We start from the raw sequence: 57,671 nt of genomic DNA on the forward strand, positions 1-57,671 counted from the left end.
CGAGAACATTGCCGAATAGGCGATACCGCCGGAGATTAACGCTCCGCGGGCATTGCCGTATCGCTGGAAAGCCCGCACAATACGCAGGCGCATAATCCAGTTCAAATAGCGTTGTGCTTTCTTCACCGCGATGGGCGGATCGGAGGGCTTGCGGATATGAACAGTCTTAGCCATGTTCTCGCGTCTCACTTCGTTTCTCAGAGGGTGTAGCTCATAACCAGCGGGGCATGATCTGACCAGCGGGAAGCATAATCTGGCGCGCGATCTACTCGCGCTGTCTGTGCGGCGGCGGCCAACTGCGGGCAGACCATCTGATAGTCAATGCGCCAGCCCGCGTCGTTATCAAAGGCTTGACCCCGCTGTGACCACCAGGTATATGGGCCTTGCGCGTCGCCTACAAGGCGGCGATGGGCGTCAACATATCCTAATTCCTCAAACCATTTCGTCAGGTAAGCAATCTCCGCATCAAGCACACCAGCGGTCTTATTGTGATTGGATTTCCAATTCTTGATGTCGCGTTCGGTATGCACGATATTGAAATCACCGCCTACCAATACATGTGACATCCCCGTTGCGGATTCCCTCAGCTCTTGTAACCGCTGCGTGACGCGATCGAGATGCGCATATTTAGCAGCCATCTTTTCTTCCTGATCAGCAATCCCAGAATGTAAATATGCACTGACGAAAGTGGTATCAAATTGCGGAATATCCGCCTCGATCCAACGCCCCGTATCCACCGGCGGTTCCGCGTCAGCCACCGCTAATCCTGTGGGCAGCCCGTAGCGAATCTCCCCCACCTCAATGCCGTGCGCCACCGCGATTGCCACGCCGGCACGGCCTTTCAATTGTGAAGGATGCGCGTACATTGTGTAGCCAGGCGCAGTGAGCTCTGCCAAAATATCCTCTGGAGCACGCACCTCCTGCAATAGCAGAATATCGGGAGTTGCCTGCGCTACCCATTCATGCATACCTTTGCGTACCGCAGCGCGGATTCCATTGACGTTTACAGTTGCAACGCGCATATTACCTCCGATGTTCCTTTGCCCGATAGCCTACGTTGCCTAAAGAGAAATTTCGATCTTAATAGGCTAGCGGCGATCGGAAATATTATTGCGGGCGAGGTCCACAACATTAGCGAGGAGCATAGCTCGCGTCATCGGCCCTACACCTCCCGGATTTGGCGAGATATATCCGGCAACCTCGGCAACCTCAGGATGGACGTCCCCCACAATTCGGCTAGGAGTACCGACCGCACAATCAGCCGCAATCCGAGTAACCCCGACGTCAAATACTGCTGCCCCAGCTCGCACCATAGCGGCTCGCAACAGATGGACCGCACCCGCTGCCGCAACGATAATATCTGCCGACCGAGTATGCTCAGCTAAATTCCACGTGCCAATATGACACGACGTAACAGTTGCGTTCACCTGCTCATGGGTGAGCAATAGACTCAGTGGACGCCCGACGGTTTGCCCTTGCCCGATGACGCATACGTGTGCGCGATCAAATTGCACACCCCCGCGTCGGCCTAATTCCACAATCGCCCGCGGAGTACACGGCAGGATCGGCGGTAATGCACCGGCTGCTGTTGAGGCCAGACGCCCAAGATTCATCGGGTGCAATCCGTCTGCATCCTTGTGCGGATCTATGGCTTCGAGGATACGGCGGGTTTGACCGGGATCAGGAAGCGGTAGTTGGACGATGAATCCGGTACATTCCGGGGCATTGTTCAGATCGCGAACCGCTGCCAAAATATCAGCAACACGGGCCTGCGCCGGCAGATCAATACGCAAAGACTCAATTCCTACGTCAGCGCAATCGCGATGCTTACCACGAACATATACATGCGAGGCAGGATCATCTCCAACCAAAATCGTTCCTAATCCTGGATAACATCCAAGTTGCTGTAAACCGCGCACTTGTGCGCGCAGCTCCTCTTTAACAACGTAGGCTTCCCGACGCCCATCCAGGATTCGAGCGGTCATGCTAATTGATCCAAGCCGTCATACAACGGGAAAGCGTCAGCTAATGCCGCAGTTCTGGCCCGCAAAGCAGCAATATCAGCGCGTGCTCCAGCGCATAAGGCTTCAGCAATGACGTCGGAAACCTCAGTAAATTCTTTCTCGGTAAATCCGCGCGTGGCCAAAGCAGGAGTTCCAATGCGCAGACCGGAGCTGACGGTAGCAGGCCGTGGATCAAATGGCACAGAATTGCGATTAACAGTAATCCCCACTCGTTCCAATAATTCCTCGGCTTCGCGCCCCGTCATATCGCTCTCGCGCAGATCTACAAGAACCAGATGCACATCTGTTCCTCCGGTCACGACGCTAATTCCGCGCGCTTGACAATCGAGAGCCATAAGGCGCTCTGCCAAGATTCGCGCTCCAGCCAGCGTTCGACGTTGCCGATCACGGAATTCCTCGCTGGCGGCAATCTTCAACGCGACTGCTTTTGCCGCAATGACGTGCATCAGTGGTCCGCCCTGTTGACCAGGGAAAACCGCCGAATCCAGCAGCTTTCCAAAGCGTTCCTTATCGCGAGACAGAATCATGCCGGAGCGTGGCCCGCCCAGAGTCTTGTGAATCGTGGTAGTTACCACGTCAGCGTAAGGCACCGGATTCGGATGCAAACCAGCGGCAACCAGACCCGCAAAATGCGCCATATCCACCCACAGGTATGCTCCCACCTCATCGGCGATCTCACGAAAAGCCGCAAAATCCAAGTGGCGCGGATAGGCAGACCAGCCCGCGATCAACAGCTTTGGTCGCGATTCTCGAGCGACCCGCGCAACCTGGTCAATATCAATTCGGAAATCAGATTCACGCACCCCATAGGAGACAACCTGATAGTTACGCCCAGAGAAATTCACTTTCATGCCGTGCGTCAAATGCCCGCCGTGCGCTAACTCCAAGCCCATGATGAGATCTCCGGGGCGCACTAACGCATGGTAAACCGCCGCATTCGCTTGCGCTCCCGAGTGCGGCTGAACGTTGGCGTATTCGGCGTCAAATAGCTGGCAGGCACGTTCAATGGCTAGCGATTCCGCCACGTCAACGGCTTCGCATCCCCCGTAATATCGCCGCCCAGGGTACCCTTCAGCGTATTTATTCGTCAGGACTGATCCTTGGGCTTGCAATACGGATCGCGGCACGAAATTCTCCGAGGCAATCATTTCCAAGGTTGCCCGCTGACGGCTGAGTTCGTCTTGGAGTACTGCTGCGATCTGCGGATCAACGTCACGAATTGACTTCATATTAAAATTCATCGGTACTCCTTGCGCATACGAGCAGATGGCGGTCCTTAGTTAGTGTATCTCAGCGAGCGTGATGACGGAGATTCTCGCAGGTGCTGCCCGCGCTCAGCGCGCCCAATCGCAAGGAAAATAAGCTCCCGCTGATTAATATGTAGCGCTTAATATGCGGTACTGATCTTTTATGCACTGTCGAGATAGGTTCAGTGACGTTAAGTGACGTTAGATATTTTCCGACGATGCCTTTGCCGTATGCAGCGCGTATCGGCAGTATCTGCTCTCCTGCTGATGAGCTAGGGGTATCATTCAACACTTATCACCCAGATAGGCTGGGCATAGTGTTGGGGTCGGCACGCAAGCGCGTCCCGACCCCAACAGCTCTACATACAGTCTTGTTACCTGCACATAACTGCTACATAGCGCTACTTGATTAAGCCCAAAGCACGAACTGCCTCAAGTTCTTCTTGCGCTGCAGCAATGTTGCGCTCGATACCGATTCGGCTGGCCTCGGAGATCTCCAGACCATCAACGATCTTCCATTCGCCACCCTCGGAGGTTGCCGGGAAGCCGAAAATCAGACCTTCTGGAACACCGTAGTGCGAACCATCAGAGTAAACACCCGGCGTCACCCAATCGCCTTCCGGCGTGCCGTTGACCCAATCAAAGACGTGATCGATTGCGGCCGATGCAGCCGATGCCGCTGACGAAGCTCCGCGAGCTTCGATAATTGCCGCACCGCGCTTGGCAACCGTCGGAACGAAGTATTCATTGACCCACGCCTCATCAACGAGCTCGGTTGCCGGCGTGCCCTTGACCGTCGCCCAGGTGATATCTGGATGCTGATCGGCGGAATGGTTACCCCAAACCGTCATCTTCTTAATATCGGTGACCTTAGCGCCCGTCTTTTCTGCGAGCTGAGAAATTGCTCGGTTGTGATCCAAACGCATCATCGCAGTGAAGCGCTCCTTCGGAACATCCGGAGCGTTGCGCATTGCGATAACCGCATTCGTATTTGCCGGATTACCAACGACGAGGACGCGAATATCGTCTGCCGCGTGATCGTTGATGGCCTTGCCTTGCGGGCCGAAGATGCCGCCGTTTGCTTCGAGCAAGTCAGCGCGCTCCATCCCCTTAGTACGTGGACGCGCACCAACGAGCAGACCTACGGAAGCGCCGTCGAATGCCTTATTGGCATCGTCAAAGATATTGATCGAGTCCAACAAGGGGAAAGCTGAATCGTTCAGCTCCATTGCGGTGCCTTCGGCAGCTTTCAGACCTTGCGGAATCTCAAGCAGGTTCAAGCGAACCGGAACGTCAGCGCCGAGCAATCCACCCGAAGCAATGCGGAAGAGCAGGGCGTAGCCGATATTTCCGGCTGCGCCGGTAACGGTAACTGTTACTGGAGACTTTGCCATGTAACTAAACTCCTTTGTTGGTTCCCCAGGCAGATCAGACTGTGGTCAAACCTGTCAGTATGAGCGGCGAATTCGCCGATACCGTATCTAGTCTAACGCGATCAGATCAGAAAAACTGTTCCCTTGGTCCGATGTTCACCCGCCGCGCAGTGCAATTGCGGCTATTACTTTGCGATTATTATCTTGCGACCGTTAATCCGCGAGCGCATATCCGGTAGCACAACACGTCCTGCCTCAGCCCCATAGTTTGGCTACTGCGCCCCACATGCACACGTGTATCGGCGCCCTAGCGGCGAAGTAAAAGAATAATAATTGCCTACTAACCGCATACATAAGCGGTGGTTGCCACCCGAAATGCATGGCAACCACCGCTATATAAATGGTCTGCGCCCTCGCTATCGCAAGGTTATCCCCCACTACTTATCGCGATGCGCCCGATAATAATCAATCAGCCCTCTGGTAGATGCGTCCTGCTCGGCAAGCGCCTGCGGATCACCAGCAATCGCACCCGTCAATTCTTTTGCCATCTGTTTGCCGAGTTCGACTCCCCACTGGTCAAAGGAATCAATCCCCCAAACCGCACCTTGCACGAAGGTAATGTGCTCATATAGCGCGATCAACTGCCCGAGCACACAAGGCGTCAAAGTTGGAGCCATAATCGACGCAGTTGGCTTATTTCCGGGGAACACGCGGGCACTTACTAGATCCTCTGGCGTCCCCTCGCGGCGCACTTCCGCTGCCGTCTTTCCAAACGCCAAGGCTTTCGTCTGGGCAAAGAAGTTCCCTAAGAACAGCTCATGCTGATCGGATTGACCGTCACACAGTGGATACTGCGGCTGAGCGAAAGCAATGAAATCAGCCGGAACAAGCTGCGTTCCTTGATGAATAAGCTGGTAGAAGGCGTGCTGCCCATTCGTTCCCGGTTCTCCCCAGAATACCTCACCCGTCTGGGATGTTACCGGAGTGCCATCCCAACGCACTCGCTTACCGTTCGACTCCATTGTGAGCTGCTGCAAATATGCCGGGAAACGGTGCAGATACTGCGAATATGGCAAAACCGCATGAGTGGGAGCAGCCATAAAGTTGACGTAAAAAACGTTCAATAATCCCATGAGTAGCGGCACATTATCTTCCGGTGCGGCTGCCAAGAAATGCTCATCCATCATCCGGAAACCAGCAAGGAATTCCTCAAAACCCTGCGGACCGATCGCCATCGCTAAAGATAATCCCACTGCTGAATCAACGGAGTAGCGCCCGCCGACCCAATCCCAGAAGCCGAAAGCGTTCTGCGGATCAATACCGAACTCTGCCACCTTTTCCAGATTCGTTGACACCGCAACAAAGTGCTTCGCCACTGCCCCGTCGGTGCTGATCCCTTGCGCCTTGAGGCTATCGAACAACCAAGTGCGAGCTTGACGGGCATTCGTCAACGTCTCCAAGGTGGTGAAAGTCTTGGAAGCAACGATGAACAGTACCGTCTGCGGATCAACTCCGCGTAGTTTCTCGCCGATGTCCGTCGGGTCGATATTCGATACGTATCGACATTCCAGACCATCTTGCACAAAGGGACGCAAGGCTTCATAGGCCATGACCGGCCCTAAATCCGAACCACCAATACCAATGTTGACGATCGTGGTAATGGGTTTACCAGTCACCCCGCGCCATGCCCCGCTACGAACCTGATCCGCACAGGCATACATCCGATCCAGGACCTCACGCACGTCAGCGACGACGTTACGCCCATCAACAACCAGCTCATCGTCAGGTGCTCGGCGCAATGCGGTATGTAAAACCGATCTATGCTCAGTGACGTTGATCTTCTGCCCACAGAACATCGCTTCCCGGCGAGCCGGCAAGCCAACTTCCTCTGCCAGATCCAACAATGCCGCTTTAACGTCGGCAGTTAAATAGGATTTGGATAAATCAACATAGAGATCTCCGGCACTAAAGGTAAAATCCGAAGCTCGGTTCGGATCGGTAAACCAGGACCGAAAATCGACAGTTAGTTCCTTGCTCAGCGCTGTTAAGCGCTCCCACGCAGCGGTGCGCGTGGCATCAACAGGTGCAGACATGACACTCCTCAGTGTTTCTTCACAGCGTAGCTAGTCTAGCGCGTTATGGCGCCCACAAATATGAGAGTATGGGAAGCAATGAGTTCGAGTAAGGGAGTTATCGTGACCGAACAGTCATCACCTGCATCCTCACAGGTTAAGATCGGTGTTTTAACGTCCGGTGGCGACGCACAAGGCATGAACGCTGCAGTTCGTGCTGTTGTTCGCACCGCCTTGCAACTAGGCGCTCAGCCTTACGCCTTTTTTGAGGGCTGGCGTGGTCCGGTAGAGGGTGGCGACCTCATCAAGAAGATGGAATGGTCAGATGTATCCTCCACAATTAATCGCGGCGGAACCGCAATTGGAACGGCCCGTTCTGAGGAATTCCGGCAGCGTTCCGGGATTAAGAAAGCCGTGCGAAATATTGTTGCCCACGGGATTGACCGCCTTGTCGTTATTGGCGGCGATGGCACGCTCTCCGGTGCTGACGAGCTGCGAGAATTGTGGCCTGAACTGTTAGAAGAGCTGGTTGCAGAAGGGGAAATCTCTGCCGAGGTGGCTCATACCCATGCCAAACTCCATATCGCTGGCGTGGTTGGATCAATTGATAATGACCTTGTGGGAACCGATATGACGATCGGGGCAGATTCTGCACTGCATCGCATTATCGACGCCATTGACGCCATTGCCGCAACGGCAGCTTCCCATCAGCGCACGTTCATTATTGAAGTGATGGGCCGACGCTGTGGCTATCTGGCGTTGATGAGTGCTATCGCCGGGGGCTGTGATTATGTGTTTATCCCGGAGCTACCCCCAGAAGAAGGCTGGGAGCAGGGCTTATGTGACAAACTTCGGCGTGGGCGCGAAAACGGCCGACGGGATTCGCTGATTGTCGTCGCCGAAGGAGCCACGGACCGCCAGGGCAATCCGATTACTGCCCAGCAGGTCAAAGACGTTCTCAGCCAGGGACTTGGCGAAGATGCCCGTATCACGTCCTTAGGTCACGTCCAACGCGGTGGTACTCCCTCGGCATACGACCGCTGGATGCCTACCCTATTGGGATACACCGCAGCTTGGGATATGGTCCACGCGACCGATGAGAGCGAACCGACAATCATTGGCACGCGCCACAATAAGATCATTCGTCTGCCCATGATGAAAGCGGTGCAGAATACCCGAGCCGTCAAAGAGTATCTCGCCAGTGGAAACTGGCAGGCCGCTATTGATTCTCGCGGATCTGGCTACCGAGACATGATTAATTTATTCGAAACGCTCTCCTCGCCCGAAGCCCCACAGCGGCAAGAGAATTCGCCGCGCGTCGGTATTGTTCACGCGGGCGGGCTAGCGCCAGGAATGAATCCGGCTGCGCGGGCAGCAGTCAAATTGGGGATGGATCGCGGCTACACGATGGTCGGCGTTGAGGGCGGTTTCCCTGGTTTACTGGATGGGAAGATTCGCGAGCTAGCGTGGTCGGATGTTGAAGGCTGGGTAGAGGACGGAGGCGCGGAGCTAGGAACTCGGCGTACCATTCCCGAGCTCGATCAGTATTACGCGCTCGGGCGCGCCATCGAAGAAGCCCGCCTGGATGCACTCCTGGTTATCGGCGGGTTCAAAGCCTACAAGATGGTGTATAACATGCTTGCAGAAAGCTCCCGCTATCCGGCGTTTAAGATCCCGATGGTGCTCGTTCCGGCTTCTTTGGATAACAATTTACCGGGCTCAGAGTTCTCTATTGGCGCCGATACGGCCTTGAATTTCAATACGGAGACGATTGACCGTATCAAACAGTCCGGTTCCGCATCACGGCGCTGTTTCGTCGTGGAAACAATGGGGCGCAAGTGTGGATTCTTAGCGTTGATGAGTGCGCTAACCACAGGAGCTGAACAGGTCTATCTGTATGAAAACGGGATTAATTTGGCGCAGTTGGCACAAGATACGGCCAAGATGATCCGTTCATTCCAATCTGGACGCCAGTTCTACCTGGTGGTGCGCAACGAGGACGCATCAGAGTACTACAACACGGAATTCTTGCGTGCCATCTTTGAAGAGGAAGGCGGAGATCTATTTGATGTTCGGGCCACCGTCCTCGGGCATGCCCAGCAGGGCGGCAATCCCTCTCCTTTTGATCGGACCTTGGCAGTGCGTTACGTCAATAAGGCCATGCAGGTCCTTGACGAGCAGCTCAGCAGCGGGAAATCAGGCATGTATCACGTAGGGATGATTGACGGATCGCTGGAGGCGCGCCCAGTGGCGCATATGAATGAGCTCATTGATATGGAAGAACGCCTCCCCTACGATCCGTGGTGGCTATCTTTGCTCAATGTCGTATATGTCGTCTCCGATCATAATGCTGACGGCGAGCTGGAGCAGTTGAGTATCGTCACCGAGGAGTAAACCGCAGCGGATAGGCTGTTGCCGGCGGGTGGGTGTCTATAATTTTTCCTAGACACCCACCCGCCATTTTCTTTGGCCCGCCACATTTGCACTCTGCCCTTGCCTATCGCCATCACGCCGCTTAGCATGGCTCGCCTCTTATCCAGCGCGTATCTGCCGCACTACTCCAAGGGCATATGCACCCCGTAGATACTGCGCCCTACTCGCCGCGTTTCCCTGATCCTTTACATATTTTCTCTCCCGAGTTTTAGCGGCGTGCTGCACCTACCACGGCTGCCTAAAACCTTAGCTAAAGTGGCAAGCCATAGACCGCACACATCAGCACAACAGGTATCCCTGCTAATCCGTCTTTTCTAACAGAAGTAAGCACATATTCATGCAGGATCAGCTTCGTAGCCTGAGTAAACTCAACTTAGCTGCATCCCCAGCTCACTAACATTAGCTAACATAAATCGCTTCTTATCCAGCGGGTATCTGCCGCACTACTCCAAGGGCATATCGCTAAGGGCAGCTCAACCACCGCAAATGTGGCGGACATTAAGACCATACACGGATCTGTATATATCAGCAGCACACCGCCTGGACTCCCCTGCCCTTGCACCAGCTAGATATGCGGGGTATTGCCCCAGTGCGCCAAGATAAGCAAAATCACCGCAAAACCGAGGTACATCGTCGCATCGAGGGAACGCCGCCGAATCCGCGGGATATACCCGTCGGGCAAAATAATTCGCAGTACTGCCAGCACAACCATCGTCATCGCTAACGCAATGCTCGCCGTTGCCGCACCCCACTGCACAGCGATCAAAATGAGCACCACAACCCAACCGAGCAGCACCGCGTAATACCACACCGTCGGGAACTTGCGGGCACGCGCATCTCGGCGCGATCGCCACCGCGCAATCGCCTCCCGCTGTCGGCTCATTGTGGAATGTGGTTCAGTATTCATCTCCCCATAGCCTAGCTGCATTACATATTTAATGTGCGAAGTGACGGACGCCTGTCAGATACATTGTTATCCCCGCCTGTTGAGCTGCAGCGATAACCTGCTCATCTCGAATGGATCCACCAGGCTGGACGATGGCACGGACACCAGCCGCTACTAGTACATCAACCCCATCTGGGAACGGAAAGAATGCGTCCGAAGCGGCCACCGCACCCGTTGCCCGCTGTTGACCGGCACGTTGGACTGCCAGGTGGCACGCATCCACCCGATTCACCTGCCCCATACCAATGCCACATGTGGCCTGATCTGCACAAATAACAACCGCATTAGATTTCACCCCGCGCACTACTCGCCAAGCGAAAAGGAGATCGCGCAGTTGCTGCTCATCTGCCGCGCAGCCAGACACGAGCTGCCAGGTGCTCGGATCATCCCCAGTGGCAGCCAGTGAATCTCGCTCTTGGACGAGCACACCTCCAGAAATAACCCGCATATCTAGCTCGTCATGCACGCCATACGCTGAGGACTTTATCTCAACACTCTGCGTACTTCGCGGCCATTCGCCTAAGGCATCAGGTATTGATCTCGGCACACTTAGCGGTGGATGTGCCGCCGAACCATCACATAAATGCTGGCCCATACTTGAGGAATTACTCATTGTGCCCGAAGATCCAGCAACCCTGATACTTCCTCGCTCGCTTTCCCAGGTGGTATCAGCACACGCCAGTATCTCGCCTCTCGGATCACCATCCCCTAATTCGCTGGTGTTTCCGCCCCTGCCAGCCGGCGCGATTTCCGCTTCCTCGTTCGGAGTACCAGCACGAGCGGAAGAAAGGCCACATAACGGTGAGTGCGTGAGAGGAATACGCAAGATCCGCAACCGAGATTTACCCCGCAGAATCTCTAGAGCTTCCGGCGTAAAATCTGGGGCAATCACAACTTCCATAAATACGCCACTGAGCGCCTGAGCCATAGCGTGATCGACGGTCCTATTTGCCGCGACGATACCGCCAAAGGCTGACTGCGGATCACAGGCATAGGCTGCCTGGTACGCCGCGCAAATCTCTTCTCGCACCGCTATCCCACAGGGATTTGAATGTTTGACGATAGCAACAGCGGGGCGGTCATGATCCCCCACCGCTCGCCACGCCGCTTGGGCGTCGAGATAGTTATTAAAACTCATTGGCTTTCCGCCTAGCTGCTGAGCATAGGCTAATCCCACGCCAGATCCATCACGGTATAACGCCGCACGTTGATGTGGATTTTCTCCGTATCGCAGCAGTTGCGTTCGCGTCCAATATGGGCGGAGCTCCTCCGGCAATGCCGCACTCGCCTCAGCCCCTTCATTGCCAAGTTCATTGGCATGCTCACCCCTCGGCCCAGCAAAATACTCTTGATCTGCCTTCGCGCTACGCTCCTCGCCAACATTTCCAGCGCCCTCCGTATGCCGCCCCTCGCTCACACTGAGGGCGCGCGTGCTGCGATCGCTGCCACTACTATCCGGATCTGATGGATACATCTGCCCACGAAAGGCCGCCGTATCGCCCTCCGGTCCAACATCGCCGTTTCTACGGTTCATCCATTGCGCAATATGCGCGTCATATTGCGCCGTATGAGCAAATGCGCGTGCCGCATAATCACGTCGAATCTGTGCCAGCATTGGTGCCTTATCTACCGGCTGGGGCACTCCGAGCGCAACCGAGAAGGAACGCGTTAGCTCAATTACCTGGGGATAATCAGCCGGATCAATAACGACGAGCACGTGATCTATATTTTTTGCTGCCGCCCGAATAAGAGCCGGACCTCCAATATCAATCTGTTCCACACATTCTTCCGCCGAGGCGCCACTGGCTAAGGTTTGTGCAAAAGGATACAGGTTGACGACAACCAGATCGAAAGGCGAAATCCCCAGTTCCGCCATTTGCTGCCCATGACGTTCAGGGCGTGCCAGAATCCCGCCGTGAATGGCTGGATGCAGCGTCTTTACCCGACCGTCGAATGCCTCAGGGAAACCCGTCACCTCCGATACCGCACGAACTGCAATGCCGGCGTCTGTTAAAAGACGGAAAGTGCTTCCGGTGGCAACAATCTCGCAACCACTGTGCGCCAAGGCCTGAGTAAGCTCAAGCACGCCACTCTTATCCGAAACCGATATTAAAGCTCGGCGGAACATTATTTCCTCCCTGATCGCGCCGACGTTCCACGCCTAACTTATCGGTGAGCAATCATCTGCCAGAGGATAGTGTTATCGCGCGAGACGCTGGCGAAGCCGCTGGATGACCTGCCGATGGGCAGCCATCGATCCGAGAATATATGGAACGCCTCCGAGCAGGAGCACCCACCCCACCATGTGATACGGCACTGGTCCAACTGTTGACATGCGCCCAGGCCCAAGGGAACCACTGGCGAACAGCGCGAGCACCCCTAGGCTCACAGCGATAACAAGCGCACAGACCACGGCTCGAATTAGCGTCTGGCGCAAACCTACGGCGCCATCCTGAGATTCTTTGCGAGTCTGCCACGCCCCAAGCACAACCGCCCCAAGGACAACAAAAATCACCAGCCATCCTAATCGCAATCCCACGGGGGGCAAAGCACCAAATATTGGAATAGCTGGCAGCGGAGCACTCGTCGTACCAAATATCGAAAACTGCGTGTCAGTGCCGACTGAGAATCCCGCACCGAAAAGCCATGCTAAGGCCCAAATGCCGGCAACAGGCAGGTAACACATTTGCAGGATCACTAGACTAATCGAACCGACTAGCCCGGTTAGGTAGTACCCGTGAATATGAGCGATGCGCGACCACCCACACAGCGCAGCGAGAATGAACAGCAGGGCACTGCAGATGGCTAAGACGCGCGCCGTAGCACGGATGCGGGTGCGCGCGTGTCGAATATGCTCAGCAGGAACAAGTTGCGGCGCGCTAGCGAGGGCAACGCTGGCTGCGCAGAAGAAAGAGATAAAAATGGCGAGCCACCACGCGCCAGATGGCCGGATCAACAGGCCAATGATGGCAACGACGCCAGCATGACCCAGCCCGCAAGCAACAACCTCTACCCAGGTTTCCATCTGGCAACGGCGGAAACGCACGTAGTGGGTGTAACAGGTAATAGCTAAAATGCTCAACGGCATGACGGAAATTGGCGCACCAGAAATTTTCATCTGCCCGCCGGTGCTCGTCATCCACCATCCAGTAGCCAAGCGAGCCGCGTCATGCCAGGTACTATCAGCTAACCCGGGCGCAGAAGCCGTCACCACATAGCTGGCCAGGACGACAACGACCATCGCTAACCACGTGAAAAAGGGCGCGGCAAGGGCCGCCCGCACTGCGGCTAATTCGCGAGAAAGATCAATGGTCCGCACGTTTCTATCGTTCCTGGTTCTTGCGCGATACACAGCGAGATGGCTCGGCGTGTTGTTCACACCGAGCCATCTTCACCTCAGCTCGTCATCCGAGCACCTATTCATCTAGATGCTATCTAGACGGTTGCGTTGAGGATCTCCCGAGCAATTCGCGCTGTTTCGGTTGGGGTTTTTCCAACGCGCACCCCTACCGCCTCAAGGGCATCTTTCTTTGCGGCGGCAGTACCGGCCGATCCTGAAACGATAGCGCCCGCATGCCCCATCGTCTTTCCTTCCGGCGCAGTAAATCCAGCAACGTATCCCACAACAGGTTTCGTGACGTTATCCCGAATAAAGGCTGCCGCTCGCTCTTCTGCGTCCCCGCCGATTTCTCCGATCATAACGATCAGCTCAGTTTCCGGATCGGCTTCAAATGCCTTTAGCGCATCAATATGAGTAGTTCCGATAACCGGATCGCCACCAATACCAATACATGTAGTAAAGCCAATATCCGACAGCTCGTACATCATCTGGTAGGTTAATGTGCCAGATTTCGACACCAGGCCAATCTTGCCAGGGCCGGTAATATCTGGCGGAGTGATCCCCACGTTAGACTGACCTGGCGTAATAATACCTGGGCAGTTCGGGCCGATGAGTTGCACCCCGCGCTCCTGGGCATAGGTGAAGAATTCCGAGGAATCCTTTACCGGAATTCCTTCCGTAATAATGACCACCAAGCGCATGCCAGCATCGACTGCTTCAATGACTGCGGCTTTAGCAAAAGCTGGCGGCACAAAGATAACTGATACCTCTGCGCCGGTGGCTGCCTTAGCCTCAGCAACTGTTCCATATACCGGAACAGAGACTGTTCCTGCTGAACGTTCCTGCGCACCGTAGCCAATCGGCGTCACGTCGAATTCGACGCTCTGACCGGCTTTTCGTGGGTTCGTTCCGGCGACGATATTCGTTCCGGCGCCGAGCATACGGCGGGTGTGTTTCTGCCCTTCTGCTCCGGTCATGCCCTGGACGATGATTTTGTCATTCTTGTCTAAGAAAATCGCCATCTGTTTCTCACTTCCCAGCCAGTTCCGCAGCCTTTGCGGCAGCGCCGTCCATTGTTTCTTCTAGGATGACTAACGGGTGGTTAGCCTCGCGCAGGATACGGCGCCCTTCATCCACGTTGTTTCCGTCAAGCCGGACGACAATCGGTTTGGAGGCATTATCACCGAGGATCTTTAAGGCAGCGACGATTCCTTCTGCTACTTGATCGCAGGCAGTGATGCCGCCAAAAACGTTGACGAATACTGCGCGCACATCTGGATCTCCAAGGATGACGTCAAGACCATTTGACATGACGGTGGCGTCTGCTCCACCACCAATATCGAGGAAGTTTGCTGGGCCGACGCCGTAGGCCTCGCCAGCGTATGCCACCACATCCAGAGTTGACATCACTAAACCAGCGCCGTTGCCGATGATACCCACCTGGCCCCCGTCAAGTTTGACGTAATTCAGACCTAGTGCTTTGGCCTTTGCTTCCAGCGGGTTTTCCGTGCGCTTATCGACGAGCGCAGCGTGGGATTCATGGCGGAATCGGGCGTTATCATCGACAGATACCTTGCCGTCAACTGCAATGATCTCTCCGGTCGTCGTTTTCACGAGCGGATTGACCTCTACGAGAGTGGCATCTTCTTCGGTGTACACCTCCCAGAGTTTGACGATAGCTTCAGCCACCTTTTCGCCACATTCTGCGTCAAATCCGGCGGCTTGGGCGATGTGCTCAGCCGTGTGCGCATCGATTCCGGTAATCGGGTTAATGGGAATTCGGGCAAGTGCTTCGGGGCGTTCTACTGCTAACTGCTCGATTTCCATTCCGCCTTCTTTGGAGCACATTGCCAAATAGCGGCGTTCTGAACGATCAAGCAAGATTGAGAAATAGTATTCCTCGGCAATATCAGCACCCAGAGCAATCAGTACGCGATGGACGGTATGCCCTTTAATATCCATTCCTAAAATAGCCTGCGCATGAGTGCGGGCTTCTTCGGCAGAGCGGGCGAGTTTAACTCCTCCGGCTTTCCCGCGCCCTCCCGTCTTTACTTGAGCTTTAACAACGACGAGATCGCCGTGCTGTAGTAATTCTTCCGCTGCGCAGTATGCTTCTTCCGGCGTTGCAGCTACCTTACCGGGGAGCACGGGAACGCCGTGCTCGGCAAACATATCGCGAGCTTGGTACTCGTAGAGATCCACGCTGGGTCCTTTCGCTCGGCGGACTACCGAATAATAAATTGTCTCGGCGTCGAGACATCTCTTTGAGCATACCGAAAAATATCGTCAGTGACACGGTTTTCGGCAAAATTGCGATGGGATGTCATTAAGGAAAATCGACAGCCGCCATATCGAATCCCCTAATGCAATGCCACCAGCCTAGCGCTTCGCCCGAGGTAACGTGGCAAGATGTTCACCGGCTTGTCCGATTGACTGCCGAAGAAGAGTCGCAAAAGCAACATTTCCCTCCGGCAACGGATGGATGGTATCAATCTTCAAAAACTCCGGATGTTCAGCGATAAGCCCATGCCAGTCCACCACAAAAACATTCGCATAACCGGCAGCAATATCACTCAAGGTGCGATTGGCTGAATCCACATCCTTACTCGTCGTACCCACATTAACGAGGAATACCCACCTGCGGCATCCCAGTTGCTCGATATTACGACGCACCTCATTCGGATCGGGGACACCACCATTCGTTCCATACTCCAGCACCACTACCCGACCCACATGCGCCGTCGCCCGATGCTGAGCAATAAAGGCATAGGCCTCAGCCCACGTCATCCCTGGCTGAGCATAGACCTGAGCTCCCGGCATCTGGGCCGTCAGTTCCGCGCCTGCACCCGCAGCAATAGAATCCCCGAAGATCGTCACATCTTTCCATTGCGGTTTCGAAGCATCAAAGGCTGAGCACAACTGAGCGCCTGGCGCTGGTTCATCCCCGCGTTGCAGCGCATCACCGCCACTGTTAGGCGCAACTGCAGGCTGGGAAGGAGTCATATTCCCCTGCGCCGACGAGGGATCGCCACCAGCTTTCGAACCGCCGATCTCACCAGCAGTTCCTTCGGGCTCAGCCGCCACCTGCACTGGCGCCGAAGAATCAGGAGATGCGCCCTGCGCCAGCGAAACCGGATTCCAGATCAGCACTGCTATTGCCCCTACTGTTACCAGGCTCGCTCCAATGGCAACAATCCGATAGCGGAGGGAACGACGAACTGCCAACACCGCACGAGCACACGCCACGCTTAGCCCATACCGGCGAATCGGACGCATTATGTAGCGATACGTCAGTTCCGCACATGCAAAACACACCATGAGAGCACACATATCGCGCACCCCGCCTTGCCACCCTGAGGCATGCCAACAAGCTGCAGCGATCACCAGGAGCGGCCAATGCCACACATATAGGAGATAGGCCCGCTGACCAAGCCAACGCAATACCCCAATCTGCCCAATCAGCGAAAAAATAGAATGAGGAATGACGATAGTTGCTAGCACGATCCCTGCCAGCAGTGAAACCAACAGCATCCCACCCATGTACGCCCAAGGCCCATCCATCGGAATGATGAATAAAAATACGACGAGCATACTCAAGGCTGCCCAGCCGTACCACGGGTAGGTACGCCGCCAATGCACAGCACCTAAAATGCTGGCCTGTGGATCTGCCCATATAATGGCCAGCACAATGCCCAATGCAACCCCAAACAGATGCGTATGTGGGCCGTAGAGCAAAGCGACGGAATTCTCCCCGTTATAGAGCACCATCATCAGGCCAGCAGAAAAAACAACCACGACACTAGCCACGAGTGCCCGTAACCGCCATGAGTCAAGCAAAGCCAGCATCACCAGGGCAATGAGAGGCCACAACAGCATAATCTGCGCATCCAACGCCACGTACCATAAATGCGAGAACAAGCGGCCCGAGCCAGCATCGCGCACATACCCCTGGCAAATATCAAACCAGTTCGTTGAGTAGGTCAGCGCCCCCAGAGTTTGCCGACGAATATCGCCTAACGTGCTCCGCGCAATAATACCGGCCAGCGGGATCACCGTTACCACCAGCACTAAGAGCGGAATAAAGCTACGAGTAAAGCGAGCGCGATAGCAAGACAATACGTCAATATATCCACGGGTGCGATCGGAACGTAGCAGCGTCATCGTCACTAAAAATCCCGATATTACGAGGAAAATATCAATCCCTAAAAAGCCCCCACGAACAACACCTGGCATGAGGTGATGACCCAAAATCGCTAGGATAGCCACTGCGCGCAATCCGGCAATCCCCCAGAGATACTCCCCACGGTCCGTCATATCCGAACGCGATAACCCCGTTGGGCTTTCACTATCGTGCTGAGGTGGCTGCTGGTGCACCCGAGAAGCACCTGCCCCCGAAGCACCGCCACGCGAAACGGAATACAACGATCCTGACCGCTGTTTCTGCGCCACCGGCTTTTGCGTATTTGCCCGCGTAGCAGGATCGGCAGTGCGAGAAGAGAGCGCACTATCCCCAGACCCTTGCGGCGATGATTCAGCTTCCTGATTACCAGACCGCCCCTGAGCCCCTGCGTGCGGTGAGCGCTCCAACCGCCCTGATTGACCAGGTTGCGGGCGTACAGTACGTAGCCGGTAATCCGTCATGGCCTATACCTTCTCTAACGGGGCAAAACGTAGCATCAATCGTTTGGTCGCACCGGAACGGAATTTCACTTGAGCAACCGTTGATTTCCCAGTGCCGTCGAAAGCGACAATCGTCCCCATCCCGAAAGAACGATGCCGGACGCGATCACCAACTTTCAAACCGTGCGTCTGGCGAGCTGCTGCACTAGACTGCGCTGGCGAAGCGGACTGCTCCTCCGAAGAAAGCCGTTGAGCCTCAGATACCTTCGACCCCGACCTGGCAGAACGTGAGCTCTGAGCCGCCCGCTCCCCGAAGAATTTCCCCGCTGGAACCTTTTTTCCGCCAATCGGGGGAGCAAATTCGTCCTCGTGATACCTAGCAGCGCTAGATCTCGGTGCACTAGCAGAAAAGCCAGCAGCTGTACCTGCAGATGACGCCCCTACGCGACTAGATGAGGAACGACTAGCCCACCCACCAGTGCGAGATGAACCACCATTCCAACCGGCATACCTATTGCGCTCGGACCATTGATCCTCACTATATGAGGAGGAATCACAATCCCAGCTATCGTCCTCATCGCCCCACTGCAACTGCCGTAATGAATCCATTGACGATTCACTACGCCGCCAATCGATCAGCTCCTCAGGTATCTCTGCGATGAAGCGCGAAGGCCCTAATAATTGCGGGGCACCCCACTGAGTGCGGCTTGCCGCCCGCGTCAAATACAGCTTCTCGCGCGCACGAGTCAAAGCCACATAAGCTAGTCGTCTTTCCTCAGCTAACTCCTCTGGCGATTCCTGGGAACGCGCATGCGGGAACGTGCCATCTTCCATGCCAGTGACGAAAACAACCGGAAACTCTAAGCCTTTGGCCGTATGTACCGTCATGAGCACAACTTCCCCACTATCAGAATCGGGAAGCTGGTCCGAATCAGCCACCAAGGATACCTGATCCAGGAAATCAGCCAAGGTGCCCTCAGGATTAAGGACGCGAAACTCCGACGTCACGGCGTGAAACTCCGCCAAATTCTCCGCTCGTGCCTTATCTTGCGGATCAGTCGATTTCTCTAAACCGGCGAGATACCCCGTGCGGTCCATAACCTCAACGTAAATATCTGCCGGATCTGCCCCCAATTGTGCCTGGTCACGTAATTCCTCAAGCATCTGCACAAACTGAGTAATCGTTGCCGTTTGCCGCGCCCCCAGCACAACCGGCTCACGCCCAGCCTCGTGCGCACGCTCCGGATGAGCAATATCTGCCAAGGCCTGCCCGAACGAGATCTGATAGGTGGCCGCATACGCCGCGAGCGCACCCTCCGTCGTCGCCCCTAAACCACGCTTGGGCACATTGAGCACCCTGCGTAAAGACACTGAATCATCCGGATTGGCAATAGCATGCAAATATGCCAAGGCGTTCTTAATCTCTGCCCGTTCGTAGAACTTCGTCCCCCCGACAACGCGATAAGGAATCTCCGACCGGATGAAAGCCTCTTCAAGCGCACGCGACTGCGCATTAGCCCGATAGAAAACGGCAATATCCCGATATGCCACCCCAGCACGGGCCAGATCTGTGATTTCATCGCGTACAAACACAGCTTCGTCGGATTCTGCGTCTGCCACATAGCCGACGAGTTTCTCTCCAGCTCCGGAATCCGTCCATAACCGCTTAGCACGTCGGCCCGCATTATTCGAAATCACCGCGTTAGCCGCCGACAAAATATTCTGCGTTGACCGATAGTTTTGCTCCAAAACAATCGACTGAGCCTGGGGAAAATCCTCCTCAAAACTTTCGATATTACGAATCGTTGCCCCGCGGAAAGCGTAAATTGACTGATCGGCATCGCCAACCACCGTCAAAGCCCCATGCGGATCATCGCCCCTGCTCCCAACCAGCAAACGCACCAGCTCGTATTGGGCCATATTGGTGTCCTGATATTCGTCCACCAGAATGTGGCGGAAACGCTGCCGATATACCTGTGCAACCTGCGGGTTATCCCGCAACAGCTCAACCGTCAGCATAATTAAGTCATCGAAATCTACCGCATGGGCAAGCCGCAGACGTTCCTGATACGTTTGATAAACTCGCGCAACCATGAGCTCATCTTCGCGTTGCGCTAACGCTAAGGCCTGCGCCGGAGTAACGAGATTATTTTTCAGATCAGAAACGCCATTAAGGAGTTTCTTCGGTGGGTAGCGCTTATCGTCAATCTTTTCTTCGCGAATGATAGCGCGCATTAATGCCTGTGAATCAGCTGAATCGTAGATAGTGAAACCAGAATTTAAGGAGAGGTAACGATGTTCAGCCCGCAAGATTCGCACACATGCGGAATGGAACGTCGAAATCCACATATACCCCGCGCCTGGACCAATCATTGATTCCATGCGCTCGCGCATTTCTTTCGCTGCCTTATTGGTGAAGGTAATCGCCATGATTTGCGTCGGCCGTAACTGACCAGTGGCAATAAGGTAACAAATTCGGGTCGTCAACACCCGCGTCTTTCCGGAACCCGCCCCTGCAATAACTAAAAGATGCGACCCACCGTAGGTGACGGCAGCCCGTTGCTGTGGATTGAGCCCGCGAATAATCTTTTCCACCACCGCCGGGTCGGCTGCTGGCGCATACGAGGTTTCAGGCACAGCCTCGTCTGCAGCGGCAACGGTGGTTTTTGGGGCAGTGGGGTCGGAAATATCAGCACCAGAAACGACTGAGGTAGATACACATTCACGCCGTGATACCGCCGACGTGTTATTTGGGGCAATACTGGCGCTATCTGCGCCAGGCATAGCAGGTGCAGCAGCCGCCCCCTGCGAGTTCGAGGCAGACACCCGTGCACGAATTCGATCTAAAGCTGCGGTTAATTTATCTTCAGGCATATCTCTTTCAGCCTAATAGAGGAGGCGACGCAACGCATTGGCGACGCTCAGCATCGATATACGCCACATAACAGCGATGCCGGTTGCACAGCAGCCGGCATCCCGATCCGCACTCACACAAGCGCGCACATTACTCCCATTCGATCGTCCCTGGGGGCTTAGAGGTGACGTCAATAACCACGCGATTGACATCACTGACCTCATTGGTAATTCGGTTAGAGATCCTGGCAACCAGGTCATAATCTAACCGAACCCAATCCGCACTCATTGCGTCTTCCGAGGCCACCGGGCGCAATACAATCGGGTGACCGTAGGTGCGTTCATCGCCTTGGACGCCAACCGAGCGAACATCAGCCAGCAAAACCACTGGGCACTGCCAGATCTGGCGATCTAATCCGGCTGCGGTGAGTTCTTCTCGAACAATCGCATCGGCTTCCCGCAACGTAGCGAGACGATCTCGGGTAATCTCCCCGACAATGCGCACCCCGAGCCCTGGCCCGGGGAAGGGCTGACGCCATACCAGCCGCTGTGACAAGCCGAGCTCACATCCGATCGCACGAACTTCATCCTTAAATAATTCCCGTAGCGGTTCCACCAGCTCGAACTCAATGTCTTCTGGCAGACCGCCGACATTATGATGGGATTTAATATTTGCTGTGCCGTCTCCCCCACCAGATTCAACAACATCCGGATAGAGAGTGCCCTGGACGAGGAACGCATAATCCTTATCTGGATTTTCTTCCCGCAATCGCTGTTGCGCCGCCTCAAAACTGCGGATGAATTCGCGACCAATAATTTTGCGCTTCGTTTCCGGATCACTGACGCCGGCTAAGGCCTGCAAGAATCGCTCGCTTTCATCCACTGCCAGAATCTTCATGCCGCGAGCGCCCGCATAATCGCGAACAACCTGATCGAATTCACCCTTACGCAATAGTCCGTGATCGACGAATACACAGGTTAATTGATCGCCGATAGCGCGGTGGACCAAAGCCGCAGCAACCGAAGAATCAACACCACCTGAGAGCGCACAGATAGCGTGACGATCGCCCACTTGGGCACGGATACGCTCGATTTGTTCGTCAATGATCGACGCCGGATCCCAGTTCGGGGTCAACCCGGCACCCTCAGTCAGGAAAGCGAGGATCTGTTCTTGACCGTTTTCGCAGTGACGCACCTCCGGATGCCACTGCATCCCGTAGTGCCGCGCCTGTGGATTTTCGAATGCGGCCACGCGTGCGCCGGGCGTTTGCGCGGTGACGGTAAAGCTCTCCGGGGCCTGCGTAACAGAATCAAAATGGCTCATCCATACGGTTGGCCGGTTGTCCGACGATCCGGTGACGACCCCATCGCACAGCATTACCGCTGGCGTCGGGCCATATTCCCGCACTCCGGTTCGTTCCACTTTCCCACCCAAGGCGTGTGCCATCTGTTGAAATCCGTAGCAGATACCCATAACTGGGATACCAGCGCTAAGGATGGATTTATCAATTTGTGGCGCTCCTGGCTCATAAACCGACGCGGGACCGCCTGACAGAATGATGGCGCTTGGGTTGCGCTCCAGGATCTGGCGGGCTGGCCAGGAATGTGGGACAAGCTCGGAATAAAAACCGGCTTCGCGAACACGGCGAGCAATAAGTTGTGCGTTTTGCGCGCCATTATCAATTACTACAACGGGGCGAATCTCAGTCACGTTCCCAGCGTACCGCCCCATTGCCAGCGAGAAAAACTCGGTTACTGTAAACCGTGACCGGCTGGGCGGTATATGGGTCGATAAAGGATAATTGCGCCGCGATGAGCTGCAACGGGTAGGGCCGATTAGCTGTTTCCTCGGGATCTAACACCTGCGGATAGAGCGGATCTGCGAGAATGGGAGTTCCCCGATGCGCCATCGTTGCGCGCAGTTGATGGGTGCGGCCAGTTATCGGGCGTAATTCGTAGCACCCCAGTTCCCCATACGTGCTCACCAGGCGCAATCGCGTTTGGCTATTCGGCTCTCCTGCCACCACGCTAGCGACTAAATCTGTATGCCCGCGCTCAAGCCGCACGTCGCTGCGTTGCCACACCCCGATCGGATCGTTCGGAGCATATCGCGCCAGGGCGTAATACGTCTTTTCCACACGTCGTTGCTCAAAGAGTTTCTGGTAAGCACCACGCCACTGGGGATCAGTTGTTAGCAGCACGCATCCGGCTGTTTCTGCGTCCAGACGATGTGCGGCCACAATGTCATCGTTTTTCATCTGGCGTCGCATAACCACAGTCAAGCTTTGTGCCACATGGGATCCCCGCGGAATGGTAGCCATCTGGTGTGGTTTATCGACGATAATGTACCGTTGTGTTTGTGCCAGGATGGGCACGGTGATCGGTTCTGTTGGTTCGTCGGGCACGGGGCGAAAAAACCACAGCCGTTGCCCTGGTCGATAGCTCGCTCCTGGCCACACGCACTCGGCGTTATCAGCGAAAATATCGCCATTGTGCAGTAGCTCTCGTCCTTCTTCGCCAAAGCGCTCAAAAATCCACTCATCAACAGTGGCCCACGCTCCGTGCGGCAGCCGCAATGGGCTGGCATTAATCCCGTTGCGCATCGGCGGGCGAACCGCCCGAATCCGAGCGGCACGGCGCCAATGTCTTTTTTGCCGCATCCCGTCTCTCCTACACATCAAATGGTCAACGTGACAATACTAGCGAGGCAATATGTCACCTTTGCTGCTGTGAACGTGGGACTATGGAAAGGTATAGGCTGTTTCTGCGCCATCTTTAACCGGCGCACAGATGAGAGGATGATATGACCAAGAGCGTCTATTTCACCGCAGCGGAAGGAAATTCTGGAACCCGCCCAGTGACCCATGCAGTCGTAGCAGAACTGAAAAACAGCTACCCTAACCTCGGCATTTTCCGCGCATTTACCAATAATTCGATCGACGATGATCGCGATTTTCTCGACCTGCTTGATCTGGTGGGACGCCCCGAAGATCGAGATATTGCCTGGGGAACAACCCATCAGGCGTACATCCATGACGAATCCGCCGCCATGACAGAACTCGTCACACGCTATACCGAGTATGCACGTTCCTGTGATGCCGTCCTCATTCTTGGTTTATTGGATGGAGATCCCATATACCCTGGAGCTCTTGCTCGCGCTGGTCGGGCCGCAGCCCATCTTGGCACATCCGTTTTCCTGGTGATCTCCGGTGCTGTGCGTACAGACGAGCAGATCGTGACGCTATCCCATCTGGCTGGCAAAGAGATCATGACGCAACACGCCCCCATCAGCGCGGTGGCGGTTACTTCAGCGGCTCGCAATCATGCTACCGAGCCACACAGTGAGCATATGCCCATCATGTATTTCTATGATGACGAGGATGCCACGGTGGGTGAGGCAGATCGTCATCTCCTCGTCAGCGCTATGGAGCACGGCTCGAAGGTGGTAACACCGCTCTCGTTCACGGCTTCGTTAATTGCCCGCGCTCAAGCGGCACGCAAACGTATCGTCTTGCCAGAGTCCTCCGATGACCGCATTTTGCTGGCTGCCAATGAGCTTATTCGCCGCAAAGTCGCCGATATTATTTTGCTTGGGGAATCTGAAACCGTTCAGGGGCGGGCCGCAGAACTCGGATTGGATCTATCGCAGGCACGTATCGTCAGCACGAAGGATCCGGAACTGGTGGAGAAGTACGCGCAAGAGCTGGCGCGGCTGCGCGAGAAGAAGGGCATGACGTACGATAAGGCCCGCGAAACCCTGAAGGATCTGTCATATTTCGGGACTATGATGGTTCATATGAATGACGCTGATGGCATGGTTTCGGGCGCGGTAAACACCACCGCCAACACCATTGTTCCGTCATTCCAAATCATCAAGACGAAACCAGGGGCCTCCCTCGTCTCCTCGTGTTTCTTAATGCTGATGGAAGATCGCGTGTACGTCTATGGTGACTGTGCCGTCACAACGAATCCCACCCCAGAGCAACTGGCCAGCATCGCGATTTCTTCCGCAGAAACGGCCCAACAGTTCGGCATTGAGCCGCGAGTGGCAATGCTGTCTTATTCCACAGGTGATTCCGGCAAAGGTCCTGACGTTGACGCGGTTATCGAGGCAACTCGTTTAGCGCGCGAGCAGCGCCCAGATTTGCTGATCGAAGGTCCTATCCAATACGACGCTGCCGTTGACGCCAAAGTTGCGGCAACGAAACTTCCGCACTCAGCAGTTGCTGGGCATGCAACCGTCTTCATTTTCCCATCATTGAACGCCGGCAATATCGGATACAAAGCTGTGCAGCGGTCTTCCGGCGCAGTTGCCGTCGGGCCAGTTCTCCAAGGCTTGAATAAGCCTGTCAACGATCTATCTCGTGGCGCGTTGGTGGAAGATATTATTAACACCGTCGCGATTACGGCAATCCAGGCGCAGTAGCCTGAGCCGTATTCACATGTACCTAGCGAATATTCGGGTGTCATGAGCAATGAGTGTGCACGGCATCCGGATATCCGACCAGAGTCCCTATGTAAGAAAGTGAGGTCCGCACTATGACTGTTTTAGTTATTAATTCCGGCTCATCGTCTATCAAATATCAGCTTATCGACCCAGATACCCGCACATCGCTCGCTTCCGGTCTAGTTGAGCGTATTGGTGAGGCGGAAAGCCATATCGAACATTCAGCACATGGCACTACTGTCGAGCTGGACGAACCCATCACCGATCATGCGCACGGGTTGCGCGAGGTCTTACGGCTCTTTGAGGAAGTTGGGCCCTCGCTGCTGGAAGCTAATGTGAAAGCAGTGGGCCATCGGGTAGTGCAAGGAGGAAAATATTTCAGCCGCGCTGCCATCATTGATGACGAGGTTCAGCAGCTTATCGCCGATCTCGCGCCACTTGCCCCGCTGCATAATCCGGCACACTTAAAAGGTATTGAGGTTGCCCGTCAGCTCCTGGCTGTTCCACATGTGGCTGTCTTTGATACGGCATTTTTCCAAGGGCTTCCCCGTGAAACTGCCACCTATGCTCTCGACCGCGAGGTGGCTGCAAAATATCAGATTCGTCGCTATGGCGCACATGGCACCTCCCATCAGTATGTTTCACGTGCTGTGAGCGAGATGATGGGCCGAGAGGATCTTAAGCAGATCGTTTTGCATATTGGGAATGGCGCCTCCGTATCAGCGGTGGTCAACGGGCACGCCGTCGATACCTCGATGGGTCTAACCCCGCTCGAAGGTCTGGTCATGGGAACGCGCACCGGCGATATTGACCCCGCCGTCGTTTTCCATCTGGCTCGGGTTGGCGGTATGTCGATTGACGATATTGACGCCCTCTTCAATAAGCACTCCGGACTGAAGGGGTTGGCCGGCAATAATGATATGCGCGCGGTATGGAAGTTAGCTGACGCTGGCGATGAGAATGCCGCTGAAGCTATCGAGGTGTACGTCCATCGGCTCGTACACTACATCGGCGCTTACACCGCCGTTATGGGCGGAGTTGACGTCATCACTTTCACTGCTGGTGCGGGCGAAAATGATGACCGGCTGCGCTCATTAGTTATCGGCCGTTTGGCTCATTTTGGGGTGCGCCTCGATGCGGAAGCTAATGCGGTGCGTTCGAAGCAGCCTCGGTTTATTTCTACTGACGATTCAACCGTGCGAGTCGCCGTTGTACCGACGAATGAAGAGCTTGCGATTGCTCAGCAGGCGATGGAGTTACTCGCCGAAGCGTAATTCTCTGCCGCGTGACGCACCGAGGAATATCCGGTGCGTTACGCGGTCTTTACGCTCAATGCTGTCCCCTCCACACCTCAGCGCCATGCGCCTCGGTAGCGCCGCTAGATCTGTTTATAGCGTTTTCTAGTGCCAACCGGAGGATGACCCGAGAGGGATACTACAAGCACCTGAGGGTACACCGAGCATTTCCTGCCTATTTATCCCCGATCGCGTCTTGCGTCCCGAACCATGAGGAGATACCTATGACCATCGAACATATCACGTCCGCTACCCCCGAGATTGAGGCCGCTTTTCAGCGCCTGATTCCTCAGCTTTCCCGCAGCGCCGCGCCGATGAGCGAAGCAGAAATCCGGGAATTCATCGCCCAAGAGGCAATTGATCTCTTAGCGTTTCGCACTGAGGAGGGCACGATTGCCGGCATGTTGACGCTCGTGACCTTCACAATTCCCACTGGGGTGCGCGCCTGGATTGAAGATGTCGTCGTAGATGAGGCAGCTCGCGGCCAAGGAGCAGGGCAACAGCTCGTTGAACAGGCCGTGCAGCTCGCACATAGCCGTGGCGCGAAAACCGTTGATCTGACCTCTCGCCCCTCGCGCGAAGCAGCCAACCGGCTCTACCAGCGCTGTGGTTTCCAGTTGCGCGAGACGAACGTCTACCGCTTCGCACAGTAATCCGCTTACACATACACATACCTGCCCGGCAAGGGCTATCTAGCGTGCATAATAGTGGGTGTAGGCCTCTGCTGGTCACCTCCTTGTCTTAAAACCAGCAGGGGTCTACACCCTCTTTCAGTAAATCAGCCACTGTAGGCTGTTACCGCAATGGCAGCTGTACCAGTGCAGTAACAGCTCGACCTCAGGCACAGAAAGATCGCGCCAAGGGTAGATACCGGCGGGCGACCGTGGGGAGAAATTTTCCCACGGTCGCCCGCCTCATCATGTTGGGGTGAAGAAACCCCAGTTTCTTCACCCCAACATCACAGTAACTGCGCTAACGATGGTAGCGATTTAGTAATCCCCTACCATCGTGGTGACGTCCAGCGCCGCGTTAAGCGTCTCTTCATCAATCTCACCGCGCTCCACAAAGCCCAGATCAATTGCCGCTTCTTTCACCGTCATATTCGCCTTAACCGAATGCTTCGCAATCTTCGCCGCATTCTCGTAACCAATATGGCGGTTAAGCGGCGTAACAATAGACGGAGAGGATTCAGCTAACTGCAAGCAACGCTCTTCATTAGCTACCAAGCCATCAACCGTGCGCTTAGCCAAGACCTCACAGACGTTACCCACGATGTCAATAGACTCCAGCAGGTTCTGCGCCATAATCGGCAGCATGACCAACAGATCAAAGTTCCCCTGCGCGCCAGCAAAAGCAATCGTCGCGTCATTGCCGATAACCTGAGCTGCCACCATAACAGTCGCCTCTGGCACAACCGGATTGACCTTACCTGGCATAATCGACGATCCTGGCTGCAAATCTGGCAATGCCAACTCGCCAATACCTGTGCGCGGGCCAGAGCCCATCCAGCGCAGATCATTAGCAATCTTCACCAGCGAAACAGCCACGGTGCGCAGCGCGCCCGAGGTTTCCACCAGCGAATCCTGCGCGGCCTGCGCTTCGAAATGGTTCGCTGCCTCCACGAACGGCAGATCCATATGCTCAGCGATCAGCTCAATCACACGAGCTGAGAAACCAGCCGGAGTATTAATCCCTGTTCCCACAGCGGTACCGCCCAACGGCAGCTCAGCCAAGCGCTTTTCGGTATCCTTAATGCGCTCCATGCCGTAACGGATCTGCTGGGCATAACCAGAGAATTCCTGACCCAAAGTAATCGGCGTCGCATCCATCAGGTGAGTGCGGCCAGACTTCACAATATGCTTGAACTCTGCTGCTTTCTTCTCCAGGGATTCAGCCAAAATTTCCATCTTCGGCAGCAAGCTCTGGCGTACTGCCGCGAGCGCCGCAATGTGAATCGAGGACGGGAAAACATCATTGGAGGACTGCGAACAGTTCACGTGATCGTTCGGATGGATCTCCACGCCGGAAGCCTTCGTCGCAATCGTGGAGAGTACCTCATTGGTATTCATATTCGATGACGTGCCCGAACCCGTCTGGAATACGTCAATCGGGAACTGGTCGTCATATTTTCCGGCGATGACGTCATCAGCAGCGGCGACGATTGCCGCGCTCCGCTCATCGTCCAGTACTCCTAGCTCATTGTTTGCCAGGGCTGCGGCCCTCTTGATCTGCGCCAAGGCGTGGATATGCGGGGGCGTCAGCGTCTTGCCCGAAATTGGGAAGTTCTCTACTGCGCGCTGGGTCTGTGCCCGATACAATGCATCGACTGGAACTTTGACCTCGCCCATCGTGTCATGCTCGATACGGTATTCCGTCATTACTTCTCCTTTGGCAACCTTGCCGGTATTGTTCCTTGTCATCTTCTCACAATGCCCACGAAAGACGTGGGACGTGCGTCACTGTTACACCTGTTTATTATGCCGCACAGCCACCAAAATCGGCGCCTATTTAGCCACTAACAGAGATTTCTACCCGCTGGAATTCCTTCAATTCCGAGTATCCCGTCATCGCCATAGCGTGACGTAGCGCCCCCACAAGATTCGTATGCCCATTGGCGTTAGTGGATGGCCCGTGAATAATCGTCGCCAAATCAGCTACCGTTCCTACCTCGACCCGCTCACCACGCGGCAGCGAACGATGATAGACCTCAGCACCCCAATGGAAACCGCGCCCCGGAGCCTGTATGGACCGTGCCAATGCGGTTCCCAACATGACGCCATCTGCCCCACAGGCGATCGCTTTAACGAGATCACCGGAGGTCGATATTTGCCCGTCGGCAATGACGTGCACATAGCGCCCGCCCGTTTCGTCCATGTATTCCCGACGAGCCGCGGCAACATCTGCCACCGTCGTCGCCATCGGCACCGCCACACCGACCGTTCGCCGGTTAGCACTCGTCGCTCCGCCACCAAAACCAGCAAGCACTCCGGCCGCTCCGGTACGCATCAAATGCAAGGCGGCAGTATATGACGCGGCGCCGCCCACAACGACTGGAACATCAAGCTCATAAATAAAACGCTTTAAGTTCAGCGGTTCACGATTGGACGAGACGTGCTCAGCAGAGACTGTCGTCCCGCGAATAACAAATAGATCAATGCCTGAATCGGCCACCGTTTTCCAATGCTGGTGTACCCGCTGCGGGGAAAGCGCACCCGCCACCGGCACGCCAGCAGCACGAATCTGAGAAAGCCGCTCCACAATAAGCTCGTCCTTAATCGGCTCCCGATATAGATGTTGCATGAGCGTGGTAACGCTATCGGCAGGCTCAGCGGCAATCTTCTCAAACAGTGGCGTCGGATCGGCATAGCGCGTCCATAATCCTTCGAGATCCAGAACTCCCACTCCACCGAGGCGCCCAATCTCAATGGCAGTATCCGGTGAAGTCACCGAATCCATCGGCGCTGCCATAATCGGAATATCTAACAAGGTGGCGTCCAACTGCCAAGAAATGGATACGTCTGCCGCATCGCGGGTCCGTCGGGAGGGAACAATCGAAATATCGTCAAAAGAGTATCCCACTCGTGCGCGCCGCCCGCGCCCAATCTCCATCTCATTCACGCTGCTAGCCTACCGCCTCTAGCTGTAATGCACCGGCATGACCGCGCGGATACACGTTCCGTATGTGTTATTCTCCGACGCTTCCTGCCGAGACATTTCATAATCTTTCCGATCAGGTATGCGGTTCGGTACCGAATTTTCTGGCTAGCTCCTGATATGCGCTTTTAGCACAGCGCGTTGTCTTCATTTCTCGTGCCTGACAGATCTGCCGAGCACAATACCCGTTACACTGGAGATACCAAGCAAAGGAGAATTCATGTGGGTTTCCCGACCACGAGCAGGATTTGATACTGAAACAACAGGCGTACATATCGCTCAGGACCGGATCGTCACCGCCGCATTCATCACGAGCACCAATGGCGATATGCACCGACGCACTTGGTTGGCCAATCCCGGAATTCCTATCCCGCAAGCCGCTGCAGCAGTGCATGGAATATCAACCGAACAGGCCCAACGCGATGGGAGGGCGGCTTGCGAGGTCGTTGCGGAGGTCGCCGAGGCGGTAGCTGCGCATATGCTAGCCGGAAATCCGCTGGTGGTTTACAACGCCACCTACGATTTGAGCTTGTTGGACGCGGAGTTGCACCGATACCATTTACCGTCGTTAACCGATCGGCTTGGTCCAAGTAGCACATGGCCCGTCATTGACCCATATATGTTAGATCGATACGTGGATCGTTTCCGCCGCGGGCCACGCAAACTCATTAACCTTGCCCAGCATTATCAGCTCAGCCTTGACGAGACGTTCCATGACGCTTCCGGTGACGTCATCATGACCTTGCGCGTCCTCGACGCTATGGTGGAACGCTATCCTCGGTTAGCGCAAATGTCGCTGGCGGATCTACATGCCGCACAACGAAGCGCGTATGAGGACTTTATGGCTTTCATTCAGCGGCGTTACCCCTCATCTGAACCACGCGGATGGCCTATCGTCTCCCCTGCTTAAAGCTGTTATCCCATGCACATAAAGCTCACAGTAGCTAATACGACGCATGGCTCGTTACGGCGCGAAGGATCTGACATAGCAGTGCGTTGCGAATTGTTGCCCTCGTCGCGCACCTTTTCGCGCTGACGGCACGGGCGCACACGCTACGGGCCGCCTGCAGCGATTTCTTACTCGCACCATCTTGCGAACAGCCCAACACGTATAGGGGCGGATCGCGCACCGCTGCCTACAAACAGTTCTCGGTGGGTATAGCAGCTACGTCGCGCTATTTTCGTTATTTCTGTTGCGAGGTGTAGTTCGGCGCCTCGCTGGTCATTTGGATGTCATGTGGATGCGATTCTCGCAAACCAGCGGCGGTAATCCGCACAAAGCGCGCTTTACTCGTCAGTTCCGGAATTGTGCGAGCGCCGGTATAGAACATTGTCTGATGCAAGCCACCGACGAGTTGGTAGATCACTGAGGAGAGCGGACCACGGAACGGAACCTGACCTTCAATCCCCTCCGGAACGATTTTGTCATCCGTTGTCACATCGGCTTGGAAGTAGCGATCCTTTGAATACGAGACGCGCCCGCGCGAACTCATTGCCCCCAGCGAGCCCATCCCACGGTAGCTCTTATATTGTTTGCCGTTGACAAAAACCAACTCTCCTGGGGATTCCTCACAACCGGCCAGCAGCGAGCCCAACATGACTGTGGACGCCCCTGCAGCAAGTGCTTTACCAATATCGCCGGAATACTGCAGACCACCATCAGCAATCAGCGGCACATCAGCAGGTTGGCATGCCTGCGCCGCCAAGGTTATCGCCGTCATTTGCGGTACACCCACACCCGCGATAACACGAGTTGTACAAATTGAACCCGGGCCAACCCCCACTTTAACTGCGTCAGCTCCCGCATCAATGAGTGCTTGGGCGCCCTCACGAGTGGCAACATTTCCGCCGATAACATCCACCCCAGCAAAGCCGGAATCTTCTTTGAGCGCCTGAATCATTTGGCAGGCTAAGGCAGCTTGCCCGTTCGCGGTATCTACGACGAGGACGTCCACCCCAGCATCTGCCAGTGCTTCGGCACGTGCCCGCGCATCACCCCAATATCCGACGGCAGCTCCGACGCGCAAACGCCCGTCGCCATCCTTAGTGGCCAATGGGTATTTCTCTGATTTAGCGAAGTCTTTAACGGTGATAAGACCAGTTAACCGGCCATCATCGTCAATCAGTGGCAGCTTCTCCACTTTATGTTTCGCCAGCAACTGGGCAGCTTCTTCGCGCGATATGCCGGTACGTCCAGTCACTAACGGCATGGGCGTCATCGTCTGGGCGACGGTGCGCTGCTCCCATTCTCCCGTCGGGATAAAACGTAAATCCCGATTCGTGATAATGCCGATCAGCGTCCCCTCATCGGTAATAACCGGGAGGCCAGACACCCGATACTGACCGCACAGCTCATCCAGTTCACTGAGGGTCGCCTCTGGGCGGATCGTCACCGGATCTGAGATCATGCCTGATTCGGAGCGTTTCACCCGCTTGACGTGGTGAACTTGATCCGGGATAGAGAGGTTGCGGTGAATGATACCGATACCGCCTTGCCGTGCCATACCAATAGCCATGCGGGCTTCCGTTACCGTATCCATCGCCGCTGAGAGAAGCGGGACCTGCAAGGTGATGGAACGGGTTAAGCGAGTTGCGGTATTCACCTCTGATGGGATGACGTCAGTTGCGCCAGGGAGGATGAGGACATCGTCATAGGTCAGGCCAATCAGGCCGAAAGGATCGCTGCTCACGGCCCTATCCTAAAATGTTTTCCCGCTCCTGGCTAGCGCGCCCATTTTTCTGGAAAATAACGCACTGACCTGCACATATATAACCATCGCGCATTTCGCTCACAGTGGGATAACACGGGGATTTTCGCCTCTGTCAGAAAAAAGAGGGTAGGTAATTGGGCGCCAAGTTGGTAACATACTGGACGATAAGCTAAATAACCGCTGCGCCGTGATAGGAGCAAACTCGTGCGCATTAATGTGCAGACAGTCCATCTCACCCGTTGGGACTGGCAATCGCAGGGAAGCTGCAACTCTATGGACCCCGACTACTTCTTCCACCCTGAAGGAGAGCGCGGTGGCCCGCGACGGCGGCGTATCGAACGCGCCAAGCAGATTTGCCATACCTGCCCGGTCGTCGAAGAGTGCCGCAACTATGCGCTGAACAATAACGAGCCATACGGCGTATGGGGAGCACTCTCAGAAGAAGAACGCTATAACATGTCGGCGCGTCGCCGCCGCCAGCCAGTGTAGCGATAACAACCTAATAGCCTAATCACGGCGGAATACTCCGCACCAGCTTCCGCAATTGCGCTCTAATTCGTTGCGCACACCTGCCGCACACATAGTAATTCAGGCACATACCGCCGAGCGTCTTGTCAAGCATCTTCAGCTCAACATGTTTGCGGTCTTCCCCTCTCTTTATGACTGTGGGCCTCCCTTTCCAGGGAGGCCCACAGTCATAATACACAACCGATAATCAGGCTGCCGAGTTATTTCTCAGTATCCTCGTCGTTCCTAGCTTCACCTAGGAATACACAGCGACTAGCGAGTCACAATAGCGAGGACGTCACGCTGAGAGAGAATGATGTAATCCTCTGCACCGTACTTAACTTCCGTGCCGCCATACTTGGAGTAAATCACAACATCGCCGACGGAAATATCCATCGGGATGCGGTTGCCCTTATCGTCAATGCGACCTGGGCCAACTGCCACAACAGTACCCTCCTGCGGCTTTTCCTTTGCCGTATCCGGCAAAATCAGACCAGAAGCAGTGGTTTCTTCCGCATCAAGTTGCTGAATCACAATGCGATCATCAAGCGGCTTAATGGAGACCGACATTCGGCTCCCCCTTCTATCGTTCCAAAAACTCAATCGCTGGCTAACCGCCGTCGCGGGGGCCGGTACCAGGACGTAGCAAATGCTACCGAGATAAGGCTAAGCAGATTTTGGCACTCGGTCAAGGTGAGTGCCAAATGGGTGTGGAAAACCTCGCTAAGCGCGAACTACACGATGACTATGAGACGATAGGAGGGTGATTTCTCCCCTGCTCACTCCCGACGGGCGCGCCCTCTTAGAATCCTTGCCGCCCTACGACAATGCGCAGATTTTCGCTCTCTCCGCGCGCTTACGGGAAGCTGGATACCACCCAGAACTTATCGCAGCAGCCCTCACACAAAGCCGGCTACGCGAGCGGGCGCGCGCAAAATTCGGAGATTTTGCTGAGCGAATGTTTTTTACTGCCGACGGCCTCGAACAAGCTACTCGGTTATCTGTCGCAGCTTTTCATGCCGCTGGTTTACGCGCAGCCGGAGCACAACACATCATTGATTTTGGCTGCGGAATTGGAGCAGATTCACTTGCCTTTGCCGGATTGGGGTTGCACGTCAGCAGCATAGAGATGGACGCTGAGACAGCCGCAGCCGCCAGCGAAAATCTCTCCATCTTTCCCCATGCACAGGTTATCGAGGCCGACGGGTTAACCCTTGATCTGCATACTTTAGGTGCCGACGCCCTATGGCTCGATCCGGCACGTCGCACAACTGACGCCGGAGGTTCTCCAGGCACAATACCGCCCAATCACGCTGAGGGCACATCCCAATCTGCTCACCACTCCGGATCGGAGCATCGTTCGTCCTCTGCTCCCCGCTCATCATCTGGGCGAATCCTTCACCCCGAACTGTGGACGCCCCCGTTATCACACGCCCTCGACCTTGCCCACCAATTCCCCTGTGCCGGCATTAAAGTCGCACCTGGTATTGACTACCAGCACCTACCATCCGATACTCGCGTGGAATGGGTGTCAGTTAACGGTTCGCTTGTCGAAGCAATTATCTGGTGCGGCACCGCCGCCACCATCCCAGGGAGATGCGCGCTCATTATAGATAAAGACGAACAGGCGTATCGCCTATCAACCCTCCACGGCGATCCAGCCACTCCACCGGATCACGTCGCCCCACGCGAACTGGCTCGCTATATCTACGAACCCGATCCTGCCGTGATTCGCGCTGGGGGAATCCGTACCTTGTGCCGCGATTTCCAGCTAGCACCCGTCGCCAGCGCAATTGCATATCTCACCGGCGATCAGCCGTTATCCTCGCCATTTTTCCGAGGTTTTGAAGTCATCGATGTGTTACCTGTCGATGTTGCCCGCCTGCGCAAACGCTTACAATCTGAGGATGTGGGGCGCGTCGAGATTAAGAAACGCGGCATAGACCTCGACCCAGAAGTACTGCGTAAAAAGCTCCGACTTCGTGCCAAAGGAACGCAAGAGATGACCCTAATCATCAGCCCGACGATTTCTGGTCAGCGTCGAGCAATCCTGGCACGACGCCTGCCTACCTCCTGCACTGATCTTGGCACTTTGTAACAGCCGACCTTAACGGTATCTAACCCGCATTACGAGCTCAGATTTGACTAATCACCTATTCTCCCAGCAAAATTTCGGTTAACCGAAAGGAGAATATTATGTCGGGCGAAGTTATGGCGTGGTTTTTGACGTTACTTGCCGGACTCGCGACCGGCATCGGCGCTGCCTGTGCCTTCATAGTCCGCCAGCCTACGCCTAAACTACTTTCCATCTCGCTGGGATTTTCTGCCGGAGTCATGCTGTATGTTTCCCTCGTTGAGATCCTGCCAGAGGCTCGAACCGCGATTTCCCACGCACATCCTAACGCCGCTGCCTATGCCGTCGGCGCATTCTTTGCCGGAATTGGAATCATCGCCGCCATTGACGCCGCTCTGCCAGAATTTTCCAACCCGCACGAATTCCACAACACCGACCAATTTCTCCGCCCACCTGGGGCACAAAACCAGCTTTTTCAAGCCCATCCCCAGGCTCAAGCGAAGCTCATGCGCATGGGGTTATTCACCGCCGGAGCCCTGGCATTACATAATTTCCCGGAGGGATTCGCAACCTTTCTTTCCGCCATATACGACGTAAAAATCGCAATTCCCATCGCCGTAGCAATCGCAATCCATAACATCCCTGAAGGCATTGCCGTCGCTATGCCGATTTACTATGCCACCGGATCTCGAATACGCGCCTTTGTGTGGTCTTTTATCTCTGGACTATCCGAACCCATCGGAGCATTAATCGGCTGGCTTATCCTGCGCGATATGATGAGCGATACCGTATTCGGCCTCGTATTTGCCGCAGTAGCCGGCATTATGGTCTACATCAGCTTGGATGAACTATTACCCTCCGCCGAAGAATTCGGCCAACATCACCACGCCATAGGAGGGCTCATTGCCGGTATGGGCGTCATGGCAGCTTCCCTATTACTGCTGGAATAGGCAACACAGAACACGCCACTGCTACACCTTAGGCACAACAATTAACGCATCCACACATCCGCACAGCCCGACGCTGAAAACGTAGCAGGGAAAGACACTTCTCAGCTAGCGAACGACAATCGTCTCGCGCGATAACCCCGTATCCACCGTAATATCTAAGGGTGAGGGTGCGACCCCAGCACGAACCAGGGACCACCCCAAAGCGGCAATCATCGCCCCATTATCCGTGCAATACCGGATCGGCGGAATTCGCACCTCAATACCATACTTACGCGAGCCTTCCTCAGCCATATCCCGCAACTGCGAATTAGCCGAGAACCCACCCCCGATCACTAAGGTGTCACAATCATTGACCTGGCACGCAGCAAAAGCTTTCTGAATGAGAACCTCACACACCGCATCCGAAAAACCTGCTGCAATATCCGCCTTCGGCAGCTCTTCACCGCGCGCCAAACATCCCTCAATATGCCGAGCCACTGCCGTCTTTAAGCCAGAGAAGGAATAATCATACGGATGACGTGCCTTATCTTTGCCACGCGACAACCCCCGAGGGAACCGAATCGCCCGACGATCCCCTTCACGGGCTAACCTGTCAATATGCGGTCCTCCCGGATAGGGCAAACCTAAAAGGCGCCCCACCTTATCAAAGGCCTCCCCTGCCGCATCGTCCAAGGTTCCGCCTAGCTCCTCAATTGACGTCGCAATGTCGCTAACTTTCATCAAATGCGAATGTCCACCGGAAACAACCAGACCAATAAAGCGATCCGGGAACTCTCCGTGCACCAACTGATCCACAGCAATATGCCCGACAATATGATTCACCGCATAAAACGGCTTATCTAACGCTAAAGCCAAGGCTTTCGCAGCAGTAACACCGACGGTTAACGAGCCTACTAACCCTGGGCCAGCAGTAACCGCAACAGCGTCAACATCATCGAGAGTTACCCGGGCCGCCTCCAACGCCGCATCCAAGGTCGGAATGAATGATTCCAAATGAGCCCGCGAAGCAATCTCCGGGATGATGCCCCCGAAACGCGCATACTCATCCATAGAGGTCGCCGTCACGTCAGCGAGCAGCTCCCCGTCACGCACTAACGCAATACCCGTCTCGTCACACGATGTCTCAATACCAAGGATCAGTTCATTCACAGCGCTAAGTCTACTGATGTTCACCCCTCAGCCGCTAAACAGGAAAAGGTACACTCGACCACTACGAAAGTGGTATTGGCACCGGCTAGCAACTCCTGACCGTTAGTGCACAGCCACTTCCCGCGTCCTTTCCTACCGTGCATGCCGACCACTAGCGATAACCGCACCGCACACGCCAGATCGCAGCCACATCGACTAGCTCAGCGCTCGCACCGCCTCTTCTCGCTCACGGAAATACGCCACGCTGTCATGGACCAACATATCGAGCTTATGCGCGTCAGCCAGACCATTACGCGCCGGATACGGAGCACTCCCCGGGCCAAGCGGCTCCGGCGTAAGGAATCTGCCCTCGCGATTCATCCCGACGAGATAGCTCGCCATAATGACGGTATCCAAATCCATTGATCCTGCCCCAAGCGCCAAGCGATTAGAATCAGCCAAATGCAAATTGACCAACCGCTCACCCGCATCCAAGATAGCCTGCGGAATATACACTTCCTCCACCTGCATGTGGTAGACGTCCCCGTTAATATGCTGAATGCCCGGATGGTTGACCGCCTCAATATAGCGTTTCGCCTCGGCAACGGTATGCACAATCGACACTTCAGCCGAGCGAATTGGCTCAATAGCTGCCTTGACGCCATATTCCACAAATACGTCGGCCACCTCGCGCAACATCCGCCATGAGCGTTCAAACTCATAGGCATCTAACGCCTCCGCGCGACCACACGAAGCCGGAACCACCAAGAGGTAGTGCCCGCCCATTTCCGCAGTAAAGGCCACCTCTCGTTTAATATAATCAACTGCTTCTTGCTGCTTAATCGGGCGATTCGAGGATAAATCATTGTCATCTGAGAACATGCCGCATACCCCAGACACCCGCAAGCCTGCCTCTGTCAGGATTGCGCGCGTCGCCTCCACATCGTAGCCAATCGTCGGCCCATAGTGATTGCCATGCAACTCAATAAATTCCAGACCATTATCCGCCAACCGCTGGGCACTAACCCGTAGATCTTCCAAGCCGAAGCCCCAGTTCGACCAGGACAAATCAATCTTTCGCTCAAAATCCTGCGGATTGCGCTCCTTATGAGCGATAAACCGTTCCTGAATCTGCTGCCGCCACATATCAACATTCTGCGGTTTCATAACATGCTCCTTTGCCGTCATATCACTTAAGCAGAAGCTCGAATAACAAGCTCTGCGGGGAAAATTTTGGTTTGGACGCTATCGGAACGCCCATTAATAACATCAAGTATTTGGTGAACAACGTATTGCGACATCTGAGCAATCGGCTGCTTTACCGTTGTGATCGGAGTACCTAGTACTGCTGCATAGGGCACATCATCAAAGCCAGTCACAGCAATATCTCGCCCTACTACCATCCCCAGATCCGTCAACGCTTTAGAAGCCCCAATCGCCACGAAATCATTGAGGCAGACGAAACACTGCGGCAAAGCCGCCGTATTCTGGGCAGTTACCTGAGCTACTGCGTCATATCCGTCATCCCACGTCGGGCTGGGAATCCAGGTTTGAATAATCGAATCCGGATCAATCCCACACGCAGCCACCCCAGCGCAAAATCCTCGCCACCGATCCTGGTGCTGCGGGGCATCGGAACGCTCATGGATAAAACAGAACCGCTCCATCCCCTGCTCGCATAAATGATGCGCCACTTTACACATACCGTCGTAATCATCAACCGAGACGAATGCCAGCTTGGCATGAGCAGCCCGCTGAGCGAATAACGCAATCGGAATATGCCGACTCAACGCGATCAACTCTTTACTCACCAAGCCTGTAGAAGTGATGATTAATCCCTCAATACCGGCATTAATCATCCGAGCGATGGCCGCCTGTTCCAGATCTACGCGCTGTTCCGTATTTCCATATAAAATTGACGTCCCCAACCGGCTGACCACCGCGTCCATATCATGGGCAGCTAAAGCAAAAAACGGATTAGCAATGTCGAAGAATAGCGCGCCAATAATATTTGTATGCCCCTTCGATAAGGCGCGAGCTGCCGCATTAGGCGAATACCCATACTCCTTAATCGCCGCCTCAACACGCTCGCGTAACTGCGGCCGGACTCGGTGGGGATGGTTCAACACGTTTGATACCGTCCCCACCGAAACCCCGATGCTTTGAGCAATGTGGGAAATGCTCGCTCGCCGTTCTTTCACCAGATCTCCCGCTACATTCGCAGGTTGTACTTCTTTGCAGCAAAACTGTTGAGCAAAATAGATCCGATTAAGATGACGCCCAATGCCAGTAGCTGCATGCGCGGGCCAGTTGACCCTTGGAAAGAAATCAGCAGGCCAGCATTCAGCCAGGTCACCAGCAAAGCCCCAGTGATGACGCCGCTGACCCGACCGAATCCGCCTTGAATCAGAACCCCACCGAGGGCTGCTACCGTAATCGCAGGCAAAGCCATACCCGAACCGGCCGTGCCAGCATCCGGGCGCGCCGAAGCAAACTGTGCCACATTGACTACCGCAGCCAATCCACACAGCATCCCCGACACTGAATATGCCGAACAGCGCACCAGCTTCACCCGCTGTGCCGCATAACGCGCTGCCACGTCATTCGTACCAATAGCAAGCAAAGAACGCCCCCAGGCGGTGCGATCCAGCACAAACCAGGACACCACTACCATGGGGATCAACACGGTCAAAACCTGGAGCGGAATGGGAATATCTCCGATCCGCACCTTTGACGCCAAGGTTTCATTTGCCCGAGCAATATGCGGACCCGAAATCGGCGACTGCCCCGAAAGTACCATCGCTAAGGAGGCATAGGCATAGGAGGTAGCCAAAGTTGCGATCAACGGCGGGAACCGGAGATACCCAACTAAGATTCCATTGACGCTCCCCAGTATCGTCCCAAAAATCACGGTGATAACCAGCGCTAATCCCACCCCCATCTCACGATGCTGGATGAGATACCCGAATAGCATGCCCGCCAGTGATACCGTCGCGCCAACTGATAAATCAATACCAGAACGCCCAGAAATAATAACGAACATCTCCGCTAAGGCCAGCAGTGCAATCGGCACGAGCGCTTCTAAAGACGTGCCCATATAGCGAAGATTGAAAGGCGCAAATAGATACCCGTTATTCCCCAGATACATAAAGGCAAAAACCAAAATAATCATGAGGATGAATAACGCTGCCGCGCGTTCAGTTAACACCAGACGCAATAACCGCGCTCCAGTTCCTGCAGCCCCCGACTGAGCTTTTGTTACTTCCGGCTCACGCGAGGCAACAGTGGGCGTATCCGAAGCTATCGGCGTAGATTGATTAGCTGTCATTTTCGTGCTCTCCTTACCTGTCGAGCCAGATCAACGCCAACTGCAACAACAATGATGACGCCAACGATGAGCAGGGTCAGTTGGTTGGGCCAGTGGAGATGGATGACGGCGGCCTGTACTGAACCGACGAGGATGGCCCCGAGAATCGTCCCAAAAACTGTTCCTCGACCGCCCATAACCGAGGTCCCGCCAATAACACATGCCGCGATAACAGACATCTCCAAGCCATATCCGACGTTTTGCTGGATAAGGCCACCATTTCCCAAGGAAACCAGCGCGGCAATTCCCACTGCCACTCCGGTTCCGATATAGACGGAGAATAACCGTCGGGTCACTTTCACACCGGCGAGTCGGGCAGCATTCATATCATTACCGATTGCGTAGATATGACGCCCCGAGGCGTACTCGCGCATATATATCCAGACGACCACCCCTAATACCAACGCAAGCCACATCGCATTGGGAATCTTTCCCAGCGAGGCATTAATTCCGCCGCCAATCACAGCAAAAGTCGGCGGCACCCCGGAAATCTGATTATCACCAAAGATTTGCAAGGCCAACCATCGAAAGATATTCAGCGTTCCGAAGGTACACACCATTGCCGGAACCCGCCCGAAAGCGATCAGCGACGCGTTCACCGCACCAAGGCATGCGCCCACACCAATAGCGATGAGAACGCCTACTAGGAAACCGACGTGATAATCCCGAATTGCCCGCGCCACAATGACCATAACGACGGCCATCATCGATCCGACCGACACGTCAATACCGGCGGTACACATCACAGCCGTCATCGCAATACCGATGATGGCAATGGGGGCAACCGAATAGAAGATGTCAAAGATAGATCCAGCCGTCAGGAATGTGGGCGAGACGAACCCCATGACAACCCACAACACAATGATGACGCCCACGAGAACCATCTCTTGACCTTCAACGAATCGCCGTCTAACTCCAACAGCTTTCGTATGGCGGGAACGTCCAAACATTATTCGACACCTCCTGCTGGATCTTTCGCCGTAGATTCTCCAGAAGCGGCCGCCAGCAGCTCGGCTGCCGAACAATCCCCGGGTAGCTCTCTGGCGCTCACCCCGTTGTGCAAGACAACAATGCGATCACACAGATACCGGATTTCCTCCAGATCAGTCGAAACCACTAGGACCGCATTCCCTTGTGCCGCGTGCTCCAAGATAAGCGAATGAATCTCTGCTTTTGCTCCGACGTCCACCCCTTGTGTTGGCTCCTCTACGAGCAAGAGGTACGGATCTTGAACGAACTGGCGAGCCATAACAACTTTCTGTTGGTTACCGCCTGATAGCTCATTAATCAGAGCATGTGGCCCTCGGGTTTTAATGCGCAGACGCTGGATGGCCTCCTCCATCGCGCGCTTCTCTTTGCCAAAATTGAATATCCCAAGCCGCGAAAAGTACCCCAGATGCGAGGAGGACAAATTAAAACTCAGCGACTTAGGTAAGAAGACGCCTTGCGCTTTCCGGTTGCCCGGCAACATCGTAATCGAATGACGCATTGCCGCTTGCGGAGAACGGATCGTCACCGGCTTGCCATTTATTTCGATTTCCCCTGAACTTGCCGGTTCAATCCCGTATAAGGCTCGGATCACTTCCGTCGTACCAGAACCAATCAGCCCATAAATACCCAGGATTTCTCCCCGTCGAATATCAAAACTCGCCGACGCCAAACGCTTACCGGCGCGCATATCGCGAACCGAGACGGCGATTTCTGATTTCTTTTTCCCCTGGTCACGATCTCGATGCTCCACTTGGAATTTATCGCCGACCATCAACGTCGCGATTTCATTCGTCGTTAATGAATGTGTGTCGTATGTGCCAATCCGACTCCCGTCACGCAACACAGTGATGCGATCCGTGATCTCGCCTAGCTCATCAAGCCGATGCGAAATATAGATAACGCCAATGCCACGGGCGGTAAACGTCCGGATAATATCGAACAGCCGATCAACGTCACTATTGGCAAGGATGGCGCTGGGTTCATCGAGAATCAGTAATTTAACGTCTGTGACGAAGGCCTTTGCGATGGAAACAAGCTGTTGCTCTCCAACAGATAAATCCCCAACCCGCTCCTGAATTGCTTCTGGCCGCAAACGAAGATCCGTCAACAATCCAATAACTTTTTCGTGCTGTTCATTCCACTTGACCCGCCCAGCACGGGTATGTTCGCGGCCTAAGAAGATATTTTCTTCTACCGTCAAATCCGCAAAAAGTTGTGGCTCTTGATAGACCGGAGAGATCCCCGCCTCTAATGCCTTTACCGTATTTCCTAACTCAATCGGCTCGCCAAGAAGCGTAATTTCTCCAGAATCTGGGCGTTCTGCCCCGCTAATCATTTTGATAAGGGTGGATTTACCTGCCCCATTCTCTCCTACCAGTCCATGTACTTCGCCAGCTCGAACCTGGAAGGATACATCTTTTAACGCATGGACGCCGCCATAGCGTTTGTCAACGTGCTGCACATCAAGCAGAAGCTGCTCAGATGCTTTCGCGGTGTGGCTTCCCATTACTATCCCCTAATTGGCTGCTGGGGCTGAAAGGTGGTACAGCCCCAGCAGCAGATGATGTGTTCCGGATGAGTTAGTAGTTGTACTTTCCGGCGTTATCCTTCGTGAGGATGAGTGGCTCACCGAGCAGTAAGGTCTTCGTCTTGGCGTCATAGGTGACGTTCTTCAAGCGACCGACATCCTGCTTTTCTGCGAATTCCTTACCCTGAGCCAACTGCCAGCCAGCCCATGCGGTCAGGTATCCATGGTCTTCCACATTCCACAGAACTGAGGAGTAGGCTGCCCCATTTTGCAAATATGGCAACATTGCTTTAGGAGTACCGACGCCAACCGTCTGGACTTGACCGATCTTGCCTGCTTCTTCAACGGCTTGGGCGACACCAGGGGCTGCCGTGGTGCATGGGCCAATGAGACCCTTCAGGTCTGGGTTTGCACTCATGAGGTTCTTTGCCATAGTCACGGCGCGAGCTTGATCTTCGTCAGCATAAACGACATCCACAATGGAGATCTTGGGATAATCCTTGTCAACCTTCTTCTTGATGATGTCGATCCAGGTGTTCAGATTTGCTGCGGTCTGACCACACGAGACAATGGCAATCTTGCCTTCATTATTGATTGACTTTGCCATCTGGTCGATCAGACCATCACCGATTCCCTCGGGAGAAGCTTGGGAAACGAATACTTCTCGCACGGAATTTGGCGCATCAGTATCAGAAGTACCGACGCGAATACCGCCATCTTGTGCTTCCTTCAAAAGCGGAGCTAATGAGTCAGGATCGTTTGGAGCTGCCATCAGTGCCGAGACGTTCTGTTGAATCAGTGAGCGAACGACATCTGCCTGAGCTGCTGGATCTGCTGTCGTCGGGCCAGAATATACCCATTTGAATCCAAATTCTTTCGCCGCCTCCGCGCCGCCGGTATTCATTGCTTCAAAGAACGGAATACCTTGAATCTTTGGCACGAACGCAACGGAGATTTCACCTGAGCCGGAACCTGAGCCAGATTCTGCACCTTTATCGCCTTCCTTTGCGCCACCTGCACACCCGGCAAGCGCAAGAGCAATTACCGCGCAACTCGCGGCGAACGTTTTTCTTATCTTCATTTCACAATCCCCCTCGATTGTTAGAGTGAAAAACGCGTTTTTGAAGCGGTTCAAAAACGTTATTGCAATTGTGCGCCTGCCCCCCCCCCCCCGCGCAAGCGCAAACGACGGGGAAGCAACTGCAACTCATCCCAGCTCAAATATGAGCACGTTCACAGCGGAAAAAATTAACAACACTCTAGGTCTTTAGTCCTAATTCTGTGTGTTAGTCATTCTTTAACAGGTGGCGATTATGTTGAGAACACGCCAAAAACTAGCTCTTCGCAATTAACTATAGATACGCAGTATCAGGAAATATATATTGTTTTCTGGTCTTACTGTTGAAAACCTACTCGACCGACGTACCTCATTAAAATCCTATAACGTATCGCGATCGCACAGAATATTCATTCCGCCTCTCATTCCCCTGCTCAGCAAAGCGGAAGATCTATACAAGGCATAGGTACTGCACTAAGCCCAGTACCTACAGCGCCAGCGTGGCGTACCGCCAAGAAAAGCGCATAAAACAGTGGGCCTTCCAAAATAGGAAGGCCCACTGATGGCTACCGAGATGAGGTCTAGCGACCGTGTACCGACGCAGACATCAGTTCGCGGTTGAGCAGTGAGATCAGCTCAAGCGGAACCTGCTTGGGGCACGCCTCATGGCATGCACCAACATTCGTACAACCGCCGAATCCCTCAGCATCATGCTGTGCCAGCATGTTCACAACGCGATCGTAGCGCTCCGGCTTACCTTGTGGCAGTAAGCCAAGATGCATGACCTTTGCAGAGGTGAACAGCATTGCCGAACCATTCGGGCACGCCGCCACACATGCACCACACCCAATACAAGCCGCAGCTTCGAAAGCCCGATCCGCATGCTCTTTGGGAACTGGAACAGAGTGCGCATCTGGAGCTGCACCCGTATTGACGGAAACGTAACCGCCCGCCTGAACGATACGATCCAAGGAGGAACGATCAACCACAAGATCACGCAAAACCGGGAAGGCAGCCGAACGCCACGGTTCAATCGTGATCGTATCGCCATCCTTGAAGGTGCGCATATGGAGCTGGCAGGTAGTTGTCACCTGCGGCCCATGCGGATCACCATTGATGACAACACCACACTGACCACAAATGCCTTCACGGCAGTCAGAGTCGAATGCAACCGGCTCTTTGCCTTCCGCGAACAGTTCCTCGTTCAGTTGATCGAGCATCTCCAAGAAGGAAGCCGTCTCATCAACGTTGTCGATGGTATGCGTATCGAAATGACCGGAATCCTCCGGACCGTTTTGACGCCAAAATTCAAGGTTAATTTTCACTTGTAGCTCCGCTGCTTCATCTCGACGAATTCGTACTTGAGGTCTTCCTTGTGCAGGACCGGCGGGTTACCTTCGCCCGTCCACTCCCAGGCTGCGACATAGGCGAAGGTGTCATCATGACGCAGTGCTTCGCCTTCTTCCGTCTGAGATTCAGCGCGGAAGTGCCCACCACAGGATTCCTCACGGTGCAGGGCGTCGATACACATCAACTCACCGAGCTCGAGGAAGTCAGCCACGCGCCCAGCCTTCTCCAGCGACTGATTCAACTCATCCGCCTTACCTGGAACACGAACGTTCTTCCAGAAATCAGCCCGCAATTCGCGGATCATGTTGATGGCTTTCTTCAAACCATCTGCAGTACGTTCCATTCCACAGTATTCCCACATAATGTGACCAAGTTCCTTGTGGTAGGAATCCACTGAACGATTGCCCTCGTTGTTAATGAAGAAGCTGATGCGCTCTTCTACCGAGCGACGAGCTTCCACCACAGCCGGATGATCTTCCGCAACCGGCTCAAACGGGCCATCTGCCAGATAATCGTTGACGGTATTCGGGAGAACGAAGTAACCGTCTGCCAGACCCTGCATGAGCGCCGACGCGCCCAAACGGTTCGCACCGTGATCGGAGAAGTTTGCTTCACCAGCCACGTACAGACCAGGAATCGTGGACATCAAATCGTAGTCAACCCAAATGCCACCCATTGTGTAGTGGACAGCCGGGTAGATACGCATCGGGACCTCATAGGGGTTCTCGCCGGTGATCTGCTCGTACATATCGAACAGATTGCCGTACTTAGCGGAAACCTGATCCTTGCCCATACGGCCAATTGCCTCAGAGAAATCGAGGTACACGCCACGAGCAACGCCACCGATCTCCGGCCCCACTCCGCGACCATCGTCGCACATGTTCTTTGCTTGCCGTGACGCAATATCACGCGGAACCAGGTTACCGAAGGACGGATAGATACGCTCCAAGTAGTAATCGCGATCCTCTTCCGGAATATCGCGTGGATCCTTCTTGCAATCCTCCGCCTTCTTAGGAACCCAAATACGCCCATCATTACGCAAGGACTCCGACATCAAGGTCAGCTTCGACTGGGATTCACCGTGTTGCGGAATACAGGTCGGATGGATCTGGGTGTAGCACGGGTTGCCGAAGTATGCACCCTTGCGGTGGGCACGCCACGCAGCCGTACCGTTGCAGCCCATAGCATTGGTAGACAGGAAGAACACGTTTCCATAGCCGCCGGTTGCCAAGATGACGATATCGGCAATGTGTGTTTCAATTTCGCCGGTCTTCATATCGCGGGCAATAATTCCGCGAGCGCGACCGTCAACCACGATCAGCTCAACCATCTCGTGACGGTTGTACGTCTTGACTGTGCCAGCCTTCACCTGCCGCATCAGCGCCTGGTATGCGCCAATCAGAAGCTGCTGACCCGTCTGACCACGAGCGTAGAAAGTACGCGACACCTGGACGCCACCAAAGGAGCGGTTATCAAGCAAACCACCGTACTCTCGAGCAAACGGAACGCCTTGCGCCACGCACTGATCGATAATATTGGCCGACACTTCTGCCAAACGGTAGACGTTCGACTCTCGCGAGCGGAAATCACCGCCCTTGATCGTGTCGTAGAACAGACGGTAGGTCGAATCGTTATCGTTCTTGTAGTTCTTCGCCGCGTTAATACCGCCTTGTGCCGCAATGGAGTGGGCACGACGAGCGGAATCCTGGTAGAAGAACGCTTTAACGTTGTAGCCCATCTCGCCAAGCGATGCCGCGCCAGCGCCGCCAGCCAGACCCGTTCCTACAACGATGATATTCAGCTTGCGACGGTTTGCTGGATTAACCAGGCGCGCCTTGAACTTGCGCGTCTCCCAGCGGTCAGCCAAGGGGCCGGAGGGCGCCTTGGTGTCCGCAATGGGATCACCTTCGCGATAGAGACCTTCAATAAGTTTTTCAGTCATTTCCCTCACCTTACGACAGATATCCGACCATAATCGCCGTCGGCGCAGCCAAGAAGCCAACCACGACTGCCAGTGCAACGAGAACAGCAATCGTCTTATACACCCGCTGACGCGAGGTACGTGACGTTCCTAAGGTCACCAATGCTGACCACACGCCGTGCTGAATGTGCCATGCCAAGCACAACATCGCGACGAGGTAGATCAGATACAGCCACCAGTTGGCCGGCTGGAAAGCCGCCACCATACGGGCATACGGAGTCATCTCCTTGTAGTTACCACCAACCTGAACCGTCAAGGTGGTGAACTGCAAAATATGGAAGATGATGAACAAGAACAGGCCAATCCCGCCCCAGCGCATAAGCGAAGCAGTGTAAGAGTGAATTGCCGTAACCTTACGACCAGTATTCACCTTGTACGCCTTGCCGCGTGCCCGATTTGCCCGACCCCACAGCGTCATTGCCGCATATACGTGGATAATGATCGACAAGAAGAGCACAATGCGGAAGATCCACAGAACTCCCTCATGCGGAACTGCCGGATACCCTACCTCGCGCAGGAATGCTGCATAACCATTGAAGGCATGAGCGCCGGCAAACATTTTGAGATTGCCGAACATGTGCGCGAGCAAGAAAAAGACAAAAAGCAGGCCAGTAAGCGCCATCGCGACTTTTAGCGCGACGGTCGTCCTCCGGCTCTTAATATGATCAACATTTGTAGTAGCCACGATCCCAATTTAGCAAAGTAACTAGCGGATTTTACGGGAGCTAAGACCTGATTTTAAGCAATTTTTCTTTGCCAAATTGAGAAAATTCCCGTGCTTATCGGGATTATTTAGCGCTAACACGCCAGCTTACAGCTAGCGCAGCTTTCTGGTGCGATAGCACTATTTTCGTAATAGTTTTGGTGCGTTAATCAGAATATTGTGGCTTTGTACCTAGATTGCTCGACTCTTAGGACGCTCGGCTAGCGAACCTATCTATCGCTTGGATTTATCGCGTAGCAATCTGACGCAGCTATATTTACGGCGATTATATTCGCAGCGATGCGGTTCTTCGTCAGCCCCTCTTTTCATAATCAACCAATAATAAGGACGGCAAATCCCTCACCTTTTCCCCTCCCCCAAAAAACATGGGTATATCCACATCAGACATCAATTTCCTACGTCATCATTTTCCACAGCAACATCCGATTACCTCAGCTAGCCAGGTATTCCGGCATATATGCGGTTTCTTCGCAGGTTATAAGCCATGATTCGCGGCTGCGCAACAGCGCGGATGGGAAATAGCTGGTGGATAAAAAACCTTGCAGAACCCAAGATTGTTACCATAACAGCATGGGACGCCACCTAATGCATAAAACGAACTCTACAGCTACCTCACCGCTAGAAACGGAATCCCCCTCAGAGTGCTCCGCAATCTCACAGGATCTCACCGATCGCTCACAGATCACCGCCACCGATATTGCTCACCCCAACGAGAGTGACAACCCGCGCACAACGTCGAGCCACAACATTATTCACGCCCGCGACCTGCGCAAAACCTACGGCAAAGGCGATACCAGCGTTGAGGCGCTACAAGGGATAAATGTCGATATTCCCGTCGGTGAATTCACCGCCATCATGGGGCCATCCGGTTCTGGAAAATCCACCCTCATGCACTGCCTGGCTGGATTAGATTCTGTCACCTCTGGTCAGGTGTATCTCGACGGCATTTGCCTCTCCGAACTTTCACAGCGAAAACTGACTAAACTGCGACGGGATAAAGTTGGCTTTATTTTCCAATCTTTCAACCTACTTCCCACACTGAGCGCCGCAGAAAATATCACCCTCCCTGCCGATGCCTCTGGCCGAAAAGTTGATCCAAAACGCTTCGCTCAGCTCACCGAATCAGTCGGAATCGCCGACCGCCTACACCACCGCCCTGCCGAGCTCTCTGGCGGGCAACAGCAACGTGTAGCCTGCGTGCGCGCCCTTATCACCGAACCGGCGGTCATTTTTGCTGACGAACCCACCGGAAATCTTGATTCAAAGGCCAGCCGGCAAATCCTAGCGTTCCTCCATCAAGCCGCCCACGATTTTCATCAAACAGTGGTCATGGTGACTCACGATCCCTCCGCTGCCGCCTGGGCAGATCGCGTCCTATTCCTGGTTGACGGTGAAATCGTCAAAGAACTAACCGAACCAGAAACGGATACCGTGCTCGACACTCTGCGGGAGATTGGCGCAAGCGAATGTTGATAACCCTGAAACTCGCTTGGCGAGATGTTCGCGCCCATCTGCGTCGTTTCTTACTCACCATCGTCGCAGTAATGTTAGGGATCGCGTTCTTGAGCGCCACCTTAGCGCTGCGCGAAACAATGTCCACTAACCTGGTATCTGGCCTTTCGGGAGTGCAACCAGGAGATATTCAAGTTCGAGGGCCAGCACTTCCAGCACCCGCCGTCGGTTTTCAGGACATACCCGTCGGGCTGACGCAAGAGGTCGTGAAAATCCCCGGAGTAGCACAAGCCCAACCGCGGTATGCCTTATCTGTCACCGTCCTTGACGAGGATAATCGGCCAGCAAGCAATGCCGGTATATCGAATACCCTCGCCAACGCACTGGCTGATTTCAACATCGAATACCACGGCAACCCGCCCAGTAAAAACGATGAGATAGCTGTGGAGAAAACTACTCTTGAGCGCCTCGGCTTGCACGTCGGCGATACGGTGCGGTTGCTCGTCAATGACCAGGCCCTTACCTTCCGGATCACCGCTACCATTGATTACGGGCATCCGGTTCCCGTCTTCAATTTTTTCTGCGCAAGTGACACTCTTGTCCCCACCCTCGTCGATAATCCAGACGTCGCCAGCGCAATCATCGTCAAAGTATCCCGCGGATCAGATCCTGCTAACGTCACATCGGCAATTGCCCAGGCGATTGGCAGCAGCTATAACGTGAAAACAGCCGATGAAATCAATCAGACGAATCAGGAAAACCTTGACGTACAGCTCGGCTTCCTCACCACGTTCTTGTTGATATTCGCGGGATTGGCACTGCTGATCTCCACCTTCATTATCACCAACACCTTTAATATGGCCATTAAATCGCGGCTACAGGATTTTGCTTTCCTGCGTGCGGTTGGCTTTGCGCCACAGCGAATCTTCTCCCTGGTCGCCTGGCAGGCAGTGGTCATCGGGCTTATCGGCGCAGGAATCGGGTTAGCGCTCGGAACAGGTCTATTGCGGATCGCCACCTGGGCACTCGATCATTTCGGGATTTTCACCGGGTTACATGCTGAAATTTCCGTTCGCGTCATACTCACTGCCGTATGCGTCGGTATCGTCGTCACCCTGATTGGCGCGCTCTTTCCGGCACGGCAAGCAGCAAAAACTCCCCCAATAACTGCCATGCAACAAGCCAGCGGAGCCAACGAGCGCCCCGTCTGGCTGCGGCTAACTATCGGCCTCGCCCTGTGCGTCAGCGCAATTATCTGCCTACTGATCGTCGGTTTGACCGAGGTCAAACAATCGGGAACCATTCTGGGATGCGGCGCCCTCGGCCTCATCATCGGGTTACTCATCGCTGGCCCAGGGCTTGTTAAATTCATACTTGGCGGTATTTCCTGGCCGTTACTTCGCCTTCGCCCGCTGTGGATTCGCCTCGGTGCCGGTAACGCCCTGCGCAACACCCGACGCACCGCAGCAACTGGCGGGGCAGTCATGATTGGAATGCTTTTAGTCAGCGCCGGTTTAGTCGTCGCTGATTCCCTGCGCGCCTCAAGCGTTGACGTCATCGACAATGAGTTACAAACCGACCTCATGGTCCTTCCAGCTAATCTATCCAACCCCAATACCACGATCTCCGATGCGGTATTCGATAAAATCACTCATACCCCTGGGGTTGCTCGAACGCTATCTATGAAACTGGCTATGGCCTCCGCGATTTATCCTGATGATCCACAGCCAGAAACCCTGCTTGTCGTCAGCTCTGATTTAGCACACCTCAGCGACGCTTTCCGAATGAAATTCATCGCCGGAAGCATGGAACATCACGGCGCAGATAGCATCATCGTGCCAGAACAGTTAGCACACGCACATCATCTCGCACTGGGAGATACCCTGAAGATCGCCACCCAAAAAGGCGAGCAGAGCCTACACATCACTGGCATCCAGGACTCCAGCCTTGCCGCTGCATTTATAGACGATTCACAACTTGAGCCATTAGGAATCAGTTCACTTGGACGAATGAGAGTCCTCATCCACGTTGATCCACATACCAATGTGGAAACGGTGAAGGCTGCAATCCATTCCGCTCTTCCCACCTCCGGCTTAGTGGCTGTCATGGATAAAGAAGAGCTGAAAGGATTTGCCGCTTCTGTTCTTTCGCAAGCCCTGGCAATTATCTATGCCCTGGTGGGGCTATCCCTTTTCATCGCTGGACTCGGCATTATCAACACCTTGAGTTTGTCCGTCAGTGAGCGACGACGAGAGATCGGGCTATCACGAGCTATCGGGATCTCGCGAATCTGCCTTGCCGCTGGCGTCGGGGTCGAATCCGTCCTAACGGCACTATATGGGACTGTCCTGGGCGTCAGCAGCGGAATCGGATTAGCTGCAGCCTTGGCAAAGTATCTATCCAGCAGCGGAATAAAAGTATTCTCGATTCCCGTGCCAGCGCTTTTCGTCGTCAGTGCCTGTGCTCTCCTAGCCGGGTTGTTAGCCGCATTGCCACCCGCTATCCGCGCTAGTCGGCAACCAATCCTGAGCGCTATTCGCGATTAGTGAGATCTAGAAAGCTCATAGCGCATTATCAGGGCATCATCGTCGTGATAATAACGTGGGCGACGCCCAACAGTTTCAAATCCGGCACGCTGATACATCCGCTGTGCTTTCTCATCGCGAGCGCGCACTTCCAAAAAGACGGCCTCTGCCTCGTGGCTCTGCGCAACCGCCAATAGATCCGCCAATAATGCGCTACCTATACCTCGGGAACGTTGCGCCCTGGCCACGGCGATCGTCAAAATTTCCGCTTCCGGCCCGTGCGAGATCCCACCGAGTGCCACGAGGGAAGGTCGGGGATGTAATGGGCCATCATCCCGAATGACCGCCAGGTAGCTCCGATCTTGAGCTAATAGTTCCTGTTTCCACACCCCAGGAGGCCAGGCATCCACTCCAAAATTATCTGCATCAAAACTCGCGAGATATGCCCACCACAAGAAAGGCACTCGTACCAGTTGCCCTGATACTTCGTCATATACCTGTTTTGATGCCGGCTGAGCCGCCACTTCGTGCGGAGTATCATCTGGCGTGCGAAAGAAACGTTCCGGATTGTGTACTCGCCCGTCCATATCGGCGTTCCCTATGACGCTGGCTGGGATTGATTCGGCTCACCCTGCTCAACCTCAGACTGAGCCGGTTGAGACTGGCTTGGCTGGGGATGACCACCGTGAATATCCGGCCGTCGGAGATAATGCGGCTGCGTTCCCATGTCAATATCCTCGCCAGCCGCACGACGAGCACAGTGAGATAGCGCCAGGCGAGTCATGACGACAGGGCGATGCTCCACCGCAACCCGACCCCCTATCGTATCCACACCAACATGCGGATAAACCTCATCAATCGCCGCAACGACTGCTGGCTCGCGGCTCAATTCCGCATGCAGATCTGCCGGAGCGACGATCCGTTCCGGAGAAAGAATGGCGACGTCATCGGCTCCCATCGGACGCGCGCGCAATGCGTAGACCTCACGGCGACGAGCATCGATCATAGCGACGACTTCTTGTGCCCCTGCATCTGCCCCAGCCAAGGCGAGAACCTCTAGCGAGCTGACGCCATAGAGCGGAATTCCCCAAGTACGAGCCAGCGTCCGTGCCATCATCAGGCCCGCCCGCAACCCAGTAAAAGCACCCGGACCGCTACCCACCACAACCGCGTCAGGACGCTCAATACCCGCTTCTGATAGCACCTGCTTGACCATCGGCGCCAAAGCCTCTGCATGCATACGATTCGAGCGCATGAGCTGATAACTCAATTCGCGCACCTCACCGTCACGTTCGACGGCCACTCCCACGGCGATCCACATCGACGTATCAATCGTTAAATAAAACATCTCTCTCCTTCATTTGAGCTGGCAGATCGACGCACGCTTTGCAAGCAGTTAACGTTAGATCTACGCCCGCTCCCGTATCCTTGCGGTATCCGGTGCTGTGATGGTGGCCTGCTATTGCGTCGATTCCTCACTGGGCGGAGTTTTATAGACGGATACTTTCCCTGCAGAACTGCGGAAACGTACCTTTGCCTCACGTTTACCAATGATTCCTTTGCGTTCCACATGCCCTAAATCGTCATGTGGCACCTCTGGCGTATCTTCTTGAGGATCATCTGTATGTTGATCCCAACGCAGCCATACCAAGGAGCCGATAACCACTGCTAACGCAATCAAAATCCGCACCAAATGCATGAGAACGTTGTGGGATTCCGGTTCACTCGCCGGCGTTGTTTGAGCAGGAGCCGGCGTTGAGGTATCGGTATTTTGGATAATTCGCTGACGTTGAGCGAGAAAGTCATTGAGCGGGATTGAGCCGAGAACAATGTTTGCGGCTGCCTCATCAGCCGGTTCAATAGCGCTCTCATTGAGCAAGAACCACGCCTGCAACCCGCTGTCGTAGATCACGGCAACAGAGGCACCACCAGCCGTGACGGCAGAGCCTAATCGAGCATCACGTCGGATAATTTCCTCTCCTCCCGCAGGCTGATCGAAATTCACCGACAAGGCCCCAATTGCTGTTCCGCCATCAAAGATCGGGGCAATCCACCGATTCGTTACGGTAATACTCTGAGAAGCTGGAACGTTTTGTGCAAAGGTGCTGACCCGCACTGGATTACCGATCGTATAGTGCGATACTGCTTCCAAGGAGGCATCCGGGAAAGCGTCTGCAGCGTGGGAACGCACCGACGCCAGCGCGCGCTCAGCGAACCATGCCGTGACCTCTTGCGGTGGCGGCCCTGGGTCAGGAGCCGGTGACGGCGCCGCCAATGCTGGAGTAGCCAGCCACAACAGTGCCATCATCACCGATACCAGTATGCGTTTCATACAGAGATCACCATATCTGCTAACGCGGTGCGAACATCGTCCATATAAGCCGTCGCACGCGGCCCAATAGCTCGGAAGGTCAGGGTGCGAGGAGCATCATCAAAAAGATCATCCGGCTCGTTGCCGGCTTCTGATCCGATTGGTCGCTCAATATCTACTTCCACTCTGTCCTGGCTGAGTACTTCCACCTTTCCGGCGCCCCACTCCACGACCGTTAGAGAGTCATCTAAGCTCGCGTCGAGATCCAAAGCGTCAAGTTCATCGAGAGACGAGAGGCGGTAGGCATCCACATGCACTAAATCGATCTGTTGCCCGCGATAGATTTGCGCAATGACGAAGGTCGGGGAAGAAACCTGCGCCGCGATATTCATTCCACGGGCAATCCCCTGAGTTAACGTCGTCTTGCCTGCTCCCAATGGGCCATTGAGCATGAGCAGATCTCCCCCGCGTGCCCACTTTCCTAATGCTGAACCGACTCGGTGCATATCGTCAACCGTCGCCGCCTGGATTTTCACTGGGTATCCTCCTGATAGATCCGCCTAACTCGAGAGCCAACTCGGGTGAGCATCTCATAGCTGATCGTCTTGCAGGCCATCGCCCAATCATCCACGCTCACGTAGGGCGGCTCCCCGAAAATCACCACACGATCTCCTGAACGAATATGCTCCCCGCTAACAACGATCTGATCCATGCACACCCGACCACGAATCGGGCACAGCACCCCGCCAATATCAACACTGCACAGATTTGACGCAACACGCGGAATGCCGTCAGCGTAGCCAATCGGGACGACCCCCACATGTTCACCCTCATAAGAGCGATACGTATGCCCGTAGGAAATGCCCGTTCCAGCTCGCAACTGTTGATCCGACATCACGATGGATTCCACACGCATAACCGGGGTCAAGGCACACTCTTTGCCCGTCGCACGTTGCGGATTCGGGCTTAATCCATACAGCGCAATACCGATGCGAACCATGTCATAGTGGCTATCCGGATGCCATAACACCCCGCCAGAAGCTGCCAGATGTAGGATCTGCGGGCGAATCCCCTCCTCCTGTAACCAGGAGCGCGCATCTTCAAAGGCATCAATTTGAATTTTGGTTGTGAGATCATCCTGGCTATCCGCACACGCCAAATGTGACCACAAACCGACGATCTCGCAGCTTCCTTCGGCAAGCGCTCGTGCAAACTGTGAGCTGGCGAGGCATAACTCTTTGCGCGAAAATCCCGAACGAGTCATTCCGGTATCAACGTTAATGTGCACTCGGGCAGTCTGCCCACACTCCTGAGCTGCGGCTAACACTGAATCCAACATCCAGGGGGCACCGACGGAAATATCTAAATCGGCCTGCACGGCAGCTCTCAAATCAGCATCCGGCGTATAAATCCACGTGAGAATACGCGCATGTGGCCCTAACTGTTGGCGTAATTCCAGCGCTTCCCCAAGCTGTGCTGCCCCAAACCAGGACGTTCCTTTTTCCTGCGCCCAGCGAGAGATCGTATCTCGACCGTGACCATACGCGTCGGCTTTCACAACCGCCATTACTTCCGCAGTAGTCGCCTCACGCATGCGGGCCAGATTCGCGTCAAAGGCCCGACGGGAGATGTATGCAGATGCCGAGTAGTTATTCATCGCTGTTAATTCTACCGATGATCTGCGCGATAGCACGGATAATATCGCTGGCAATGATCGGATGCCCACCGCGATATTCACGTGCCCCGCTCGCGTAACTAGCCGCATAAGCATGGATTGTGGACGCCGCTGCAGCAAGCCAGGCGATCCCTCCGCGATCCGCGATCTCTTGTTCTCGATGTGCGTACATGGCCAATAATGCGCCAACCATGCCGGCATACACATCGCCAGCTCCTGCAGTGGCCCGCCAGCCCGGCGCTCTCACTCCGACGCACACAACACCATCTGGATGGGCGACAATATCGGTAGCCCCTTTTGCCACCACGCACGCCCCCGTCAACGAGGCCGCACGTTGCGCTGCCCGCAACGGATGCTGGTAGACCTCGTTTCGGCTCGTTGGTTCTCCCAGATCTGTCAGTAACCGCGCTAGCTCTCCTGCATGTGGCGTCAGCACAACTCGATCCGTTAATCGGCGGTGCTGTTGTGTGGGGCGTTGCGCACAACTATTTTGCACTTTTGAGGAATCGGAGGAAGCTACCCCTAAAACGCAAGGGGTATCAGGAATCGGCACCAAAGGCGCATCTGGATATTTTTCTGCCTCCGACGTACCAGGAACCGACCTCGCATATTCACTATCCGAGGCTGGTACAGCTACTGCCCGCGCAACAGCCAAGGAGATTGCCCCGGCATCTAACACAACCGGACGATCCGCTGCGAGCGCCTGCTCTAGTGCTCGCTCAGCTTCGCGCATATCAACTAACCCAGAGCCAATCACCCAGCCATCAACCTGCCCCGGCTCAGTGACCACCTCAGGATATTGCCCTAAAACAAGCGGGCTTTCCCCCAGGTAACGCACCATACCTGGGCCCATCGCTAGCGCCCCGCCCACACCTAAAACCGCCGCACCAGGATAGGTGGACGAACCCGTCAGCATGCCAAGAACTCCTCGCGAGTATTTATCCGCGTGCTCCGTCAGATCCCATAGTCCACGTAAATCTGATAGCTGTACTGATACCAGCGCTGGCTGGGCTGGCAGATAGCGTTCTAATCCAAGA

At 54.7% G+C, this 57,671-nt stretch carries 45 protein-coding genes (2 of these 45 cut by a window edge); 10 read left to right on the forward strand and 35 right to left on the reverse strand.

Annotated features, from left to right (window positions below; all coding sequences use genetic code 11):
• The 6 genes from ACLHIJ_RS04690 to pgi all read right to left on the reverse strand — a co-directional run.
• Positions 1-174, reverse strand: the start of a protein-coding gene (locus tag ACLHIJ_RS04690) for a YihY/virulence factor BrkB family protein (protein WP_411298563.1). Its footprint begins 1,098 nt before the window's first position; 174 of the gene's 1,272 nt are visible here — the first part of the coding sequence; it begins with the start codon at positions 172-174; the stop codon falls past the left edge of the window.
• 23 nt (positions 175-197) lie between these two features.
• The gene (locus tag ACLHIJ_RS04695; protein WP_411296759.1) at positions 198-1,022 is read right to left on the reverse strand and encodes an exodeoxyribonuclease III; all 825 of its coding nucleotides are present in this window, start codon (positions 1,020-1,022) and stop codon (positions 198-200) included.
• A 66-nt stretch (positions 1,023-1,088) separates the two neighbouring features.
• Positions 1,089-1,985, reverse strand: a complete 897-nt coding sequence (locus ACLHIJ_RS04700) for a tetrahydrofolate dehydrogenase/cyclohydrolase catalytic domain-containing protein (protein ID WP_411298564.1) — start codon at positions 1,983-1,985, stop codon at positions 1,089-1,091.
• The gene (gene glyA / locus ACLHIJ_RS04705; protein ID WP_411298565.1) at positions 1,982-3,265 is read right to left on the reverse strand and encodes a serine hydroxymethyltransferase; all 1,284 of its coding nucleotides are present in this window, start codon (positions 3,263-3,265) and stop codon (positions 1,982-1,984) included. Before glyA ends, ACLHIJ_RS04700 begins: the two co-directional genes overlap by 4 nt.
• A gap of 407 nt (positions 3,266-3,672) precedes the next feature.
• A complete protein-coding gene (locus tag ACLHIJ_RS04710) occupies positions 3,673-4,665 on the reverse strand; it encodes a malate dehydrogenase (protein WP_411296756.1) in 993 nt (330 codons plus the stop codon).
• A gap of 416 nt (positions 4,666-5,081) precedes the next feature.
• On the reverse strand, positions 5,082-6,737 hold the full coding sequence (gene pgi, locus ACLHIJ_RS04715; RefSeq protein ID WP_411298566.1) for a glucose-6-phosphate isomerase: 1,656 nt from the start codon (positions 6,735-6,737) through the stop codon (positions 5,082-5,084).
• Between the two features lie 78 nt (positions 6,738-6,815).
• On the opposite strand from pgi, the gene ACLHIJ_RS04720 reads away from it, so the two are divergent.
• Complete coding sequence (locus ACLHIJ_RS04720; RefSeq protein WP_411296754.1) at positions 6,816-9,110, forward strand: 6-phosphofructokinase; 2,295 nt, start codon at positions 6,816-6,818, stop codon at positions 9,108-9,110.
• A gap of 604 nt (positions 9,111-9,714) precedes the next feature.
• On the opposite strand, the gene ACLHIJ_RS04725 is transcribed toward ACLHIJ_RS04720, so the two are convergent.
• From ACLHIJ_RS04725 to ACLHIJ_RS04765, 9 genes are all read right to left on the reverse strand, one after another.
• Positions 9,715-10,056 carry a DUF3017 domain-containing protein gene (locus tag ACLHIJ_RS04725; RefSeq protein ID WP_411296753.1) on the reverse strand — a complete coding sequence of 114 codons (342 nt, stop codon included), beginning with the start codon at positions 10,054-10,056 and terminating at the stop codon, positions 9,715-9,717.
• Positions 10,057-10,084: 28 nt separating this feature from the next.
• A complete protein-coding gene (locus tag ACLHIJ_RS04730; protein WP_411298567.1) occupies positions 10,085-12,223 on the reverse strand; it encodes a bifunctional phosphoribosylaminoimidazolecarboxamide formyltransferase/inosine monophosphate cyclohydrolase in 2,139 nt (712 codons plus the stop codon).
• A gap of 72 nt (positions 12,224-12,295) precedes the next feature.
• Positions 12,296-13,414: a DUF6350 family protein gene (locus tag ACLHIJ_RS04735; RefSeq protein WP_411298568.1), complete on the reverse strand. Its 1,119-nt coding sequence runs from the start codon at positions 13,412-13,414 to the stop codon at positions 12,296-12,298.
• A 116-nt stretch (positions 13,415-13,530) separates the two neighbouring features.
• Positions 13,531-14,457 (reverse strand): succinate--CoA ligase subunit alpha, encoded by a 927-nt coding sequence (gene sucD, locus ACLHIJ_RS04740; protein WP_411298569.1) that lies wholly within the window; start codon positions 14,455-14,457, stop codon positions 13,531-13,533.
• A 7-nt stretch (positions 14,458-14,464) separates the two neighbouring features.
• Positions 14,465-15,637: an ADP-forming succinate--CoA ligase subunit beta gene (gene sucC, locus ACLHIJ_RS04745; RefSeq protein WP_411298570.1), complete on the reverse strand. Its 1,173-nt coding sequence runs from the start codon at positions 15,635-15,637 to the stop codon at positions 14,465-14,467.
• A gap of 177 nt (positions 15,638-15,814) precedes the next feature.
• Entirely contained in the window at positions 15,815-18,076 is a 2,262-nt protein-coding gene (locus ACLHIJ_RS04750) for an acyltransferase family protein (protein WP_411298571.1), read from the reverse strand.
• A gap of 3 nt (positions 18,077-18,079) precedes the next feature.
• Positions 18,080-20,929 carry an ATP-dependent helicase gene (locus ACLHIJ_RS04755; RefSeq protein WP_411298572.1) on the reverse strand — a complete coding sequence of 950 codons (2,850 nt, stop codon included), beginning with the start codon at positions 20,927-20,929 and terminating at the stop codon, positions 18,080-18,082.
• Between the two features lie 130 nt (positions 20,930-21,059).
• Positions 21,060-22,640 carry a glutamine-hydrolyzing GMP synthase gene (gene guaA / locus ACLHIJ_RS04760; RefSeq protein WP_411298573.1) on the reverse strand — a complete coding sequence of 527 codons (1,581 nt, stop codon included), beginning with the start codon at positions 22,638-22,640 and terminating at the stop codon, positions 21,060-21,062.
• Complete coding sequence (locus ACLHIJ_RS04765) at positions 22,612-23,568, reverse strand: pseudouridine synthase (protein ID WP_411298574.1); 957 nt, start codon at positions 23,566-23,568, stop codon at positions 22,612-22,614. Before ACLHIJ_RS04765 ends, guaA begins: the two co-directional genes overlap by 29 nt.
• A gap of 143 nt (positions 23,569-23,711) precedes the next feature.
• On the opposite strand from ACLHIJ_RS04765, the gene pta reads away from it, so the two are divergent.
• The 3 genes from pta to ACLHIJ_RS04780 all read left to right on the forward strand — a co-directional run bounded on the left by pta (position 23,712) and on the right by ACLHIJ_RS04780 (position 27,303).
• A complete protein-coding gene (pta, locus tag ACLHIJ_RS04770) occupies positions 23,712-25,334 on the forward strand; it encodes a phosphate acetyltransferase (protein WP_411296744.1) in 1,623 nt (540 codons plus the stop codon).
• A gap of 113 nt (positions 25,335-25,447) precedes the next feature.
• A complete protein-coding gene (locus ACLHIJ_RS04775; protein ID WP_411296743.1) occupies positions 25,448-26,629 on the forward strand; it encodes an acetate/propionate family kinase in 1,182 nt (393 codons plus the stop codon).
• Positions 26,630-26,874: 245 nt separating this feature from the next.
• A complete protein-coding gene (locus tag ACLHIJ_RS04780; protein ID WP_411296742.1) occupies positions 26,875-27,303 on the forward strand; it encodes a GNAT family N-acetyltransferase in 429 nt (142 codons plus the stop codon).
• Between the two features lie 336 nt (positions 27,304-27,639).
• Here ACLHIJ_RS04780 and ACLHIJ_RS04785 read toward each other — a convergent pair whose 3' ends face one another.
• Both ACLHIJ_RS04785 and ACLHIJ_RS04790 read right to left on the reverse strand, forming a co-directional pair.
• Positions 27,640-29,070, reverse strand: a complete 1,431-nt coding sequence (locus tag ACLHIJ_RS04785; RefSeq protein WP_411296741.1) for a class II fumarate hydratase — start codon at positions 29,068-29,070, stop codon at positions 27,640-27,642.
• Between the two features lie 88 nt (positions 29,071-29,158).
• On the reverse strand, positions 29,159-30,259 hold the full coding sequence (locus ACLHIJ_RS04790) for a GuaB3 family IMP dehydrogenase-related protein (RefSeq protein WP_411296829.1): 1,101 nt from the start codon (positions 30,257-30,259) through the stop codon (positions 29,159-29,161).
• A gap of 265 nt (positions 30,260-30,524) precedes the next feature.
• On the opposite strand from ACLHIJ_RS04790, the gene ACLHIJ_RS04795 reads away from it, so the two are divergent.
• Positions 30,525-31,214, forward strand: a complete 690-nt coding sequence (locus ACLHIJ_RS04795) for an exonuclease domain-containing protein (RefSeq protein ID WP_411298575.1) — start codon at positions 30,525-30,527, stop codon at positions 31,212-31,214.
• A gap of 274 nt (positions 31,215-31,488) precedes the next feature.
• Here the strand turns inward: ACLHIJ_RS04795 and guaB are convergent, their stop codons facing one another.
• Positions 31,489-32,994 (reverse strand): IMP dehydrogenase, encoded by a 1,506-nt coding sequence (gene guaB, locus ACLHIJ_RS04800; RefSeq protein ID WP_411296739.1) that lies wholly within the window; start codon positions 32,992-32,994, stop codon positions 31,489-31,491.
• Positions 32,995-33,219: 225 nt separating this feature from the next.
• Here guaB and ACLHIJ_RS04805 point away from each other — a divergent pair, with 225 nt between their 5' ends.
• Positions 33,220-33,504 carry a WhiB family transcriptional regulator gene (locus ACLHIJ_RS04805; protein ID WP_411296738.1) on the forward strand — a complete coding sequence of 95 codons (285 nt, stop codon included), beginning with the start codon at positions 33,220-33,222 and terminating at the stop codon, positions 33,502-33,504.
• 291 nt (positions 33,505-33,795) lie between these two features.
• Here the strand turns inward: ACLHIJ_RS04805 and groES are convergent, their stop codons facing one another.
• Positions 33,796-34,092 carry a co-chaperone GroES gene (groES, locus tag ACLHIJ_RS04810; protein ID WP_411296737.1) on the reverse strand — a complete coding sequence of 99 codons (297 nt, stop codon included), beginning with the start codon at positions 34,090-34,092 and terminating at the stop codon, positions 33,796-33,798.
• A 193-nt stretch (positions 34,093-34,285) separates the two neighbouring features.
• Here groES and ACLHIJ_RS04815 point away from each other — a divergent pair, with 193 nt between their 5' ends.
• A complete protein-coding gene (locus tag ACLHIJ_RS04815; RefSeq protein WP_411298576.1) occupies positions 34,286-35,620 on the forward strand; it encodes a THUMP-like domain-containing protein in 1,335 nt (444 codons plus the stop codon).
• A 98-nt stretch (positions 35,621-35,718) separates the two neighbouring features.
• Complete coding sequence (zupT, locus tag ACLHIJ_RS04820) at positions 35,719-36,546, forward strand: zinc transporter ZupT (protein WP_411296735.1); 828 nt, start codon at positions 35,719-35,721, stop codon at positions 36,544-36,546.
• Positions 36,547-36,651: 105 nt separating this feature from the next.
• Here zupT and tsaD read toward each other — a convergent pair whose 3' ends face one another.
• The 10 genes from tsaD to ACLHIJ_RS04870 form a co-directional block, all read right to left on the reverse strand.
• Positions 36,652-37,695, reverse strand: coding sequence for a tRNA (adenosine(37)-N6)-threonylcarbamoyltransferase complex transferase subunit TsaD (gene tsaD, locus ACLHIJ_RS04825; protein ID WP_411298577.1), 1,044 nt, complete (start codon positions 37,693-37,695; stop codon positions 36,652-36,654).
• A 195-nt stretch (positions 37,696-37,890) separates the two neighbouring features.
• Entirely contained in the window at positions 37,891-38,841 is a 951-nt protein-coding gene (locus tag ACLHIJ_RS04830; RefSeq protein ID WP_411296733.1) for a sugar phosphate isomerase/epimerase family protein, read from the reverse strand.
• Positions 38,842-38,867: 26 nt separating this feature from the next.
• Positions 38,868-39,875 (reverse strand): LacI family DNA-binding transcriptional regulator, encoded by a 1,008-nt coding sequence (locus tag ACLHIJ_RS04835; protein WP_411298578.1) that lies wholly within the window; start codon positions 39,873-39,875, stop codon positions 38,868-38,870.
• Between the two features lie 11 nt (positions 39,876-39,886).
• Entirely contained in the window at positions 39,887-41,002 is a 1,116-nt protein-coding gene (locus ACLHIJ_RS04840) for an ABC transporter permease (protein WP_411296731.1), read from the reverse strand.
• On the reverse strand, positions 40,999-41,991 hold the full coding sequence (locus ACLHIJ_RS04845) for an ABC transporter permease (RefSeq protein ID WP_411298579.1): 993 nt from the start codon (positions 41,989-41,991) through the stop codon (positions 40,999-41,001). Before ACLHIJ_RS04845 ends, ACLHIJ_RS04840 begins: the two co-directional genes overlap by 4 nt.
• Complete coding sequence (locus ACLHIJ_RS04850; RefSeq protein ID WP_411298580.1) at positions 41,991-43,538, reverse strand: sugar ABC transporter ATP-binding protein; 1,548 nt, start codon at positions 43,536-43,538, stop codon at positions 41,991-41,993. The genes ACLHIJ_RS04845 and ACLHIJ_RS04850 overlap by 1 nt, the downstream gene beginning before the upstream one ends.
• A 73-nt stretch (positions 43,539-43,611) precedes the next feature.
• Positions 43,612-44,640, reverse strand: coding sequence for an autoinducer 2 ABC transporter substrate-binding protein (locus ACLHIJ_RS04855; RefSeq protein ID WP_411298581.1), 1,029 nt, complete (start codon positions 44,638-44,640; stop codon positions 43,612-43,614).
• Between the two features lie 557 nt (positions 44,641-45,197).
• The gene (locus tag ACLHIJ_RS04860; RefSeq protein ID WP_411296727.1) at positions 45,198-45,941 is read right to left on the reverse strand and encodes a succinate dehydrogenase/fumarate reductase iron-sulfur subunit; all 744 of its coding nucleotides are present in this window, start codon (positions 45,939-45,941) and stop codon (positions 45,198-45,200) included.
• Positions 45,938-47,908 (reverse strand): fumarate reductase/succinate dehydrogenase flavoprotein subunit, encoded by a 1,971-nt coding sequence (locus tag ACLHIJ_RS04865; RefSeq protein ID WP_411296726.1) that lies wholly within the window; start codon positions 47,906-47,908, stop codon positions 45,938-45,940. Before ACLHIJ_RS04865 ends, ACLHIJ_RS04860 begins: the two co-directional genes overlap by 4 nt.
• 10 nt (positions 47,909-47,918) lie before the next feature.
• Positions 47,919-48,632: a succinate dehydrogenase cytochrome b subunit gene (locus tag ACLHIJ_RS04870; protein ID WP_411296725.1), complete on the reverse strand. Its 714-nt coding sequence runs from the start codon at positions 48,630-48,632 to the stop codon at positions 47,919-47,921.
• A 786-nt stretch (positions 48,633-49,418) separates the two neighbouring features.
• Between ACLHIJ_RS04870 and ACLHIJ_RS04875 the strand changes: the two genes are divergently transcribed.
• Together ACLHIJ_RS04875 and ACLHIJ_RS04880 are read left to right on the forward strand one after the other, a co-directional pair.
• Positions 49,419-50,144 carry an ABC transporter ATP-binding protein gene (locus ACLHIJ_RS04875; RefSeq protein WP_411296828.1) on the forward strand — a complete coding sequence of 242 codons (726 nt, stop codon included), beginning with the start codon at positions 49,419-49,421 and terminating at the stop codon, positions 50,142-50,144.
• The gene (locus tag ACLHIJ_RS04880) at positions 50,138-52,669 is read left to right on the forward strand and encodes an ABC transporter permease (RefSeq protein ID WP_411298582.1); all 2,532 of its coding nucleotides are present in this window, start codon (positions 50,138-50,140) and stop codon (positions 52,667-52,669) included. The genes ACLHIJ_RS04875 and ACLHIJ_RS04880 overlap by 7 nt, the downstream gene beginning before the upstream one ends.
• Here ACLHIJ_RS04880 and ACLHIJ_RS04885 read toward each other — a convergent pair.
• The 6 genes from ACLHIJ_RS04885 to ACLHIJ_RS04910 all read right to left on the reverse strand — a co-directional run.
• Positions 52,666-53,235 (reverse strand): GNAT family N-acetyltransferase, encoded by a 570-nt coding sequence (locus ACLHIJ_RS04885; RefSeq protein ID WP_411296723.1) that lies wholly within the window; start codon positions 53,233-53,235, stop codon positions 52,666-52,668. The genes ACLHIJ_RS04880 and ACLHIJ_RS04885 overlap by 4 nt on opposite strands.
• 11 nt (positions 53,236-53,246) lie before the next feature.
• Positions 53,247-53,996 (reverse strand): tRNA (adenosine(37)-N6)-threonylcarbamoyltransferase complex dimerization subunit type 1 TsaB, encoded by a 750-nt coding sequence (tsaB, locus tag ACLHIJ_RS04890; protein WP_411296722.1) that lies wholly within the window; start codon positions 53,994-53,996, stop codon positions 53,247-53,249.
• Positions 53,997-54,107: 111 nt separating this feature from the next.
• Positions 54,108-54,980, reverse strand: coding sequence for a hypothetical protein (locus ACLHIJ_RS04895; protein ID WP_411296721.1), 873 nt, complete (start codon positions 54,978-54,980; stop codon positions 54,108-54,110).
• On the reverse strand, positions 54,977-55,495 hold the full coding sequence (gene tsaE, locus ACLHIJ_RS04900; RefSeq protein ID WP_411296720.1) for a tRNA (adenosine(37)-N6)-threonylcarbamoyltransferase complex ATPase subunit type 1 TsaE: 519 nt from the start codon (positions 55,493-55,495) through the stop codon (positions 54,977-54,979). Before tsaE ends, ACLHIJ_RS04895 begins: the two co-directional genes overlap by 4 nt.
• Positions 55,492-56,616, reverse strand: a complete 1,125-nt coding sequence (gene alr, locus ACLHIJ_RS04905) for an alanine racemase (protein ID WP_411296719.1) — start codon at positions 56,614-56,616, stop codon at positions 55,492-55,494. The genes tsaE and alr overlap by 4 nt, the downstream gene beginning before the upstream one ends.
• Positions 56,609-57,671, reverse strand: partial view of a bifunctional ADP-dependent NAD(P)H-hydrate dehydratase/NAD(P)H-hydrate epimerase gene (locus ACLHIJ_RS04910; RefSeq protein ID WP_411296718.1) — the 3' portion only. It continues 809 nt past the right edge of the window; the window shows 1,063 of its 1,872 coding nt (coding positions 810-1,872); its start codon lies off the right edge, out of view — the gene reads right to left on this strand; its stop codon occupies positions 56,609-56,611. The genes alr and ACLHIJ_RS04910 overlap by 8 nt, the downstream gene beginning before the upstream one ends.

The organism is Trueperella sp. LYQ141 (assembly GCF_046599555.1).
GTDB lineage: Bacteria > Actinomycetota > Actinomycetes > Actinomycetales > Actinomycetaceae > Trueperella.

Coding starts and splice junctions, on each gene's coding strand:
- ACLHIJ_RS04710 (WP_411296756.1), bottom strand. CDS start 4,665: ATGGCAAAGTCTCCAGTAACAGTTACCGTTACCGGCGCAGCCGGAAAT.
- ACLHIJ_RS04855 (WP_411298581.1), bottom strand. CDS start 44,640: ATGAAGATAAGAAAAACGTTCGCCGCGAGTTGCGCGGTAATTGCTCTT.
- ACLHIJ_RS04880 (WP_411298582.1), top strand. CDS start 50,138: ATGTTGATAACCCTGAAACTCGCTTGGCGAGATGTTCGCGCCCATCTG.
- ACLHIJ_RS04725 (WP_411296753.1), bottom strand. CDS start 10,056: ATGAATACTGAACCACATTCCACAATGAGCCGACAGCGGGAGGCGATT.
- ACLHIJ_RS04795 (WP_411298575.1), top strand. CDS start 30,525: ATGTGGGTTTCCCGACCACGAGCAGGATTTGATACTGAAACAACAGGC.
- guaA (WP_411298573.1), bottom strand. CDS start 22,640: ATGGGGCGGTACGCTGGGAACGTGACTGAGATTCGCCCCGTTGTAGTA.
- ACLHIJ_RS04720 (WP_411296754.1), top strand. CDS start 6,816: ATGAGTTCGAGTAAGGGAGTTATCGTGACCGAACAGTCATCACCTGCA.
- ACLHIJ_RS04790 (WP_411296829.1), bottom strand. CDS start 30,259: ATGGAGATTGGGCGCGGGCGGCGCGCACGAGTGGGATACTCTTTTGAC.
- ACLHIJ_RS04895 (WP_411296721.1), bottom strand. CDS start 54,980: ATGAAACGCATACTGGTATCGGTGATGATGGCACTGTTGTGGCTGGCT.
- ACLHIJ_RS04780 (WP_411296742.1), top strand. CDS start 26,875: ATGACCATCGAACATATCACGTCCGCTACCCCCGAGATTGAGGCCGCT.
- ACLHIJ_RS04765 (WP_411298574.1), bottom strand. CDS start 23,568: ATGCGGCAAAAAAGACATTGGCGCCGTGCCGCTCGGATTCGGGCGGTT.
- pta (WP_411296744.1), top strand. CDS start 23,712: ATGACCAAGAGCGTCTATTTCACCGCAGCGGAAGGAAATTCTGGAACC.
- groES (WP_411296737.1), bottom strand. CDS start 34,092: ATGTCGGTCTCCATTAAGCCGCTTGATGATCGCATTGTGATTCAGCAA.
- ACLHIJ_RS04755 (WP_411298572.1), bottom strand. CDS start 20,929: ATGCCTGAAGATAAATTAACCGCAGCTTTAGATCGAATTCGTGCACGG.
- ACLHIJ_RS04865 (WP_411296726.1), bottom strand. CDS start 47,908: ATGACTGAAAAACTTATTGAAGGTCTCTATCGCGAAGGTGATCCCATT.
- ACLHIJ_RS04885 (WP_411296723.1), bottom strand. CDS start 53,235: ATGGACGGGCGAGTACACAATCCGGAACGTTTCTTTCGCACGCCAGAT.
- alr (WP_411296719.1), bottom strand. CDS start 56,616: ATGAATAACTACTCGGCATCTGCATACATCTCCCGTCGGGCCTTTGAC.
- ACLHIJ_RS04700 (WP_411298564.1), bottom strand. CDS start 1,985: ATGACCGCTCGAATCCTGGATGGGCGTCGGGAAGCCTACGTTGTTAAA.
- tsaB (WP_411296722.1), bottom strand. CDS start 53,996: ATGTTTTATTTAACGATTGATACGTCGATGTGGATCGCCGTGGGAGTG.
- ACLHIJ_RS04775 (WP_411296743.1), top strand. CDS start 25,448: ATGACTGTTTTAGTTATTAATTCCGGCTCATCGTCTATCAAATATCAG.
- ACLHIJ_RS04830 (WP_411296733.1), bottom strand. CDS start 38,841: ATGAAACCGCAGAATGTTGATATGTGGCGGCAGCAGATTCAGGAACGG.
- ACLHIJ_RS04850 (WP_411298580.1), bottom strand. CDS start 43,538: ATGGGAAGCCACACCGCGAAAGCATCTGAGCAGCTTCTGCTTGATGTG.
- ACLHIJ_RS04695 (WP_411296759.1), bottom strand. CDS start 1,022: ATGCGCGTTGCAACTGTAAACGTCAATGGAATCCGCGCTGCGGTACGC.
- ACLHIJ_RS04730 (WP_411298567.1), bottom strand. CDS start 12,223: ATGTTCCGCCGAGCTTTAATATCGGTTTCGGATAAGAGTGGCGTGCTT.
- ACLHIJ_RS04750 (WP_411298571.1), bottom strand. CDS start 18,076: ATGACGGATTACCGGCTACGTACTGTACGCCCGCAACCTGGTCAATCA.
- zupT (WP_411296735.1), top strand. CDS start 35,719: ATGTCGGGCGAAGTTATGGCGTGGTTTTTGACGTTACTTGCCGGACTC.
- pgi (WP_411298566.1), bottom strand. CDS start 6,737: ATGTCTGCACCTGTTGATGCCACGCGCACCGCTGCGTGGGAGCGCTTA.
- glyA (WP_411298565.1), bottom strand. CDS start 3,265: ATGAATTTTAATATGAAGTCAATTCGTGACGTTGATCCGCAGATCGCA.
- ACLHIJ_RS04845 (WP_411298579.1), bottom strand. CDS start 41,991: ATGTTTGGACGTTCCCGCCATACGAAAGCTGTTGGAGTTAGACGGCGA.
- ACLHIJ_RS04840 (WP_411296731.1), bottom strand. CDS start 41,002: ATGACAGCTAATCAATCTACGCCGATAGCTTCGGATACGCCCACTGTT.
- sucD (WP_411298569.1), bottom strand. CDS start 14,457: ATGGCGATTTTCTTAGACAAGAATGACAAAATCATCGTCCAGGGCATG.
- ACLHIJ_RS04785 (WP_411296741.1), bottom strand. CDS start 29,070: ATGACAAGGAACAATACCGGCAAGGTTGCCAAAGGAGAAGTAATGACG.